The organism is Paraglaciecola sp. (genome assembly GCF_039942875.1).
GTDB lineage: Bacteria > Pseudomonadota > Gammaproteobacteria > Enterobacterales > Alteromonadaceae > Paraglaciecola.
Genome location: NZ_JBDVBQ010000005.1, coordinates 1 through 57,671, shown reverse-complemented (window position 1 = coordinate 57,671; position 57,671 = coordinate 1). Strand labels below are relative to the sequence as shown.

Annotated in this window: 53 protein-coding genes and 4 tRNA genes (1 of these 57 running past the window's edge); 11 read left to right on the top strand and 46 right to left on the bottom strand. The window is 38.6% G+C overall.

Annotated features, from left to right (window positions below):
* Positions 1–1,184, bottom strand: the 5' portion of a protein-coding gene (purL, locus tag ABJE44_RS01430; protein ID WP_348112191.1) for a phosphoribosylformylglycinamidine synthase. 2,707 nt of this gene lie to the left of the window's left edge; only the first 1,184 of its 3,891 coding nucleotides appear in the window; the start codon lies at positions 1,182–1,184; its stop codon lies off the left edge, out of view.
* 239 nt (positions 1,185–1,423) lie between these two features.
* Between purL and mltF the strand changes: the two genes are divergently transcribed.
* Entirely contained in the window at positions 1,424–2,812 is a 1,389-nt protein-coding gene (mltF, locus tag ABJE44_RS01425) for a membrane-bound lytic murein transglycosylase MltF (RefSeq protein WP_348112190.1), read from the top strand.
* Positions 2,813–2,834: 22 nt separating this feature from the next.
* Here mltF and ABJE44_RS01420 read toward each other — a convergent pair whose 3' ends face one another.
* Positions 2,835–4,268: a polysaccharide lyase family 7 protein gene (locus tag ABJE44_RS01420; RefSeq protein ID WP_348112189.1), complete on the bottom strand. Its 1,434-nt coding sequence runs from the start codon at positions 4,266–4,268 to the stop codon at positions 2,835–2,837.
* A gap of 210 nt (positions 4,269–4,478) precedes the next feature.
* On the opposite strand from ABJE44_RS01420, the gene ABJE44_RS01415 reads away from it, so the two are divergent.
* Complete coding sequence (locus tag ABJE44_RS01415; protein ID WP_348112188.1) at positions 4,479–4,631, top strand: hypothetical protein; 153 nt, start codon at positions 4,479–4,481, stop codon at positions 4,629–4,631.
* Here the strand turns inward: ABJE44_RS01415 and tadA are convergent.
* On the bottom strand, positions 4,628–5,131 hold the full coding sequence (gene tadA, locus ABJE44_RS01410; protein ID WP_348112187.1) for a tRNA adenosine(34) deaminase TadA: 504 nt from the start codon (positions 5,129–5,131) through the stop codon (positions 4,628–4,630). The two genes, ABJE44_RS01415 and tadA, sit on opposite strands and share 4 nt — an antisense overlap.
* 200 nt (positions 5,132–5,331) lie before the next feature.
* On the opposite strand from tadA, the gene ABJE44_RS01405 reads away from it, so the two are divergent.
* Positions 5,332–5,574, top strand: a complete 243-nt coding sequence (locus ABJE44_RS01405; RefSeq protein ID WP_348112186.1) for a hypothetical protein — start codon at positions 5,332–5,334, stop codon at positions 5,572–5,574.
* Positions 5,575–5,623: 49 nt separating this feature from the next.
* On the opposite strand, the gene ABJE44_RS01400 is transcribed toward ABJE44_RS01405, so the two are convergent.
* From ABJE44_RS01400 to guaB, 5 genes are all read right to left on the bottom strand, one after another.
* Positions 5,624–6,754, bottom strand: coding sequence for a 1-acyl-sn-glycerol-3-phosphate acyltransferase (locus tag ABJE44_RS01400; RefSeq protein ID WP_348112185.1), 1,131 nt, complete (start codon positions 6,752–6,754; stop codon positions 5,624–5,626).
* A gap of 65 nt (positions 6,755–6,819) precedes the next feature.
* A complete protein-coding gene (locus tag ABJE44_RS01395) occupies positions 6,820–7,377 on the bottom strand; it encodes a YaeQ family protein (RefSeq protein ID WP_348112184.1) in 558 nt (185 codons plus the stop codon).
* Positions 7,378–7,398: 21 nt separating this feature from the next.
* Positions 7,399–7,857 (bottom strand): GNAT family N-acetyltransferase, encoded by a 459-nt coding sequence (locus tag ABJE44_RS01390; protein ID WP_348112183.1) that lies wholly within the window; start codon positions 7,855–7,857, stop codon positions 7,399–7,401.
* Between the two features lie 26 nt (positions 7,858–7,883).
* Positions 7,884–9,461, bottom strand: a complete 1,578-nt coding sequence (gene guaA, locus ABJE44_RS01385; protein ID WP_348112182.1) for a glutamine-hydrolyzing GMP synthase — start codon at positions 9,459–9,461, stop codon at positions 7,884–7,886.
* Between the two features lie 75 nt (positions 9,462–9,536).
* The gene (gene guaB, locus ABJE44_RS01380) at positions 9,537–11,006 is read right to left on the bottom strand and encodes an IMP dehydrogenase (RefSeq protein ID WP_348112181.1); all 1,470 of its coding nucleotides are present in this window, start codon (positions 11,004–11,006) and stop codon (positions 9,537–9,539) included.
* Between the two features lie 196 nt (positions 11,007–11,202).
* On the opposite strand from guaB, the gene xseA reads away from it, so the two are divergent.
* Both xseA and ABJE44_RS01370 read left to right on the top strand, forming a co-directional pair.
* Positions 11,203–12,567, top strand: a complete 1,365-nt coding sequence (gene xseA / locus ABJE44_RS01375; RefSeq protein WP_348112180.1) for an exodeoxyribonuclease VII large subunit — start codon at positions 11,203–11,205, stop codon at positions 12,565–12,567.
* A 365-nt stretch (positions 12,568–12,932) separates the two neighbouring features.
* Complete coding sequence (locus tag ABJE44_RS01370; RefSeq protein ID WP_348112179.1) at positions 12,933–15,551, top strand: hypothetical protein; 2,619 nt, start codon at positions 12,933–12,935, stop codon at positions 15,549–15,551.
* A gap of 104 nt (positions 15,552–15,655) precedes the next feature.
* On the opposite strand, the gene der is transcribed toward ABJE44_RS01370, so the two are convergent.
* From der to ABJE44_RS01265, 21 genes are all read right to left on the bottom strand, one after another.
* The gene (der, locus tag ABJE44_RS01365; protein ID WP_348112178.1) at positions 15,656–17,107 is read right to left on the bottom strand and encodes a ribosome biogenesis GTPase Der; all 1,452 of its coding nucleotides are present in this window, start codon (positions 17,105–17,107) and stop codon (positions 15,656–15,658) included.
* Positions 17,108–17,212: 105 nt separating this feature from the next.
* The gene (gene bamB, locus ABJE44_RS01360) at positions 17,213–18,442 is read right to left on the bottom strand and encodes an outer membrane protein assembly factor BamB (RefSeq protein ID WP_348112177.1); all 1,230 of its coding nucleotides are present in this window, start codon (positions 18,440–18,442) and stop codon (positions 17,213–17,215) included.
* A gap of 10 nt (positions 18,443–18,452) precedes the next feature.
* A complete protein-coding gene (locus ABJE44_RS01355) occupies positions 18,453–19,076 on the bottom strand; it encodes a tetratricopeptide repeat protein (RefSeq protein ID WP_348112176.1) in 624 nt (207 codons plus the stop codon).
* 83 nt (positions 19,077–19,159) lie between these two features.
* Positions 19,160–20,440, bottom strand: a complete 1,281-nt coding sequence (hisS, locus tag ABJE44_RS01350) for a histidine--tRNA ligase (RefSeq protein WP_348112175.1) — start codon at positions 20,438–20,440, stop codon at positions 19,160–19,162.
* Positions 20,441–20,562: 122 nt separating this feature from the next.
* The gene (gene ispG / locus ABJE44_RS01345; protein ID WP_348112174.1) at positions 20,563–21,681 is read right to left on the bottom strand and encodes a flavodoxin-dependent (E)-4-hydroxy-3-methylbut-2-enyl-diphosphate synthase; all 1,119 of its coding nucleotides are present in this window, start codon (positions 21,679–21,681) and stop codon (positions 20,563–20,565) included.
* 18 nt (positions 21,682–21,699) lie between these two features.
* Complete coding sequence (locus ABJE44_RS01340) at positions 21,700–22,629, bottom strand: RodZ domain-containing protein (RefSeq protein WP_348120610.1); 930 nt, start codon at positions 22,627–22,629, stop codon at positions 21,700–21,702.
* Positions 22,622–23,761, bottom strand: coding sequence for a type IV pilus biogenesis/stability protein PilW (gene pilW, locus ABJE44_RS01335; RefSeq protein ID WP_348112172.1), 1,140 nt, complete (start codon positions 23,759–23,761; stop codon positions 22,622–22,624). Before pilW ends, ABJE44_RS01340 begins: the two co-directional genes overlap by 8 nt.
* A gap of 37 nt (positions 23,762–23,798) precedes the next feature.
* Complete coding sequence (locus ABJE44_RS01330) at positions 23,799–24,944, bottom strand: bifunctional tRNA (adenosine(37)-C2)-methyltransferase TrmG/ribosomal RNA large subunit methyltransferase RlmN (RefSeq protein ID WP_348112171.1); 1,146 nt, start codon at positions 24,942–24,944, stop codon at positions 23,799–23,801.
* A 141-nt stretch (positions 24,945–25,085) separates the two neighbouring features.
* Positions 25,086–25,517: a nucleoside-diphosphate kinase gene (gene ndk / locus ABJE44_RS01325; RefSeq protein ID WP_133471005.1), complete on the bottom strand. Its 432-nt coding sequence runs from the start codon at positions 25,515–25,517 to the stop codon at positions 25,086–25,088.
* 451 nt (positions 25,518–25,968) lie between these two features.
* Positions 25,969–27,846: a SurA N-terminal domain-containing protein gene (locus ABJE44_RS01320; RefSeq protein WP_348112170.1), complete on the bottom strand. Its 1,878-nt coding sequence runs from the start codon at positions 27,844–27,846 to the stop codon at positions 25,969–25,971.
* A gap of 230 nt (positions 27,847–28,076) precedes the next feature.
* Positions 28,077–28,349 carry a nucleoid-associated protein HU-beta gene (gene hupB / locus ABJE44_RS01315; protein WP_133471007.1) on the bottom strand — a complete coding sequence of 91 codons (273 nt, stop codon included), beginning with the start codon at positions 28,347–28,349 and terminating at the stop codon, positions 28,077–28,079.
* 237 nt (positions 28,350–28,586) lie between these two features.
* Complete coding sequence (lon, locus tag ABJE44_RS01310) at positions 28,587–30,953, bottom strand: endopeptidase La (RefSeq protein WP_348112169.1); 2,367 nt, start codon at positions 30,951–30,953, stop codon at positions 28,587–28,589.
* 260 nt (positions 30,954–31,213) lie between these two features.
* Entirely contained in the window at positions 31,214–31,456 is a 243-nt protein-coding gene (locus ABJE44_RS01305) for a DUF2798 domain-containing protein (protein WP_348112168.1), read from the bottom strand.
* Positions 31,457–31,501: 45 nt separating this feature from the next.
* On the bottom strand, positions 31,502–32,779 hold the full coding sequence (gene clpX / locus ABJE44_RS01300) for an ATP-dependent protease ATP-binding subunit ClpX (protein WP_133471009.1): 1,278 nt from the start codon (positions 32,777–32,779) through the stop codon (positions 31,502–31,504).
* Positions 32,780–32,874: 95 nt separating this feature from the next.
* Positions 32,875–33,516, bottom strand: a complete 642-nt coding sequence (gene clpP, locus ABJE44_RS01295; RefSeq protein ID WP_348112167.1) for an ATP-dependent Clp endopeptidase proteolytic subunit ClpP — start codon at positions 33,514–33,516, stop codon at positions 32,875–32,877.
* 90 nt (positions 33,517–33,606) lie between these two features.
* Positions 33,607–34,917 carry a trigger factor gene (gene tig, locus ABJE44_RS01290; RefSeq protein WP_348112166.1) on the bottom strand — a complete coding sequence of 437 codons (1,311 nt, stop codon included), beginning with the start codon at positions 34,915–34,917 and terminating at the stop codon, positions 33,607–33,609.
* A gap of 370 nt (positions 34,918–35,287) precedes the next feature.
* Positions 35,288–35,372: transfer RNA gene (locus tag ABJE44_RS01285), tRNA-Leu, on the bottom strand.
* 3 nt (positions 35,373–35,375) lie between these two features.
* A tRNA-His gene (locus ABJE44_RS01280) sits at positions 35,376–35,451 on the bottom strand.
* Positions 35,452–35,513: 62 nt separating this feature from the next.
* Positions 35,514–35,590 (bottom strand) — tRNA-Arg (locus tag ABJE44_RS01275).
* 28 nt (positions 35,591–35,618) lie between these two features.
* A tRNA-Pro gene (locus tag ABJE44_RS01270) sits at positions 35,619–35,695 on the bottom strand.
* Between the two features lie 160 nt (positions 35,696–35,855).
* On the bottom strand, positions 35,856–36,116 hold the full coding sequence (locus ABJE44_RS01265) for a DUF5062 family protein (protein WP_348112165.1): 261 nt from the start codon (positions 36,114–36,116) through the stop codon (positions 35,856–35,858).
* A gap of 163 nt (positions 36,117–36,279) precedes the next feature.
* Between ABJE44_RS01265 and folD the strand changes: the two genes are divergently transcribed.
* Together folD and ABJE44_RS01255 are read left to right on the top strand one after the other, a co-directional pair.
* Positions 36,280–37,134 (top strand): bifunctional methylenetetrahydrofolate dehydrogenase/methenyltetrahydrofolate cyclohydrolase FolD, encoded by an 855-nt coding sequence (folD, locus tag ABJE44_RS01260; RefSeq protein ID WP_348112164.1) that lies wholly within the window; start codon positions 36,280–36,282, stop codon positions 37,132–37,134.
* Positions 37,135–37,141: 7 nt separating this feature from the next.
* The gene (locus ABJE44_RS01255; protein WP_348112163.1) at positions 37,142–37,690 is read left to right on the top strand and encodes a DUF1415 domain-containing protein; all 549 of its coding nucleotides are present in this window, start codon (positions 37,142–37,144) and stop codon (positions 37,688–37,690) included.
* Positions 37,691–37,716: 26 nt separating this feature from the next.
* Here ABJE44_RS01255 and ABJE44_RS01250 read toward each other — a convergent pair whose 3' ends face one another.
* The 4 genes from ABJE44_RS01250 to ABJE44_RS01235 are packed head-to-tail and all read right to left on the bottom strand — an operon-like array spanning position 37,717 to position 42,294.
* Complete coding sequence (locus tag ABJE44_RS01250) at positions 37,717–38,751, bottom strand: DUF4340 domain-containing protein (protein ID WP_348112162.1); 1,035 nt, start codon at positions 38,749–38,751, stop codon at positions 37,717–37,719.
* Entirely contained in the window at positions 38,748–40,634 is a 1,887-nt protein-coding gene (locus ABJE44_RS01245) for a Gldg family protein (protein WP_348112161.1), read from the bottom strand. Before ABJE44_RS01245 ends, ABJE44_RS01250 begins: the two co-directional genes overlap by 4 nt.
* Positions 40,635–40,636: 2 nt before the next feature.
* Positions 40,637–41,371: an ABC transporter permease gene (locus ABJE44_RS01240; RefSeq protein ID WP_348112160.1), complete on the bottom strand. Its 735-nt coding sequence runs from the start codon at positions 41,369–41,371 to the stop codon at positions 40,637–40,639.
* On the bottom strand, positions 41,371–42,294 hold the full coding sequence (locus tag ABJE44_RS01235) for an ABC transporter ATP-binding protein (protein ID WP_348112159.1): 924 nt from the start codon (positions 42,292–42,294) through the stop codon (positions 41,371–41,373). Before ABJE44_RS01235 ends, ABJE44_RS01240 begins: the two co-directional genes overlap by 1 nt.
* Positions 42,295–42,552: 258 nt before the next feature.
* On the opposite strand from ABJE44_RS01235, the gene ABJE44_RS01230 reads away from it, so the two are divergent.
* A complete protein-coding gene (locus ABJE44_RS01230) occupies positions 42,553–43,167 on the top strand; it encodes an AhpA/YtjB family protein (RefSeq protein WP_348112158.1) in 615 nt (204 codons plus the stop codon).
* Positions 43,168–43,193: 26 nt separating this feature from the next.
* Here ABJE44_RS01230 and ABJE44_RS01225 read toward each other — a convergent pair whose 3' ends face one another.
* The 10 genes from ABJE44_RS01225 to rpoE form a co-directional block, all read right to left on the bottom strand.
* Positions 43,194–43,961: a TatD family hydrolase gene (locus ABJE44_RS01225; protein ID WP_348112157.1), complete on the bottom strand. Its 768-nt coding sequence runs from the start codon at positions 43,959–43,961 to the stop codon at positions 43,194–43,196.
* Positions 43,962–43,980: 19 nt separating this feature from the next.
* On the bottom strand, positions 43,981–44,622 hold the full coding sequence (gene pdxH, locus ABJE44_RS01220; RefSeq protein ID WP_348112156.1) for a pyridoxamine 5'-phosphate oxidase: 642 nt from the start codon (positions 44,620–44,622) through the stop codon (positions 43,981–43,983).
* A 12-nt stretch (positions 44,623–44,634) separates the two neighbouring features.
* Complete coding sequence (gene era / locus ABJE44_RS01215) at positions 44,635–45,564, bottom strand: GTPase Era (protein WP_133471022.1); 930 nt, start codon at positions 45,562–45,564, stop codon at positions 44,635–44,637.
* Complete coding sequence (rnc, locus tag ABJE44_RS01210) at positions 45,557–46,240, bottom strand: ribonuclease III (protein ID WP_348112155.1); 684 nt, start codon at positions 46,238–46,240, stop codon at positions 45,557–45,559. Before rnc ends, era begins: the two co-directional genes overlap by 8 nt.
* Positions 46,241–47,125: a signal peptidase I gene (gene lepB, locus ABJE44_RS01205; protein WP_348112154.1), complete on the bottom strand. Its 885-nt coding sequence runs from the start codon at positions 47,123–47,125 to the stop codon at positions 46,241–46,243.
* Positions 47,126–48,922 (bottom strand): translation elongation factor 4, encoded by a 1,797-nt coding sequence (gene lepA, locus ABJE44_RS01200; RefSeq protein WP_348112153.1) that lies wholly within the window; start codon positions 48,920–48,922, stop codon positions 47,126–47,128.
* A 200-nt stretch (positions 48,923–49,122) separates the two neighbouring features.
* Positions 49,123–49,611 (bottom strand): SoxR reducing system RseC family protein, encoded by a 489-nt coding sequence (locus tag ABJE44_RS01195; RefSeq protein ID WP_348112152.1) that lies wholly within the window; start codon positions 49,609–49,611, stop codon positions 49,123–49,125.
* A complete protein-coding gene (locus tag ABJE44_RS01190) occupies positions 49,612–50,637 on the bottom strand; it encodes a MucB/RseB C-terminal domain-containing protein (protein ID WP_348112151.1) in 1,026 nt (341 codons plus the stop codon).
* A complete protein-coding gene (locus tag ABJE44_RS01185; protein WP_348112150.1) occupies positions 50,618–51,244 on the bottom strand; it encodes an RseA family anti-sigma factor in 627 nt (208 codons plus the stop codon). The genes ABJE44_RS01190 and ABJE44_RS01185 overlap by 20 nt, the downstream gene beginning before the upstream one ends.
* Positions 51,245–51,293: 49 nt before the next feature.
* Entirely contained in the window at positions 51,294–51,875 is a 582-nt protein-coding gene (rpoE, locus tag ABJE44_RS01180) for an RNA polymerase sigma factor RpoE (protein WP_133471028.1), read from the bottom strand.
* Between the two features lie 237 nt (positions 51,876–52,112).
* Here rpoE and nadB point away from each other — a divergent pair, with 237 nt between their 5' ends.
* The gene (gene nadB / locus ABJE44_RS01175; RefSeq protein ID WP_348112149.1) at positions 52,113–53,711 is read left to right on the top strand and encodes an L-aspartate oxidase; all 1,599 of its coding nucleotides are present in this window, start codon (positions 52,113–52,115) and stop codon (positions 53,709–53,711) included.
* Positions 53,712–53,739: 28 nt separating this feature from the next.
* Here the strand turns inward: nadB and ABJE44_RS01170 are convergent, their stop codons facing one another.
* The 3 genes from ABJE44_RS01170 to ABJE44_RS01160 all read right to left on the bottom strand — a co-directional run bounded on the left by ABJE44_RS01170 (position 53,740) and on the right by ABJE44_RS01160 (position 55,336).
* Positions 53,740–54,531, bottom strand: coding sequence for a MaoC/PaaZ C-terminal domain-containing protein (locus ABJE44_RS01170; RefSeq protein WP_348112148.1), 792 nt, complete (start codon positions 54,529–54,531; stop codon positions 53,740–53,742).
* A 120-nt stretch (positions 54,532–54,651) separates the two neighbouring features.
* Positions 54,652–55,044, bottom strand: a complete 393-nt coding sequence (locus tag ABJE44_RS01165) for a protein YgfX (protein WP_348112147.1) — start codon at positions 55,042–55,044, stop codon at positions 54,652–54,654.
* Between the two features lie 40 nt (positions 55,045–55,084).
* Positions 55,085–55,336: a succinate dehydrogenase assembly factor 2 gene (locus ABJE44_RS01160; protein ID WP_348112146.1), complete on the bottom strand. Its 252-nt coding sequence runs from the start codon at positions 55,334–55,336 to the stop codon at positions 55,085–55,087.
* A gap of 162 nt (positions 55,337–55,498) precedes the next feature.
* Between ABJE44_RS01160 and ygfZ the strand changes: the two genes are divergently transcribed.
* Together ygfZ and ABJE44_RS01150 are read left to right on the top strand one after the other, a co-directional pair.
* Positions 55,499–56,437, top strand: coding sequence for a tRNA-modifying protein YgfZ (gene ygfZ, locus ABJE44_RS01155; RefSeq protein WP_348112145.1), 939 nt, complete (start codon positions 55,499–55,501; stop codon positions 56,435–56,437).
* Positions 56,438–56,476: 39 nt separating this feature from the next.
* The gene (locus ABJE44_RS01150; protein ID WP_348112144.1) at positions 56,477–56,962 is read left to right on the top strand and encodes a peptidylprolyl isomerase; all 486 of its coding nucleotides are present in this window, start codon (positions 56,477–56,479) and stop codon (positions 56,960–56,962) included.
* Positions 56,963–57,671: the final 709 nt, after the last annotated feature.

Here is a 57,671-nt window from a genome sequence, read left to right as displayed (position 1 = left end):
ACTTTCTGTTCGTAAGTTCGAAAATATCCCAAAATGCTAGGGCGTCCAAACTCATTATTAAATGCGGCACCGCCTAATGGTCCATCCATCATAATGTCGTAGGCGCTTACAATCCGCGAGGGTTTTCCGAAGTTAGTTTCCCAAGGCTGAGAAAAATCAGGAATATTAAGGTTTGATACTGAAAAGCCGACTAAGCCTGCTTTGGGTTTAGAACCTCGACCTGTCGCACCTTCATCACGAATTTCACCACCGGAACCAGTAGCCGCTCCAGAAAATGGCGCAATAGCTGTTGGGTGGTTATGGGTTTCAACCTTCATGAGGATATCAATATCTTCATGATGGTAGGTATACTCATTGGTTTCCGTATCAGGGAAAAAACGACCAGCAAAACTACCTTCCATTACAGCGGCATTATCTTTATAGGCGGAGTGGACATTTTCGCCACTTTTCTCAAAAGTGTTTTTAATCATTTTAAACAATGATTTAGGCTGAACCTCACCATCGACAGTCCAATCTGCGTTGAAAATCTTATGACGACAGTGCTCTGAATTAGCCTGCGCAAACATGTATAATTCTACATCATTAGGATTACGCCCTAATCGAGTAAAGTTTTCATATAAATAATCGACTTCGTCATCAGCTAATGCCAAACCTAGGTCAATATTTGCCTGTTGCAGTTCAGCTTTGCCTTTCTCTAGCACTTTAATAGAAGTTAAAGGAGCATACTCGCTTTCTAGAAACAAAGATTCAGCGGCAGAGAACTCTTCTAAAACAACCTCTGTCATCCGGTCGTGCAATACAGACTTAAGTATGGCTAGCTGCTCGTCATTTAACTCATCAGACTGAACATAATATGCAATACCTCTTTCAAGGCGATTAACTTGGTTTAAACCACAGTTATGAGCTATATCAGTAGATTTTGAAGACCAAGGCGAAATAGTACCAGGTCTTGGCGTAACAAGAAGTAAATGGCCTTCAGGTTTATGCTCTTGAATAGACGGCCCATAAGTTAACAACTTATTTAATACATCTGTATCTTGCTCTGATAATTCACTGTTAACACTTACAAAGTGGGTGAATTCAGCATAAATACTGGTTACAGGAAGTGAGTAATCAGCAAATTGAGCTAAGTATTTCTCAACACGAAAATCGGATAACGCAGGTGTACCGCGAAGCACTAACATAAAGTCATACCTTGTAGCGGAATTTGTCACTTTGACATAGAGACAAATCGATGAAAGACGAATTTTAAGGCGCGAATTATAGGGTAATTTTATCGAATTGATAAGGACAAGATGTTCTATTTTATAAAAAACAAAGCACTGGATGAATACCAAAAATTTGTACACAATAGAGATCCAAAGATTTTGAGGATTATATTATTCGTTTCCTACGTTACATCGCATTAGTATTGATTCTTGCCATGACTAGTTGTAATGACGTTAAGCAGTCATCTAGCTTAACCAATATACTGGATTCAGGCATACTTAAAATTGGAACGACATACGGGCTCACCACTTATTATAACGGCCCTACAGGCCCAGTTGGCTTTGAATATGAATTAGCAGAAGGCTTTGCCGATTATCTTGGCGTTAAATTAGAAGTTTTTCCATATTACAATCTCAACGAACTCTTCCCACAATTAAAAAACTCCCATATTGATCTTATCGCAGCTGGCATAGTTGTTAGTCCAGAGCGCTTTAATAGCTTTCGATTTGGTCCTGGATACCAAAGAGTGACAGAAAAACTAGTTTTTAAACAAGGAGATGTTTGGCCTAGAAAAATTGAAGATATAAATGGAGAGTTAATAGTTGTAGCGGGTAGTAGTCATAATGAATCTCTACGAAAATTACAACAATCACACGCCAACCTAAAATGGCAAGAGACTGACGAAAAAGATATGGAAGAGTTAATGGAAATGGTCTTAGAAGACAAATTAGACTATACCGTTGCAGATTCAAATATATTAGCCTTGATGCGCCGCCGCTTTCCTGAGCTTGCCATTGGTTTTTCAGTGAGTGACGAACACGATATAGCGTGGGCCGTTAACAAGCAGAAAGATGATTCATTATTAGCTGCGATGATTGAGTACTTTGGCATTATCCAAAGCAACGGCACTTTTGCAGCTCTTGAAGACAAGTACTTCGGTCATGTACGCCAATTTAACTATGTAGATACCCGTGAATTTATTAAATCAGCTAAAAGTGTACTCCCAACCTATCAACCTTGGTTTAAGCAGTATTCTAGAGATTTAGACTGGCGTTTATTAGCCGCAATGAGTTATCAAGAAAGTCATTGGCGACCCAAGGCAAAGTCAGTGACTGGGGTGCGTGGCATGATGATGTTAACGTTAGCGACGGCAAAAGAGCTAGGCATAGCATCAAGGCTCGACCCAGAGCAAAGTATTAAAGGGGGATCAGAATATTTAGCAAAAATATTGAAACGTATACCTGACCGAATCACATCACCTGACCGGCTATGGTTCGCTTTAGCTGCATACAATATTGGATTTGGTCACCTAGAAGACGCCAGAGTGCTAACCCAAAGGCAAGGGGCGAGCCCAGACATGTGGGTAGATGTGAAAATACGCCTGTTGCAGCTTAGACAGAAAAAGTATTATAAGACCACAAAATATGGTTACGCGCGAGGTAATGAAGCTGTAGCCTATGTGGATAATATTCGTCGCTACTATGACACCCTAGTTTGGTTAGATGAACAACAACCACACATGTTAGAACAAGCCCCAGACACCTTGACTCCTGTTGAAGCTATCCCCGAAGGCATAGAATCAACAGAGGTAGCTCTAAACTAGAGAGGTGTAAGTAAAGGGGAATCTATTCACTGTCAGCGTAACCAGTATGGCTATTGCGGATTTCGTAAAAGGTAGCTTGGGCATACTCATCTGTATTACTTGAGTTATTTAGATGATATACACCCACTTTAAAATATTGATACTGATCATCTTCATCAAATAAACTATTGCTCATATCAAGGCTTGATACTACGTCTTCTTTCCCCTCGCGGCTAATAGTGACTGTCAACAAGTTAGCAACAACATTGATTTTATAACTAAACAACTCATCTAATGAGATACCATCACTCGGGTTTGAAGCGCTATTACTTCTACTGCCAATCATCTCTACATAAGCTTCATCAGAACCACTAACTCTTGGTTCGTGAGCAAAATAAATGGAGCCTTTATCGTTTCCTGGCAACTTTCTGTAATACAACCTAATCGGCTCATCATCATTAGCATGGATCTGGCCAATGACTAATCTACCAATTTGGTAATCCTCACCAGTTGTAGTGACATTATTAACCGCCAAAGTAACATTAAGCTCACCGTCAACACCACCAGCATCAGCTTGTGCCGAATTAGATACGCTTCCAAACACCCAGTTATTCTTATTCACGCCCTGAGTGCTGATAGAAGTATTGCCTCTTCTTAGCATTTCACGAAGCTCAACCCGAACATAATTAGTATTAGTTGATGTTTTGAAGCCATAGCTAGGTGAACGCATGACTATTCCGCCATCGGCAGAGGCGTAGAAATATTCAGAATTGGTATAACCTGCAGCTAGATCAGTTTCGGATATAGAATCAGAAGTTCCGCTATCATCGTCATCGGTGGGTACACTTAAATACCAATCAATAAGCTCAATGCCTAATTCGTTTGGAAACGCAGCAACAATCTGACCATCTGCCCCTTCACAGCTATGAGCTTCAACTTCTACTATACTGTTCCAGTCATTCTCGGAATTACCTAAACCTATAATTTTTATATAACGAGCTTCACTTTCTGTAAGATTTACCAGCTCAAATCCACTGTGCTTGCCACTTGAGATACCATCATCGAGTACGGGTTCCCAAATAATGTTATCAACTGAGGTTTCAACTTCAAAACTAGCTTGTCGCTCAGCACCGTCATGCCATTTAATTTTTAGTGAACCTACGGTATTTGTGCTTCCCATATCCAATAACAACTCTTTGCCTGTTCCTTCAGAAGACCATCTTGAATCAGGAGTCGTAAGGTTATCAACGGTGTTGTCTGGTAGGTATGAGGGATCGGAGCTTCCATCATCAGTGGCTAGAACAATGTCATAAAGTTGATTAATACATTCACCTGAACTTTCTTCCGGCTCTTCAGGTTCGGGCGTCACCACCACCTCTTCATTATTAACGCCATTAGAACTAGAACCACCGCAAGCAGTCATTCCTAAAACAAGACACAATCCTATAAACTTATAACGTACAAACAATCTAGACATAGCACCACCCAAATAGACAACCGACACTTATTACCCAAACAACTTGAGCAGCTTAGTCTGAAATTATATTACATTGCCTGCAAAATATGTCACATTTTCGTAACATTGTTCCTTTAGGTTATCTATAAGTTAGAAGCTAATGAAGTTGAACTATTCAAATGCATTCGCGACTAAAACAATTGAACATCCATTATTAAATAGAAGAAAATCATGAAAAAACGTAATTCCGTACAAGGTCGGCAAAAGTTAGCAAGCAATAGTAGAAGACGACAGCTATTAAAACGCGTACAACAAAAAGTAACACTTCGCAGACAACACTTTCAAATATTAGAAACCGTTGACGAGTTAACTCAATACTATTAATCGAGATTGGAGAGCTTCTGTTGCTGCTTCAATTTCTTTTTTTCTGCTCTTCGCATTCGAAAAAAATTAGATAACATGGCCCCGCACTCATTCTCTAACACTCCCCGAGTCACATCAATTTGGTGATTCAAACGTTCATCGTTTAGCAAGTTCATTATACTCCCTGCTGAACCCGTTTTAAAATCACTCGCGCCAAAAACGACACGTGTAATTCGACTATGAACCAACATTCCTGCACACATGGAGCAAGGTTCGAGCGTGACGTATAAAGTACTATTAATTAATCTATAATTTTCTAAGGCTTTCCCTGCTTCTCGAATAGCGATCATTTCGGCATGAGCTGAAGGGTCGTGCAAGGTTATGGACTGGTTCCATCCCTCTCCTATCACTCTATTATCTTTTACTAAAACAGCTCCTACTGGAATTTCTCCTTGTGACTGAGCATTGTTAGCAAGTGTTAAAGCATGACGCATCCACTTCGTATCTTCTTCAGTATTCATGGTACATTTAATCTTTTCATTATATTTTAGTAAGTTTCATCATAATTTTAGTTAATTTAGCCAAACACTAGAAATCATAAACATTTAAAATCGCTAACTATTTGATAAATAACAACTTTCAAATCTGGTCAATAATTTGCTATGTTAAGCGTATAAGCATAAACTTTTTAAAAATCGTGACAAGAAAAAGGAAATAGAAAATGAATCTAACCGCAATCATTATTGTAGCTATTGTTTGTTGGGCAATCGTTGAGTTAGTAAACGGGCCTAAAGGCAAAAAGAAAGACAAAAGCAATTCTAAACAAGCTGCAGCAACGGATGAACTTCAACGAGATATTGCAACCATGCGTGAACGCATTGAAACCTTAGAAAAAATTGTCACCGATGAAAAATATGATTTAAACCGTCAGTTTGATGATTTAAAAAAAGACAAGGTAGCATGATAGTTAATTAAGTGAGGACAGCACGGCACTCACTTAATCTTTTAATTCATCACAAATCATGGCTTAACTGTTGTTTATAAGCTGCGGCATACATACTTAAGAGCTTAGATTTTTCAGCATGATTCAGGTTTTCTAGCCTATCTTCTAAGTATTGTTTCGCCACTTGATGATATTTATCTGTTAAATCAATATCCAAATTATCCAGCATGCTGGCAGCAACAGGCCCTGTAGCAAAGGGCTTATAATTTTCTAATATTGTCTTATCTAAAAATGCAGCGACATCTTTTGCATTTTCATACTCGCCACTTATGACTTCAGAAAAATGTAAATTAACTCTACCTTTTCTCCCCGTTATACCAGTCACAATACTGTGCACGTCTTCGTCATCAGGCTTATCGTAAGCCCCTTCTATTTCTAACTGATGTAATTCTTTTGCTTTACTGATATCACAGGGGTCAAATTCATAGGAGATGGACACAGGTACGATCCGTAACTCATTCACATATTCAGAGAAAGTTTTGGTTTTTGGTTTATTAATCGACAACATAGAAATAATAGCAGGATTAGTTAAATCTTTACCGTCCTTAGCCCTCCCCTCTCGCTGAGCAATCCAAACATGTTGCCGCTCAGAATGTAAAGTAAACTCAATATATTCGCTCAATAGTTTTGCAGCTTTTAATTTTTCTCGCCTGTCAGTAGCTTGACGCTTGACAATAAAGCACTTATTTAAACGAATTAAATCTGCGACCCAAGGCTTTTTAAGTAGATTATCTCCCACAGCAATTCTTACTGTATCTTGACCATTAACATGCAAAGCCCAATTTACAAACGCAGGGTCCAACGCAATATCTCTATGATTACTCACAAACAAGCAAGGTTTAGATACATCAAGTTCATCTAAACCAGTAATTGTTACCGACTCGGTGGTTGTGGCTATCATTTTATCCATGTAAGGGCCAATTAAGCTCTGAAACTCGCTTAAAGTCTTAATTTTTTTAGCTTGCTTATTAATGTAGAAACGGGTGCAAACACCTAACAAAGGCCAAGTAAACTTTGGCCAAGTAGCAAATTTGAACGCGACTAAGCTTGCTACAAACTCTCGATTATTGAATAGTTTAGGTAATTCAATTGCTAAGTCTGCATTATCAAATGGACGTATTGAGTCAAATTTTTCTAGCATTGTGAGTATGGGTTCCTACTTAAAAGAAGCGAGCACCTAGTGGCCAATTTAAGTTAAATTCGTTATTAATTGTTTGAGTTATCTTGCAGAACTGCCCACGTTACTTCGTGCTGAGTATCTTGGGTTGCGAAGAATGCTGAGTCATCATTTATTGAAACCGAAAACTCCATTGTTCTTGAAATAGATTTGCTAAGGCTTTGGATAGTATCCCAATTAAAAGAAATTACTGTGACAGGCAAAGCTTGAAACTGTGGTTGAATTTGCTTCCACCAAACTGCCGACTTACTGTTAAAACTATATACGTAACTTTGTTTAGCCAAACGACAGCTTTTTTTAATTCTATCAAAGCTTGGCTCACCCACATCTACCCAAAGTGATATTTGATCATCCAATTCTTTAATCCAAATATCAGGCTCTTCAATCGCACTTAAACCTTTAGTAAACGTCATTAAACTAGCGGAGTCTTTATACAAATTTAAGCAATAGGCTAACACTCTAGCCATCATTCGCTCATGGGTTTCTGAAGGATGTAAGGCAATAGTAAGGTTGACTGCATCATAAAAGTCATGATTAAAGTCAGAAATTGAAATATTAAATTTATATATAGTTGGCTTCAGCGCCATAGAGTATTTACTCGGTGTAGGTTAGGAAAGTTTCATTTCTATTAAAGACGGCTTAAAACCCATTTTTTCGTAGGCGGTTAATGCCGGTGTATTTTTAGCATAGGCTTCTAGATAGAAATCCTCAAAACCTAAGTTTTTACCCCACTGAATAAGTGCTTGCATAATACGTTGATTAACGCCCTGTCCTCGGTGAGACTCAATTACGTACATAAACCCAAAATAAACGTGCTGTTCATGGATTAAATGTGGCTTGGAGTCACGAATGCGCGCATAGCCTGAGCCAACAATTTTTGCTTCATCTTCAGCAACCATTACAATTGAATTATCACTCTCTATAAGTGCACCAATATCATAATAATGAATGCCTTCAGGTTTAAGGCACTCATTAAAAGGTCGTTCAGTTGCAATTATGCCTTGCTCAAACTCTTGTAAAGTAGGTAGTTCAGATATAATGGCTGGTCTTATTTTTATTTCACTCATTAAGTGCTCTGCCCTCTTTTAGCTATTTATTCCCACTCAATAGTTGCGGGTGGTTTCCCAGAGATGTCATATACAACTCTTGAAATTCCATCTATTTCATTAATGATCCTGTTAGACACTTTTCCTAAAAAGTCATAGGGTAAATGAGCCCAATGGGCTGTCATAAAGTCGATAGTTTCTACTGCTCGTAATGATACAACCCAATCATATTTTCGAGCATCACCCATAACACCAACAGATTTTACAGGCAAGAATACTGTAAAGGCTTGGCTAACCTTTTGATATAAATCAGCTTCATGCAGCTCATCAATGAAAATTGCATCAGCTCTGCGTAACAAATCACAATATTCTTTCTTCACTTCGCCTAACACTCGTACACCTAAACCAGGTCCTGGGAATGGATGGCGATAAAGCATGTCATAGGGTAAACCTAGTTCTAAACCGATTTTACGTACTTCATCTTTAAACAATTCACGTAATGGCTCTACTAGCCCCATTTTCATATCATCTGGCAGACCACCTACATTATGATGAGACTTAATGACATGAGCTTTACCCGTTGCAGAAGCCGCAGACTCAATGACATCAGGATAAATAGTGCCTTGAGCTAACCATTTGGCATCAACTAACTTTTTAGACTCTTCATCAAACACTTCAACAAAAACACGGCCGATAATTTTACGTTTTGCTTCTGGTTCAGCTTCACCTGCAAGGGCTTCTAAAAATCTATCTTCAGCTTCAATCTTACGAATATTTAATCCGAAGTGATCGCCAAACATATCCATAACCTGTTGGCCTTCATTTAACCGCAGTAAACCGTTATCAACAAATACACAGGTTAGATTTTTACCAATCGCGCGATGCAGTAACATTGCCACTACAGAAGAGTCCACACCACCGGACAAGCCCAAAATCACTTGGTCTTCACCAACTTGCTTCTTCATTTTGGCCACCGCATCTTCAATAATCGCTGCTGGAGTCCAAAGTTTTTCACAACCGCAAATATCTAGAACAAACTGCGATAACATCCGTTGACCCTGGCGAGTATGGGTAACTTCTGGGTGAAATTGGATACCGTAGAATTTTTTATCTTCATTTGCAAAAGCTGCAAAGGGGCAAGAGTCTGTTTTCGCCGTTGTTTCAAAACCAACTGGAGCTTCGCTTACCTTATCACCATGGCTCATCCACACATCAAGTAAGGAGTTACCGTTCTCAGATAAATGATCTTCGATATCTTTAAATAGCGCCATTTCGCCAACGACTTCAACCTGTGCATAGCCAAATTCTTTTAAATTAGAGCTTTGAACTTTACCGCCTAGTTGTTCAGCCATAGTCTGCATACCATAACAAATACCTAAAACAGGTACCCCAGCATTAAAGACATATTCAGGTGCTCGAGGTGAGTTATCTGCATGAACAGATTCAGGGCCTCCAGATAAGATAATTCCATTAGGGTTAAACTCTTTTATTTGTTCTTCGCTAACGTCCCACGCCCAAAGCTCACAATATACGCCAATTTCTCTTACTCGACGGGCAATCAATTGCGTATATTGAGATCCAAAATCTAAGATCAAAATACGTTGGTCATGGATATCTAAACTCATCTGTTTACTCTTTTATTAAAATGAAATGTGAACGCCCTACATTTTGATAAGGCGCTGATTGGAACAAACTAAAACTTAACCTAAACGGTAATTAGGGGCTTCTTTTGTGATACTTACATCGTGAACATGTGACTCACCCATTCCCGCAGCAGTCACTTTTACAAACTGGGGTTTAGTGCGAAGTTCTTCTATTGTTGCTGAGCCGGTCAATCCCATGGCAGATCGTAAGCCGCCCATCTGTTGATGAATAATGTTTGCAATGGGCCCTTTATAGGCAACACGACCTTCGATACCTTCTGGCACTAACTTTTCTGCACTTTTAGAATCTTGGAAGTAGCGATCTGACGAACCATTATTTTGATCCATAGCACCTAATGAGCCCATGCCACGGTAAGACTTATAATAGCGACCTTGATAAAGCTCGACTTCACCAGGCGCTTCTTCAGTACCCGCCAACATACTCCCCACCATCACACTACTTGCTCCAGCAACTAAAGCTTTTGCAATATCACCAGAGAAACGAATACCACCATCAGCAATAACAGGAACGCCAGTATCTTTCAAAGCTTCGACTGCATCAGAGACAGCTGTAATTTGTGGTACACCACAACCAGTTACAATACGGGTAGTACAAATTGAACCAGGACCAATTCCAACTTTTACACCATCAACTCCTGCATCAGCAAGGGCTTTAGCACCTTCTCCAGTAGCAACATTACCTGCAATCAACTGAACATCTGGATAATCAGTACGTACTTTTTTAACGCGATCAATGACACCTTGAGAGTGACCATGGGAAGTATCAATCAACAACACATCAACGCCTGCTTCAATCAATAATTGAATACGCTCGTCTGTACCAGGGCCGACACTAACAGCAGCGCCAACACGCAAGCGTCCCAATTCATCTTTACAAGCATTGGGTTTACTTTCTGCTTTTTGGAAATCTTTTACGGTAATCATGCCTTTTAATTTAAAGGCATCATCTACGACTAGAATTTTTTCAATCCGCGACTGATGCATTAAATCGAGAACTTGCTCAGAAGGCGCCCCTTCTTTTACTGTTACCAAGTCATCTTTTTTGGTCATAACACTAGAAATAGGTTGTTCTAAATTATTTTCGAAACGTAAATCTCGACCAGTAACAATACCGATTAATTTGTTGTCTTCATCTACTACAGGAAATCCTGAAAAGCCGTGTTGTTTACTCAAGGCATTAATTTCGCCAATCGTCGCCGTAGGCAAAACAGTAACAGGATCCGATACCACGCCGCTTTCGTATTTTTTTACAATACGTACGTGCTCTGCTTGTTGCTCAGGAGCCATATTTTTATGAATAAAACCAATACCGCCTTCTTGCGCCAAAGCAATAGCCAAGCGAGCTTCTGACACAGTGTCCATCGCTGCAGAAATTAGAGGGATATTTAAACTAACACCGCGCGTCAATCTAGTTTTAAGATCTGCGGTATGGGGTAAAACAGTAGAGTGGCCAGGCACCAATAAAACGTCATCAAACGTTAGCGCCTCTTTAGCGATCCGTAACATGCAACATCACCTTTAAATAGGGTTTTAATTGCGGCGCAATTCTAGCGGCTTTGCATGGTTTCGTCTAGAGGATTATCACTGAAAACAATAGTTATTTAACATATTGCAGGGGCAAGCTTGCTAGAATTAACAATATGCCCTCAGAGACAGATCAGGTACACTATCAGCATCTGTTAAGTTGTAAATTTTGTGATCCATGTTTCAGTCTCAGCCCACTTCAAAAACGATACTCACTGTAAGTCATTTAAATCGTTTAGCCCGCACTGTTTTAGAAAACGAAATAGGGCTAGTTTGGTTATCTGCTGAAGTATCCAATTTTGTAGCAGCGAGCTCTGGCCATTGGTATTTCACTTTGAAAGACAGTAGAAGCCAAGTAAAAGCTGCTATGTTTAAAGGAGCAAATAGGCGAGCACAACAAAAACCTAAAGAAGGCGACAAAGTTTTAGTTAAGGCTAACATTGGATTATATGAACCTCGGGGCGATTACCAACTCATTGTGGAACATATCGAGCCTGAAGGAGAAGGCCAATTAAAACAACAGTTTGAACAGCTAAAAAGCAAACTGTCTCAACAAGGCCTATTCGCTCATGAAGCCAAACAAGTAATACCCAAGATAGTTAGAACCGTTGGAGTAGTTACCTCAGCAACTGGTGCGGCCTTGCACGATATACTCACAGTGTTAAAGCGACGAAACCCTTCAATACAAGTCGTCATCTACCCAACCCAAGTGCAAGGTAATGCTGCCGTTACTACTATTTGTGCAGCCATTAAAACTGCCAACCAACGACAAGAAGTAGATGTATTAATTGTAGGCCGAGGTGGAGGCTCTTTAGAAGATTTATGGTGCTTTAACGATGAGCAATTAGCACGAGTTATATATGCTTCAAAGCTACCTATAGTCAGTGCAGTAGGTCATGAAGTAGATGTAAGCATTGCCGACTTTGTCGCAGACGTAAGAGCCGCAACACCTTCAGCAGCGGCAGAATTAGTTAGTGATGATCAATCGGCTCTTTATGAAAAAATAACGTCTTTACATAATCAGCTAATTAAGGGCTATGAAAAGCAACACCAAGTACAAAAGCATCGTCAACAAATAGCCATTAAGGCTTTACTGCAAAATCATCCACAAAAACAACTCGAACAAAAAAGTCAGTTTGTAGACCAGTTGCAAAGCAGATTACAGCAAACTTTTGAGCAACAATTCGCCCAAACTAAACAACGCCAACAACATATCAACGAGCGACTTATGCTGTTATCACCTGCTAAACAAATTCAAAGGCAATTAAGAGATCTTATTGAATTAAGAGTAAGTTTAAATAAGAGCTGTCAGGCCCTTGTAAAAAATAAACGACAATTGCTAGCTAACAATAGTCACCTGTTAGAAACTGTAAGCCCTTTAGCGACCCTATCACGGGGCTATAGTATTAGCTTTAAACAGAGGCAAATAGTAAATAGTGTCGCGGAATTACAATCAGGTGATGAAATTACAAGTCGCTTTGTTGATGGGGAAGTGATGAGTAGAGTTGTAACAGTAAAATCCATGGATGATAAACCCAATTAATATTGCTCACCCACATTTGACGCCCTAGCCCCCCTAACTCATATTTTTTTAGTAATTTCATAAAAGTATGAGAGTCTTTTTAAGTTAAAAACACTTCCTTGTTATGAGTATGTTTAGAAACAAACTCACAAACACCTATTGATAAGTTCTCGAGCATTTAACCCTTGATGCATAAAATATATTTCTATAAGCCAACGCACACTAAAGGGTTAAGACGATATTTAAGATAGGCCAATCATTGGACAGAAAAAGGTACCACCATGGAATACAGCCCCTCGCCAAACACTTGTACAAAAACAAGAGCACTTAAGAACATATTTACACTCCCACAAAAATTCAATTTGATACTTAAACTCAGCTCAGTAATGTTTATATTTACTGGGTGTGGCAATGATTCTGGAGACTCTTCTAAAAGTCCTGTGATTAATAATATAGCTCCCACTATTAGTGTGAGTAATGTTTCTGCAGTTGAAACATCAGAAGTAACGCTATCTTCTACTGCTACTGATACAGATGGCACTATACAAAATTATGAGTGGATTCAAACATCTGGTGACTCAGTAACTTTGAATAACGCCGACACCGCATCTGCTAGTTTTACCGCACCAGAGATAACAAATGACCAAACTCTTGGGTTTCAAATCACAGTAACAGATGATGGCGGTTTAACAGCCTCTGCTGATGTAACCGTAAGCGTCATTGCCTTTGTTGCTCCAACCGTATTTGCTGACAACCAATCTGCAGAAGAAAGCTCCGTTGTAACGCTTTCGGCAACGGCTACCGATACTGACGGCAGTATTCAAACCTATGAATGGACGCAGACATCCGGTGACTCAGTGACATTAAACGACGCTAGTTCGGCCTCTGCATCCTTTACGGCACCTGAGGTAACTGAAGACCAAACACTTGGATTTCAAATAACAGTTACTGACAACGATGGCTTAACAGCATCTACCAATGCAACCGTAGATATTACAGCCAAGATGCTTGATGTCACCATTGCTGGTGTAGTCACTGATGGCCCTATCGCCAATGCAAATGTCTTGCTTGAAGTTGGCGAACAAAGCTTCACTACTCAAGCAGATGAAAACGGTGCTTATTCAATTGATGTAAGTGTCGATGACTCATACATAGATAGCATAGTAAAAGCTACGGCGACTGGTAGTGACGCAAATAGCATCATAAAACTCGTTTCATACTTTGGCATATTATCATCCATTTTAGAGGGAGCAGGAAACGATGCGACCCTAACCAGTGATGAGCTATTCAATACTAACATTACCAATGTCAGTACCGCTGTTGCAGCCTCTTTGGAATTGGCAGTCGACGGTGAAATCTTCACATTAGAAGCACTTGAAGCCGCACAAACTAACTTAGACGGTAACTTAATCTTACCTTTTGCTACTGCGATTAAGTTAGTAATTGATTACGCTTCGGAAAACCCAGACTTAACCTTACCGGATACAGTTACTGACACCTTTGCGTTATTAAAGGATCAAGATACGATTACTCCCTATATAAGTTACATTGAGGAAAGCTACGCAGAAGAATATGCTGCAGCACAAAGCTTAATTTTAGAAGATGATTCACTAATTGACTCCAGTATTAATGAATCCAATGTAGTAGACACCTATTATTTTTTCGTTGTGTCGAGTAGTACTAGTCAGGGTCAGCAACTTGTCCTTAACGATGATCATACTGGCAAAGAAATATTCTACGAGCGGAGGGATACTGGTTCTGGAGAAACTGAGTTAACCTGGGAGTTAACTGAAACTGGCTATACAATTACCTATATTGAGCCCGAAACCTATTCTAGTAGTACCTATATAAATGATGAAATAGGTTACACCGAAGTGTATTCCTCTATTATTTCCAAGAACATAAACATATTAGTAGAATTAACGGATACAGTATTAATTAGTACTAGCTCTACTTGGTTATTTGAATTTCCAGAAGGAGAGTTTGAGTCTTATACAGAAACTGATATACCAATACAAAAGTTAATAATGAAAAGTTCTGCAGTTAAAAGCTCTGTAGGACAACTGGAAATGGGGATCGAATACGCCCTTAGTTTACCCTACTTTCATAATACGATTACTATACCCGAAGGTTTAAGTGAGTTAAGCAATACAGACGCACAATCATCTTATGCTTACGCTGTGTTTTCAGGAGACTCTGATATTGGAGGCAGCGTTACATTAAACTACCCCAACACTGGTTTTGACGGTATGACTACATTCGAAGAAACGCAAGCAACATGGTCTATTGATGATTCAGGTAACCTTTTAATCACGTACTCAGAAGGCTATATCGAAACTAGCTTATTGGATATTTCAAATAACAATACACTTTTAGCGTCAGTATTAGTTAACGAAAAAAACAATGGGTATACAGCCGCCAGTACTGATTACCAATTAAAAAGAACGACTACATGGACCTTAGATAATATACCAGGAATTTATGCTTTAGATTGGGGGGTGTTAGGTGACCCAGATACGCTTTTCTGGTTAGATTTAAATGAAGATGGTACAGGCACCCAAAATAATTCGTACGAAGATAATGAGGGTATCGTATCCATTTCATCTTTATCTATTTTATGGCAGCTTAATGAAAGCGGAATACTTTCTATAAGACGATACTATGGTACAGAAGGGTATTGTGACCCGGAAGAGTTTGACCCTTCTCCACAAGCTGATTGTAATCTTTACAATGACCGAGAACTAGACCTTTTAACAACCACTGAGGTCAATGGTGAACAACGAATACACACATTACATACTCATAAGTTTTATTTTGATCATCGCCTCAAACAAATTGATCCTAATTATACCGAGCATGCTCTTCAATTTATAAGTGCCGGCATTCGATACTGGATTAAACTAGATGATACCCCCGTTTTAGCTGAAGGAACTGGGCAATCAGTTACTCAGCTACCCTTAGAAAAGACGTTGAAAGATTACTCTAGGTTAGACGTTAATGAATAGAAGGCACAATATGAAGGTAGGCATAAACAGATTAAAAGTTTGAGTCTAGAGTAAACTTTAATACTCAAGCTGCAAATAAATCAGCAAAATCCAAGTGGTTAACACTACTTGGATTTTTTATGCATACGCATTAATTGTCTGCGTTTACGTCTTTGAGAGTCATTCAGCTGACTGTGATCAGACTCATAAGGGTTAACTGAATCTCGAAACTCAATTTTTATAGGCGTGCCCATTACTTTTAATGACTTTCTAAAGTAGTTCATCAAGTAACGCTTATATGAATCCGGCAAGTCTTTAAGTTGGTTCCCGTGGATAACCACAATAGGCGGGTTGTAACCACCAGCATGAGCATACTTCAACTTAACACGGCGACCACGTACCATAGGCGGTTGATGATCATCTTGTGCCATATCCATTATTCGTGTCAGCATAGCCGTATTAATACGTTTCGTCGCTGAGGCATAGGCCTCTTGTACCGACTCAAATAAGTGCCCTACTCCGGTCCCATGTAAAGCAGAGATAAAGTGTAAGCGAGCAAAATCAATAAAACCTAAACGTCTATCTAGCTCTCGTTTAATTTCGTCTTTAATATCTTTATCTAAGCCATCCCATTTATTAACAGCAACAACTAAAGACCGCCCAGCATTTAATATAAAGCCTAATAAACTCAAATCTTGATCGGTAATACCTTCTTGAGCATCAACCACAAATAAGACCACGTTGGCTTCTTCGATGGCTTGTAATGTCTTCACAATCGAAAACTTCTCTACAGCTTCAGATATATTGCGCCTTTTTCTTACACCTGCCGTATCGATGAGTATGTACTCGCGCTCATCTCTTTCCATTGGAATAAAAACACTATCTCGGGTAGTACCAGGCTCGTCATAAACAACCACGCGCTCTTCGCCTAAAATCCGATTAGTAAGGGTCGACTTGCCCACATTTGGCTTACCAACGATGGCTAGCTTGATAGGTAATGCTTGCAGCTTTTCTAACTGCATAGCTGCATCTTCTTCAGTTAGCTCTTCTTCAACCTCTTCTGGGATATGCATATCTGGAAAACGATCGGAAATGGGAACGAGTGTATGTTGCAGTAGTTGCGTAACACCACGCCCATGAGCAGCAGCAATTTGATTCACCGAACCTAGACCAAGTGCAAAAAAATCAGCACTTTCACTGTCGCCATCGATACCATCAACTTTGTTAGCTACAACGTAAACTGGTTTATCTTGTTTTCTCAAATGCTCTGCAATGCCTTGATCAGCTCCTGTCATTCCAGTACGAGCATCTACCAAAAACAATACGATATCTGCTTCGACAATGGCCAATAATGATTGCTCTGCCATAGCCATGTCTATGCCCTGTTCATCACCGCTTATTCCGCCAGTGTCTACTACAATAAACTGCAGACCTTCATACTTAACTTGGCCATATTTTCTATCTCTGGTTAGCCCTGGGAAGTCTGCTACCAAAGCATCACGAGTCCGAGTAAGACGGTTAAACAAGGTTGATTTTCCAACATTAGGGCGGCCAACAAGAGCAACAACGGGTAACATAAACTTTTTCCTATAGACAAAAACGGCTTAGAAAACATAAATGTTTCCAAGCCGCATTAAAACTTACTAAGTTTTTAATCGGAGTCACTCCGACAAGGTTAACTTTTAAGGGGTTTGTACTGCCACTAACTTACCATCACGTGTTTGTGTATAAAGTATACCATTAGCTTCAACGGGAGCATGAAAAATACTTTCATCATCATCATCATCACCGACCTCAAGACGCGCAACTAAGCTACCATCTTCTTTACTGAACCAATGTAAATAGCCGTATTCATCCCCCGATACTAAATAGTCCCCGACTGGAGTGGCTCCTGTTAGTATGCGTTTCTTAAGGGCACTTTGGCTCCACATTTCAACGCCATTACGACTATCCAATGCATAAACTGTACTATTGGCGTCCACTAGGTATAGAGTTGAACTATCAATGGTTAAGCGACGATACGAATTATATTCTCGTTTCCAAACTACACGGCCAGTTCGTAATTCAACAGCAGCAAGTGAACCATCATATGAAATAACATATATTATCCCACCTGAAACTAAGGGCTGACTGTCAATATCAACAATACGCTCTAGCTCTGTTACACCAGTTGCGGCAGAGACGACTTGCTCCCAAGCGGTTTGACCTGACTCTAAAATATTAACAACAAGCTTGCCGGTGGCGGTACCTATTATTGCTCCACCATTAACGGCAGCGGGTGAGGATACTCCTCTAAGAGACAATGGGGGCACGTCAGACTCAAAAGCCCAGACTTCTTCACCCGTTCCAGCATCTAATGCAAACACAAAACCTGAGCCGGTATTCACTACCACAACACCACCTTCTACGGCTGGTGAAGCTAAGACTTCTCCTTTTACAACTGATTTCCACTTTTGCTCACCGGTATTAGCATCCAGCGCTATAACTTCGCCATTTTCAGTGCCAAAAAATACAGTTTCATAAGCAACACTCAGTCCACCAGCAATTTTTGCTGGTGTGCCATCATCCCACAAGTTTGTGATGAAGCTGGTCCAGCTATTATCTTCAAAAATAGCAAAATTTGTGGACCAAACCTCTTTTCCGGTATCTTTCTCAAAAGCTGACACTAAACCTTGTCGGTTAGCAGCAAATACCTTTTCATAGGCTACAGCTGGGTGTAATTTTGAATAAAACCCATCAATACCATTACCTAAATCTCTAGACCATACGACTGTTGGAGTAAATTGCTGCTCAATAGGTTTTAAACGTCGTATTTCTAATTCTTCATCATCATAAAACCAATTTGCTATAGTTGTACAACCGCTTAGCAAGACTACATTAGCTAGCAGAATGCTGAGAATAAAATGCTTCACTCGTACCACCTTACCCATTTGCTGCTACGGCTAAATTATCCAGCTTCATTTTTAATACTTGATCTCGCTCACCATTTTCTAATGCTGAGCTATAGGCAGCTCGCGCTTTATCAAATAATTGTTGTGCTAAATATGCGTCACCTTTGATCTCTAAAGATTGACTTTTAAACGCGTCTGCTGTGACTTTGTCTGCACTGCTAATTGCTAAATCAAACTCACCTTGAGCAAGCTGTATCCTCGCCAAACGAAGTCGAGCCACAAATTGAACTGTAGATAACTCTGCATTATTAGCAACAAACTCAAGTTGTTTTGCAGCTTCTGCAAAGTCTTCTCTTTCAGCTGCCTTTTGTGCAACTTCCAAAGCCAATAAAGTTGCATACCCTGTACCTGCATGTTCATCAAGGTAAGCTTTGGCTTCTGTAAATCCTTTCTCATCCTGAGCAAGTTTTACTGTTGCAGTTTCATATGCCGTCGAGGCTTGTTCTTTAGTCGCTATTTGAGAGTCATTGTAATAACGCCAGCCATACAGGCCGCCTAATCCAAGAACAGCACCAATAATTAAGGCACTACCATTTTCTTTCCAAAAGCGTTTAATGGCTTCAACTTGTTGTTCTTCTGTTTCGTATTGTTCCATCACCCATTCCTCTTACAACATGGTCATCTTAAGAAGATAACACTATTATTAAATCGTTAATTTTGTAAAACTAACTTTGACAATTAGTACGTAAAAATCTTTTTCATAAAACCAGCCAACTCATCACTTTTTACTAACTGTTGAGGTTGCTGTTCTCGTAAATATTTAATCGCTACTTGCTGTGTTTCTTTTTCAGTTTCACCAATAACCAATGCCAATGTCGCACCACTGTTATCAGCTCGCTTCATTTGTTTCTTAAAGTTACCACCACCATTGTGGTTCATTACTTTCAGCTGCGGTATGGCATCTCGCAATGCTTCACCTACTCGTCTGGCATATAACTCAACAGACTCATCCATTGCTGTTATATAAACATCAACAGAAGGCGCTATATTTTTATCTAACTCTAATGTTTGCAACATCAAAATCAAACGCTCTAAGCCCATAGCAAATCCGACACCTTGTGTAGATTTACCACCTAACTGTTCAACTAAACCGTCGTAACGGCCACCGGCGCATACAGTACCTTGTGAACCTAAGCTGTCTGTCACCCATTCAAAAACAGTACGGTTGTAGTAGTCTAATCCTCGAACCAGAGCTGGATTAACTCGATATTGGATACCAAAGCTGTCTAATCGTTCACACAAACCTTTAAAATGTTTTTCAGACTCTTCATCAAGGCACTCTATTAATTTAGGTGCATCTTTTACTGCATCCTGTACCTGTGGATTCTTACTATCTAAAACCCTTAATGGATTCGTCTCTAAACGGCGTAAGCTATCTTCATCTAACAACTCTTTTCGCTCGTTCAGGTACGACACAAGCTGCGCTTTATATGCAGCTCTAGCCTCAGTTGACCCTAAAGAATTAATTTCTAAGGTTACATGTTGGCTGATACCAAATTTTTTCCATAATCTAGCACTTAGAAGAATCACTTCTGCGTCAATGTCAGGTCCCGCTAACCCAAAGACTTCAACGCCAAACTGATGAAATTGTCTATAGCGCCCTTTTTGAGGGCGTTCATGACGAAACATTTGACCTAAATACCAAAGACGCTGTTGTTGATTATACAAGAGGCCATGTTCATTACCGGCTCTAACTACGCTAGCAGTTCCTTCAGGACGCAATGTAAGGCTATCAGCATTACGGTCAGAAAAAGTGTACATTTCCTTTTCTACTATATCGGTCACTTCACCAATAGATCGTTTAAACAAATCAGTACTTTCTACAATAGGTGTGCGAATTTCGTTATAGCCATAGCTCGCTACAACCTGGCGGATAGTAGACTCAACAAATTGCCAAAGCCCAGAATCGGTGGGTAAGCAATCGTTCATTCCTCGAATAGCCTGTATTTGTTTTGACACTGAAATGTATTCTCTTAAGCAGTAATTAAAAAAAGCCCCGCATTATAGGGACTTTAATCAGAAACGTAAAATTTTGATGCAGAAAAATAGTCTAAATATAGTGACTTTCACTGAATTAAAAGCTAACTAAGCTGTTTAACCGCTATTTGGCTCTTTTCTTCAATACGGCTAGCTTTAGCACGAATTCGTCTTTCAAGTTGATCGACTAAATCACTATTATTTAAACGTTCTTTTTGACGCTTCCCATCCAAGTAAAAACCGCTCATATTACGAGCACCCGTTAAACCTAAATCAGAAACTTCAGCTTCTCCAGGGCCATTAACAACACAGCCAATTATCGAAACATCCATAGGCGTTAATAAATCTTCAAGGCGCTCTTCAAGAGCGTTCACTGTATCTATTACGTCAAACTCCTGTCTAGAACAACTCGGACAAGCAATAAAATTAATTCCACGAGACCGTATCCTCAAAGACTTTAAAATATCAAAACCCACTTTTATTTCTTCTACTGGATCTGCCGCCAAAGAAATACGAATGGTGTCCCCTATCCCTTCAGCTAACAACATTCCCAAGCCAACAGAGCTTTTTACCGCTCCAGCTCTAATACCGCCAGCCTCGGTTATCCCTAAGTGTAAAGGTTGCTCTATTTGCTTAGCCAACTCACGATATGCGCCCACCGCTAAAAATACATCTGATGCCTTAACACTCACTTTAAATTGATCAAAATTTAATTTATCTAGTATATCTACATGGCGCATTGCTGATTCAACTAATGCAGCAGGTGTTGGCTCACCATATTTTTCTTGAAGGTCTTTTTCTAACGACCCTCCATTCACACCAATACGAATAGGAATATTTTTATCTTTTGCACAATCAACCACAGATCTAACTCGGTCCATACTGCCGATATTTCCGGGGTTGATTCTAAGGCAATCAACTCCGTACTCTGCAACCTTTAACGCAATACGATAATCAAAGTGTATATCGGCAATTAGTGGCACTGAAACTTGTTGTTTAATTAGCTTAAACGCTTCGGCTGCATCCATTGTGGGTACAGAAACACGCACGATCTCACCGCCAACAGCTTGGATTCTATTGATTTGAGCAACTGTCTTTTCAACATCCGTGGTTAAAGTGTTTGTCATAGACTGCACAGCTATAGGTGCACCATCACCGATAGGAACCTTGCCTACGTTGATACGTTTTGATTTACGACGTTTTATAGGAGATTCTGCAAACATAATAGTAACTAAGCTCGGTTATTCTGAAAGGGGTAAATTAAACTTGGCAATGTTTCCGGGAGGCAAGAAAGACAAATCAACGGCCTCTCCAGCATAACTAATTTTTACAGCCTCTGAGGCCCCCAAGGTAACGGTGAAAGGTGGAATACCAGAAACAGGCATCACTCGCCCTTTAACTTTGACACCATAAGCAATATTTTCACCCGTTGCGTCAGAAAGGTTCATCCAACAATCTCCAGAAAACTCAAATATCAATTCAACCGGTGCCACTGCTTCACTTTTAGAAATATCTATATTTTCAGTAGAGCTTTCTAACTCCTCGATGACAGTTTCAGGCGTTTCTTCTATAACTTCTTGAGGGACAGTTAACTGGCTATCGTTTAAAACAGAGTCAGAAAAGTTTTCTAGGTTTGAGTCTAATTCGTTTTCAACGCTTAGGTTTCTTTCAGTTTTGAGAGCATCTAGGTCTTGTTGCTCAGCTTGACTGATTGAAGGTTGTATAGGTAATGTCAAAGGCTCAGACGTGTCTTTATCTTGCTGAAACCACCATATAACCACTAACGCAATCACTACCAATATGACTAAATATGTAAGTAACATTAACTTGTCATCATTTGCTTGATTTGCAACTCGCCTTGAAAAGCTCTTTACCTTAGCAGGCTCTTTATTCTGGGTGTTTAAATTATCAAACGCTGCTAAAACCTCAACTTCTGAAACTTGAACTTGCTTGGCGTAGAGTTTGATATACCCCCGTAAAAAGGTAAGCGAAATATCTAGCTCATAATTATCGTCTTCAATATCCTCTATCAGGCTTTTTTTCAAGCGGACTTTATCTGCAATATCCTGTATGGATAAGTTTGCTCGTTCACGGGCTTCTTTTAATAATTGACCAGGGCCTTTAACTACCTGCTCTTCTTGTTCTTCACTCATATTTATATTTTTACTCAACGGTGGCCGGCTTAACTAAAGAGAGTCGCATACCATTATAAATTTCAGATTCATCGGCTAAATTGTTCCATTCTACCAGCGTTTGCATTTTGATGTTGTATTGCAGAGATATCCTGTAGAGATTTTCACCGCGACTGACTACGTGGTATGTAAGCTTAGTAGCCTCTTTAACATCACTTTCAACCTTAGCGGGAATAACTGTACTTGAAGCTTTCGGTAAGGTGTCTTGAGGCTCATTTGTTACTTTATTAGGCAATTCATTGTTTTGCTGGTCATTTGAAGCATAAGAAGTAATGGTTTGCTTTACAGGGACAACTTTATTTTTATTGGGAAGATCCATATCTGATGAATGTATGTTTCTTTCAACCGCATCTCTTTTACTTTTTAGAAACTCTAATGTTAATGGGTTACTAGGATACAATTGAATTAGCATGTCTGAATAGCCTTTCGCGACACTATAATTACCTAAGCCATTTTCGATCGACACAGCCATAATTAGGCTTTGAGGGGTGACACGAGACACCTTCTCATAACGCTTGAAAACATCTTGAGCCTCAGCCCATTGATGCGTATCAATAAGTGCCTGAGTAAGTAGGTACAGGCTATGAGAACGGGAAGGCTGATGATTAACTGCGCTTCTAAAGTATTGGACCGCTTCTTCAGGGCGGCCCTGGCTTTGACTACACAAAGCTAAATTTTCGTAAGTCTGAGCACTTAGGATATAACTACTGGTGTTCACTGCCTTTAAAAAATACTCTTTCGCTTTTTCATATTTACCATTTTGGCATAAAAAAGCACCATATGTATTAGCAATGTCAGCATTATTTGGTTCCAGATCCATAGCATATTGATAGGCCTCTTCGGCTTGCTCTAACTCACCTACACTTTGATAATAATAAGCCATCGCATAATTTGCATCTGCTGATCTCGGTGAAAACTCTAATGCTTTATCTAAATTAAATTTAGCACTGCTGAAGTTTCCATTTTTAAGATAAGTTAACCCTAAAGAAACACGATTTTCAGCCGCCTTGTCACGATCAAAACCTTTTTGAACAGTACCAGGACCTGTCTGGGTGACGCACCCACTAAGTAAAATTAGTATTGTAAAACTAACGCTAATTACTTTAATCATATTTTTATTAGAGCCTATTATTTATAACTAATGAATATTATTGTGCCATTTTGACTGCAATATTCTCGCCCTTTAATTGTTTTTTCAACATTCTCTTGGTGCGATCAACAACATCCCCAACAAGCTGTCCGCACGCGGCATCGATATCGTCCCCCCTTGTTCTTCGAACGACTACAACTATGCCATATTCCATTAAAACTTTAGCAAACCTATCAATACGAGAGTTACTTGAACAGGTATAGGGTGAGCCTGGATATGGATTAAAAGGTATCAAGTTAATCTTACATGGAGTGTCAGCTAATACTTTAGCTAAATCATGTGCTTGGTCTGTACTATCATTGATACCATTAAGCATCACATATTCTACGGTAACCTTACCTTGATTCGCATTAGACTTCGCCAAATATCTCCTAACACTCGCTAAAAATACATCTATAGGGTATTTTTTGTTAATTGGTACAATTTCGTCCCTTAAAGTATTGTCCGGAGCATGAAGAGATATGGCCAGTGCTACATCAATCTGTCCAGCCAACTTATCTAATGCAGGAACAACACCGGAAGTACTCAAAGTGACACGGCGTTTAGATAAACCAAACGCTAGGTCATCCATCATTAATTCCATAGCAGGAACAACATGTTTCACGTTTAGAAGAGGCTCACCCATTCCCATCATAACAACATTAGTTATGGGGCGCTTAGCGGTATCATTATTTAATCCAATGGTAACGGCAACTCGCCAAACTTGACCAATTATTTCAGATACTTTTAAATTTCGATTAAAGCCTTGCTGTGCTGTTGAGCAAAAAGTACATTCTAGGGCACAACCTACTTGAGAAGAGACACAAAGGGTGGCTCTGTCCCCATCAGGTATCCACACTGTTTCTACTTCTTGTCCACCTTCCAGCTTCAATGCAAACTTAATCGTCCCATCTGTCGCATTTTGTTGATAGGCGATTTCCGGCGCTTTAACTTCACACTTAGTTTTTAACTTTTCGCGCAGTACTTTATTGAGGTTAGTCATTTCATCAAAGTCAGACACACCTTGCTGGTAAATCCATTTCATAACCTGCTCTGCTCTAAATGGTTTTTCTCCCATTTCTGCAAAAAATGTGCGTAAACCTGCTCGATTAAAATCAAGTAGATTTATTTTATTTGGTTGGCCAGATGCCTGTTCGGTGCTCAAAGTAAACCTCAGTGCGTTACATGCTCGATGCCATATTAACTGATCTGTCAGTTTTTTGCAGAGCAATAAATACCATTAAATTATCTAAAGGGACATAAAACAAAAAGGGAGCCTAGGCTCCCTTTTATCGAACCAACTAGCTTAGCGAGTTCTAGGGCAGATCTCTTCATCACTAAAGAAATATGCGATTTCTCGAGCGGCTGACTCTGGAGCATCTGACCCGTGACAAGCGTTTTCATCAATAGACGCAGCGTAATCTGCACGTAAAGTACCAGCTAAAGCTTCCGCTGGGTTAGTGGCGCCCATTATTTCACGATTCTTTACAACTGCATTTTCACCTTCTAAAACTTGAACCATAACGGGTCCTGAAGTCATGAATGAAACCAAGCCTCCGAAGAATGGGCGCTCGCTATGCTCTGCATAGAAACCTTCAGCTTGTTCTTTACTAAGGTGAATCATTTTAGAAGCAACAAGCCTTAAGCCAGCAGACTCGAAACGATTGTAAATTGCACCAATAACATTTTTAGCAACGGCATCAGGTTTTATAATAGAAAAAGTACGCTCTAAGGCCATCTTCTTAAACTCCAATTAAAAAATAAGGTTCAACTGTATAAAACAGTACATTAAAAATTCGCGCGGATTATATGCAAATTGAAACTAAATAACTAGAGGTTGGCTAGAGTAAATAGCAGTTTGATGGGGAGTAAATTATGTAATGTAGCTTGAGTTGGCTATTATTCCCCCCTAGAATCTATTAAGAACTAAATATTTGGAACATACCCACTTGATTATACGATTTCTTTTTTTACTCCCCATCATTCTTTGTTTGTTTTGGTTTCTCTACTTAAAATCCAAAGGTTATACAGTAAAACAAGGTAAACAAGGCTTCATTTGTATTTTAATTCTGTCTTCAGTTGTCGCTATTTTTTATACAAGCTTATTATGGTTAACTCACTAAGGCAGACAATAAAAAAGAGCGTTTCCGCTCTTTTTAAGGTGTTAATGTTAATAACGCGATATATATCTATAGGTAAATTTCAATATCAGCATCTGCTTTAAGCGATTCAATAACAGCACTAAACAATAATTGTGCTTTAGTTGAAGCTAAGCGATTTATTAATGTAGCAAGTTGAGTGTCATCAGCTGCTGGGGCATCATTCACTTTAGTTACTTGGACTAAACTGATATCCCCATTAATTAAATCAACGACTGTGGTTTGATTCTCAGCTACAGCAAATAGCGCTTGAACAATGCTTTGTGATAAAGACGTATCACTTCTTGCCACACCTTCCTGAGACTCCCAAGTTAATTGTAATTCAGACAATTTCGAATCAACATTTTCGTTATTAGCAAGTAAGCCTTTAACTTCAACTGCCCAGTCTTTTGCAGCTTGCTGTGCGGCTTGGTCAGATAAGGTCTGCTGAATCTGTTCAGTTACTTCTTCAATGGCTTGAGTTCTTTCTGGCTCATAATCAGCTACCCTAAGTATAACTATATGATTTTTTGCCACTTCTATCACTTCACTATTCACGGCATCTTCGATTAATTCAACACTAAAAGCGCTATTCAATATACTTGGGTTTGACAGGCTTTGTGGAGCCTCATTACGAGTAAACAGCTCACTTGTAACTATAGGTTTACCTGCCAGCTCTGCAACCTCATCAAGATTATCTGGTACTTCAAAAGCCACTTCAGCTAAACGTTGTTGAACTTCGTAAAACTGATCTTCTGCTTTTGTAGTCTTTACTTCAGCAATAATGTCTTCTTTAACTTCATCAAAGCCGGTGACTTGCTCGGGCTTTACATCCGTTAATTTTATTATGTGATACCCGAACGCACTTTTAATTACTGCACTTACATCGTTTATACTTTCTAGCGAATAAGCAGCTTCTTCAAAGGCAGGATCCATTATACCTTTTCCAAACCATCCTAAATCACCACCATTCTCGGCGCTAAACGTATCACTAGAATACTCTTTGGCAAGCTCTGCAAAATCGGCACCTGTATTAATTTTTTCTAATAATTCATCAGCTTGAGCGGCAACCACATCGTCTGCTTCTGCACTTTCTAACAATATATGGGAAACTTGACGTTCTTCTTCTGTGCGATAAGTACTTATATTCTGTTGATAAAACTCGTTTAACTCATCATCAGTTACTTGAATGTCAGCCATTAAATCATCTAATTTAAGCTCAACATATGCCACACTCACTTTTTGCTCTGTATCAAACTGGTCAATATTACTCTGGTAATAAGTCTCAATCTGTTCAGGCGTAATCTCTACTTGTTCTTGAAAACTTGCTTTAGGTACAGTTACAAATTTAATGTCGCGGGTTTGTTGTTGAATCGCGTAAGCGTTACTAGCTTCTTGTTTTAACGCAAACTCTGAGCCCATTAAAGAACTCGATAGTTGGCGACGTATCATATCAACACGCATGTAGTCTCGGAAATTATTTGGCTGAAAACCAGCTTGACGTAAAATTATTAGATACCTGTCATTATCAAATTTCCCATCAACTTGAAACTCTTGCATACCAACAATAGCTTCTTTTATTTGAGCGTCGCTCACCCTAAGACCTAGGTCAATAGCGGCTTGGTCTAATAATTTCTCACTAATTAAACGATCTAATATTCCCTTTTTAAAATTTTGCAAATACGTTGTATCACTTGCTAAAGTGGCAAATGCATCGCCAAACTGAGACTCCATTCGAGCACGCTCGTTTTCATAAGCCTGTTCCAATTCAGTGCTACTAATTTCTTCTCCATTAACAGAAGCAGCAGCAACTGAAGATGAAGAGTTTATATAACTACCTACCCCAGCAAAAATAAAACTTAAAATCACTAACGCTAAAATCCCAATGGCCCACGGGCCTTGTGATCCTTCTCTAATTCTTTCCAACATACTAAAGTCCAAACTCCAAATGAGCTATTATTGATAAGCTTTGAGACTCCTAACTTTTAGGTTAGCCTCAATCGCAAGCGAGCGGAATTATATACCAAACATTTACAATTATTAAGATTGTTATCATTGAAAAGGACAATATCTGGAAAAGTAAGGTGGGATAAAATAAAACAGCACATAAACAAAAGGCGATGATAAATCATCGCCTTTGTAAAATAACAAACTCTTGATTAGTTACAAGCGTCTTTCAATGCTTTACCAGCTTTAAATGAAGGCACTTTAGCTGCAGAAATTTGAATAGTTTCACCAGTCTGAGGATTACGACCACTGCGAGCTGCACGTTCACGTACAGAGAAAGTACCGAAACCAACTAAAGCAACTTGGTCACCTTCTTTAAGAGCTGATGTAACAGCCCCAGTTAATGCATCTAGCGCTCGGCCAGCTGCTGCTTTAGAAATGTCTGCACTTGCAGCGATGTTATCAATAAGATCTGACTTATTCACAATATGAACCCCTTCAATTGTTATTATACTTATGGCTTGCCCTATGCAATGCCGAAATGTTATATCAAGCTTGAATATTAACTTCAAGCATATTTTTACAAGTTATTAACTTTTGTTGAATCACTTCAATCCCTTTTGTGACAAGGCCTTAAGCGAAACTGCGGTAAAGGCTACCACAACTTATTACATAGTGAAGCCCTTAAACTTAAAAATAATTAAAAAAAATGACCTTTATGCTCACTTTTTAACCTTTTCGGTTTTAATAGCGACAAACCGCTCTGGCTCTTCGGCTAAAGCCAAGCTCAAAACTTCATCAATCCATTGCACAGCATGAATACTTAAATCTTGTTTTACATTCTGTGGAATGTCTTCTAAGTCTCTTTCATTATCTTTTGGAATGATAACAGTCTTAATTCCACCACGATGCGCCGCCAATAATTTTTCTTTTAAGCCACCTATAGGTAAGACTTCACCTCTTAGGGTGATTTCACCTGTCATGGCAACTTCACATTTAACTGGATTTCCTGTCAAAGTAGAAATTAACGCCGTACACATAGCAATACCGGCGCTTGGGCCATCTTTAGGAGTCGCACCTTCAGGAACATGTACATGAATATCACGTTTTTCATGAAAATCTTCATTAATACGCAACTTTTCTGCTCGACTACGCACAACAGTTAATGCAGTTTGAATAGACTCTTGCATCACGTCACCTAGAGAGCCCGTAAAAGTAGTTTTACCTTTACCTACAACAGATGTGGTCTCAATGGTTAACAAATCGCCCCCCACTTGGGTCCAAGCTAATCCAGTCACTTGGCCTATTTGGTTTGACTTGTCAGCTTTTCCATAATCAAAACGTTGTACACCCAAAAACTCTTTTAAATTAGTTTGATTTACAACAACTTGAGAAATCGATTTATCTAAGAGTATATTTTTCACTGCCTTACGGCATATTTTTGAAATTTCTCGCTCGAGGCTTCTTACTCCTGCTTCTCTTGTGTAGTAGCGAATAATTCCAACAATAGCACTTTCTTCAATAACTAACTCACCCTTTTTAAGGCCATTACGGGAAATTTGCTTATCGATTAAATGCTGCGTAGAAATATTTAACTTCTCATCTTCCGTATAACCAGATAAACGAATCACTTCCATTCGATCTAACAAAGGACCAGGAATATCCATGCTATTGGATGTAGCCACGAACATTACATCAGAGAGATCATAGTCAACCTCTAAATAATGATCACTGAAGCTTGAGTTTTGTTCTGGGTCTAATACCTCTAATAAAGCAGAGGATGGGTCACCGCGCATATCCGAAGACATTTTATCGATTTCATCCAACAAGAACAGTGGGTTTTTCACACCTACCTTTGCCATTTTCTGAATCATTTTTCCTGGCATTGAACCAATATAGGTTCTGCGATGACCGCGGATTTCAGCTTCGTCTCGCACACCACCTAGTGCCATACGAACATACTTTCTCCCAGTTGCTTTAGCTATAGATTGGCCTAATGAAGTCTTACCTACACCGGGAGGCCCCACAAGGCATAATATAGGACCTTTTAATTTTTTAACCCTCTGCTGAACCGCTAAATATTCAATAATACGTTCTTTTACTTTATCTAAACCATAATGGTCTGCATTGAGAACCTCGTCAGCAAGACTTAGATTTTTCTTTACAGCACTTCGTTTTACCCAAGGAACATTAGTAAGCCAGTCAATATAACTTCTGACAACCGACGCTTCAGCAGACATAGGTGACATCATTTTTAATTTGCTTAACTCAGCGGTCGCTTTTTTCTTTGCCTCTTCAGGCATTTTTGCATCATCAATTTTTTTACTTAGGGCTTCAAACTCGTCTGGTGCATCATCTAATTCACCTAACTCCTTTTGAATAGCTTTCATTTGCTCATTCAAATAATACTCGCGCTGACTCTTCTCCATTTGCTTCTTAACACGAGTTCGAATTTTTCGTTCAACTTGTAATAAATCAATTTCACTTTCCATAAGTGCCATTAAATACTCTAAACGCTCAGTAACGCTTAGCATTTCTAGCACTTTCTGCTTTTCAGCTAACTTAAGAGGCATATGAGCAGCCATGGTGTCAGCCAAACGCGCTGCATCTTCAATACCACTTAAAGAGGTTAAGACCTCAGGCGGTATTTTTTTGTTTAATTTAACGTAACCTTCAAATTGAGAGATTGCAGAGCGGATTAGAACCTCTTGCTCCGACTCATTTATTTCTTCGTCTATCGAACTTGAAATATCTGCTACAAAAAAATCATCAGAACTCACAAAGGCATCTATTGTTCCCCTTTGGTTACCTTCAACTAAGACTTTGACTGTTCCATCGGGTAATTTTAGTAATTGCAAGATAGTGGCTATGGTGCCCACTGTAAAAATATCATCTTGCCCTGGCTCATCTACGCCAGCATCTTTTTGAGCGACTAAAAATATTTGCTTGTCTTTATCCATTGCGGCTTCTAAACAACGAATTGATTTTTCTCTACCTACAAACAGAGGTATCACCATATGTGGATAAACTACTACATCTCGCAACGCCAACACTGGCATTTCGATGTTATTTTCACGCTCTTTTGTCATACTGAGTCTCTAAATCAATGAATAAATGGGAGGTATATCCCAGTGCTATCGAATATATATGGGGCTAGGAGATGAAAGTTCAAATAAAAAATCGAACAAATAGTGCTAATTTACTCTCTAGGTATCTTCAACCCTTTACGAACAAGGTATAGAGAGTATAAGAGTTATGAATGAAAGCGAAAACAAAAAAATGACCAAGACTTTGGCATACTATTAAACAGCTTAAAAACCACAACTAAATAACTATTACTAAATGTACTTTATTGAGTGTGACTATGCTCATCATGCAATACAAAATCAACAAGCCTACGAACTAATGGAGAAACTGCTACTATGGTTGGGAAAGCAACTATAAAAGCAAAAGCCCAAGCCTTTACCCATATAGTAATGATATTCGTAACCAAACCTACATTAAAAACACTGATAACAAATGACATGATGCAAGACATTGTAAATGCCATAAAAAACGCAAAAACTATTTTATGATGCTTTCGTGAAATCATTATAGATACCTAGAAAGGAAAAAGGCTCTTTCGAGCCTAAAAAAACTATTCCGAAGCCGCTTTTTTATCTACGCTACTGTCATATATCAATATGGGTTTAGTTTCTCCTCTAATAACAGTTTCGTCAATGACCACCTTACTAACATCGTTCATAGAAGGAAGGTCATACATAGTATCTAACAGCACTGCCTCAACAATAGAGCGTAACCCCCTTGCCCCAGTTTTACGTTGCATGGCCTTCTTAGCAATAGCTTGAAGCGCATCATCTCTGAATTCTAACTCTGTATCTTCCATACCGAACAACGCAGAGTATTGTTTAGTAATGGCATTTTTAGGTTCTTTCAGAATTTGAATTAATGCGTCTTCACTCAACTCTTCTAAGCTAGTCAGTACAGGTAAACGACCAATAAATTCAGGAATTAAACCGTATTTAACTAAATCTTCTGGCTCTACCTTTTTGAACAATTCGCCTTCACTTGACTTGTTACTGGTATCTTTTATATCAGAACCAAAACCTATACCAGTCCCAGTATGCGCCCTTTGTTCAATAACTTTATCAAGACCAGCAAAGGCACCACCACATATAAACAATATTTTAGAAGTGTCGACTTGTAAAAACTCTTGTTGCGGATGCTTTCTGCCACCTTGAGGAGGTACAGAAGCAACTGTGCCTTCAATCAACTTCAACAAGGCTTGTTGAACACCTTCACCAGAGACATCACGAGTAATAGACGGGTTGTCTGACTTGCGAGAAATTTTGTCAATCTCGTCTATGTAAACAATTCCGCGCTGCGCCTTTTCAACATCGTAATCACACTTTTGTAATAACTTTTGGATAATGTTTTCTACATCTTCACCTACATAACCAGCTTCAGTCAAAGTAGTGGCATCAGCCATAGTAAAAGGTACATCAAGAAGTCTTGCTAAGGTCTCAGCTAACAAAGTTTTACCACTTCCTGTAGGCCCGATAAGCAAAATATTACTTTTACCTAACTCGACACCTTCATGTACATCACCATTTCTAAGGCGTTTATAGTGATTATAAACTGCAACAGCTAAAACTTTTTTGGCGTGTTCTTGGCCTATTACATAATCATCTAGGTGATGATGTATTTCCTTAGGCGTTGGCAACTCATCTTGTTTTTTCTTAGGTGAAATTTCTTTAATTTCTTCTCTAATTATGTCGTTACACAAATCAACACATTCGTCACAAATAAACACAGACGGTCCAGCAATTAATTTGCGAACTTCATGTTGGCTTTTGCCACAAAACGAACAATATAAAAGTTTATTGTCGCCATCGTTGTTTTTGCTATCACTCATTTACAATCTTTTCCTATATCAAACGACTCATCAAACTGAAGCCATATACCTATAGATATAGTGGCTAGTATCTGATTTTTCAAAGAGTCACTTTATTAAACATCACTTTTAGTTTCAGTTTGAGCATCAGGGCGACTAGCCAATACTTGGTCAATCAATCCATACTCCATAGCTTCATCTGCACTTAAAAAGTTGTCTCGATCAGTATCTCTAGCCACAGATTCATAATCTTTACCTGTATGCTTAGCCATTAGGCGATTCATTTTTTCTTTAATAGAAAGTATTTCTTTGGCATGAATTTCAAAATCAGAAGCCTGACCTTGGAAGCCTCCTAAAGGTTGATGAATCATCACTCGTGAATTTGGTAAACAATAACGCTTACCTTTTTCACCAGCTGATAACAAAAATGCTCCCATACTTGCCGCCTGACCAATACAAACAGTACTGACATTGGGTTTAATAAAGTTCATAGTATCGTAGATAGCCATACCAGCAGTAACAGAGCCACCTGGCGAGTTAATATATAGAAAGATGTCTTTCTCTGGATTTTCAGCTTCTAAAAATAACATTTGAGCAACGATTAAATTAGCCATGTGATCTTCTACTTGGCCAACTAAAAAGATTACATTCTCTTTTAATAAACGAGAATAAATGTCATAAGAGCGCTCGCCTTTGGCAGTTTGCTCTACCACCATAGGAACGAGTGCGTTTGTTGGATCAAAAGGTGTATTCATCATAAATTAGTATTCTTCACAAATAAAAATGCTCGGTAGTTACCGAGCATTTAAGCAGTTGCAGACTAGTTAAGTCAATTAGCAAAAGGCAAATTACGCCTGTTTGTTCATGATATCGTCAAAAGATTTCTTAACTTCTTTTACTTTAGCTTGTTCAAGCAGCAATTCAACAGCTTGCTCTTCCATTGCAACATTGTTCATTTGTTGCATTAGCTCATCATTAGTTTTGTAATACTCGATCACTTCTTGAGGATCTTCGTATGCAGATGCGGCTGTTTCTATTAAAGCGTCAACCTTTGCAGAATCAACTTTAATGCTGTTAGTTTTAATTACTTCACCTAGTAATAGACCAACACTTACGCGTTTACGAGCATTCTCTTCAAACAAGTCAGCTGGTAACTCAGGCATGTTATCAACCTTGCCACCTTGTTGTTGGCTAAAACGTTGCTTGGCTTGCTCACGCAAAGCATCAACCTCTTGGTCAACTAAGGCTTTCGGTAAATCAATTTGATTCTTTTCTAATAGACCAGCGATAACTTGGTCTTTAACAGATGCTTTTAAAGTTTGATCTAATTCACGTTGCATATTCTTACGAACTTCGTCATTCAAAGCGTCAATATTGCCGTCTTCAATGCCAAACAATTTAGCAAACTCTTCATCAACCTTGGGTAAATTCAAAGCTTCAACTTTTTTAATATTTACAGTGAATTGAGCATCTTTACCTTTAAGCTTTTCCGCATGATAATCTTCAGGGAAAGTCACATCAACAATAACCTCCTCGCCTGTTTTATGACCTACAATAGGTTTTTCAAAACCAGGTATCATGCGGTCTTTACCCATTTCTAGAGAGAAATCTTCAGCTTTTCCGCCTTCAAACTCTTCACCATCGATTGTACCAACAAAATCAAGAGTCACTTTATCGTCTTTCTTAATCTTGCGTTTAACTTCTTTATAATTCGCATGTTGCTTACGTAACGTATCCATCATGTTACTTAAGTCTTTTTCACTAATTTCAACAGCTGGTTTTTCAACTTCGATTTTTTCAATGTCTTTTACTTCTACTTCTGGGTAAACTTCAAAAGCAGCTACATATTCTAAGTCTTTACCATCTTCGTCAGTTTTCATTTCAAAGGTAGGCATACCAGCAGGGGTAATCTTTTCTTTAGTAATAGCTTCGTAGAAATTACGCTGCATTACTTCACCGGCGATTTCTTGACGTACAGCCTGTCCGTAACGCTTTTTGATAACAGTAACGGGAACTTTACCAGGACGGAAACCATTGATTCTCTGAGTTTTAGCTAATTGCTGTAAACGAGACTTAACAGCAGAGTCAATTGAATCTGCAGGAACGGTAATAGTAAGACGGCGTTCTAAACCTTGAGTCGTCTCAACGGAAACTTGCATTCTGATACCTCAATTAGGCGCATTTAATTTGCGCTCACAAAAAATTATTAATGGGATTTTATCGGCACAACCAATTAAATAGTTGCGAGTGCGATCATCACGCCCGAATGACCCAAATTAGTAAAGTTTAATCCAACTAATAAACGGACACCCGATAAAAAGACGCAGTAGTATAGCGATAGGCTGAACTCAAGTCGAGCCTAAAAGAACTAAAATAGAAAATTGCCTATTTTGAGTAGTAATGAATAGCCAGCCAACCACAGTATTTAATAATAAATATGCGATTTAGGGAAATAAAGTAAGAAATTATGAAGCGAAAAATGTATCTACAAATAAGAAATTTTATCAGACTTGAATAATAAAACTTAAATGGTGCGGAAGGAGAGACTCGAACTCTCACGCCGTGAAGCACTGGAACCTAAATCCAGCGTGTCTACCAATTCCACCACTCCCGCGAGTGGGGTGAACGATGGGGCTCGAACCCACGACAACCGGAATCACAATCCGGGGCTCTACCAACTGAGCTACGCTCACCACAGAAAACACTGCAGCTAACATTAAATCGTCTAACCATTCTCACCCTATTCGGAGTCGCATGGCGCGCCCGACAGGATTCGAACCTGTGACCCACGGCTTAGAAGGCCGTTGCTCTATCCAGCTGAGCTACGGGCGCTCGACGAATCAAACTAACTTTAGAGAAATGGTCGGTGAGACAGGATTCGAACCTGCGACCCCTTGGACCCAAACCAAGTGCGCTACCAAGCTGCGCTACTCACCGACTAAACCCGAAACGTTTTCTCTATCTCGTTTCGAGGAGGCGCATATTACAGCTGCCCCCCCACCTCGTCAAACTTTTTTTTACTCTTTATTTTTAAGTGCTCACTTTTAGGACAATATGATTATTTTTTGAAATATTCGCGCTTTAAATCAACGATTATCTATTTAAGTAATGAGTGATCTTTAGGGAGTTTATTTCGAAGCCATATGGCTAATTTATGTTTCATGCTTAATAAATCTTCACCATCAGCAGGTAAAGGAGTGATTAATTTGTCATTTACCAACAACCTATAGATACATTCTACTTTCTGTTTAGATGAGTCCGTGGCAGAAAACGTTTTAAATCCTCTATTTTTTGCATATGCCTCCCCTACTACTAATGCTTTTTTTAGTAACTGAGATTCGTTGGGTATTTTTTTCATTATTTAACCTAATCAAAAAGACTGTATTTCACGTTATAACATTAAGTTAATAGATTGGCTTAAGAATTATTGTGATCACAGGTATTTTTATAGCATCACAATTGCGGCCATCACTCTCAATATGTGACAATAGAAATACTTAATATCTTTGGTTTACTGACTTATGCCCGCACAAAAAATAGATGGAAACTTAATCGCTAAACGTATTAGACAAGATGTAGCTGTACAGGTGGAGGCAATCACTTCCGCAGGTAAACGGGCTCCGGGTCTAGCAGTAGTCTTAGTAGGTAGCGATGCCGCCTCTCACGTTTATGTAAACAACAAACGGAGAGCCTGTGATGAAGTAGGTTTTGTCTCTAAATCATATGATTTGCCCGCAAATACTACACAACAAAAGTTATTAGAAATCATAGATGAATTAAATATCGATGAAGAAATAGACGGTATTTTAGTTCAACTTCCATTACCTGCAGGCTTAGATAAAGAAGCGATATTAGAACGTATCAACCCAAACAAAGATGTTGATGGATTCCACCCCTATAATATTGGTCGGTTAGCACAAAGAATTCCTGCATTACGCCCGTGTACTCCAAAAGGTATTATGAGTTTGATAGAGTCGACTAAGAGACCTATCAAGGGACTAGACGCTGTTATTGTTGGGGCTTCTAATATTGTTGGCCGGCCAATGTTTATGGAGCTACTACTCGCGGGCTGCACAGTTACCAGCTGTCATAAATTTACTCAAGATTTAAAAGCACATGTTGAAAGAGCCGATTTATTAGTAGTTGCAGTAGGTAAAGCAGCCTTTATTCCAGGGGACTGGATTAAATCTGGAGCTATAGTGATTGATGTGGGCATTAACCGTAACAGTGACGGTAGTTTAGGTGGAGACGTAGATCACGCAACGGCAATAGACCGAGCGGGCTGGCTTACACCAGTACCAGGTGGCGTTGGCCCCATGACTGTAGCCAGCTTAATTGAGAACACGTTAGAGTCATATGTAAAGTATCACTCTTAGTATTACGATGACGATTAACACACAGCAAACACAAATAATCACATCTGTTAAAAAGTGGATAAATGATGTGATTATTGGCCTTAACTTTTGTCCATTTGCTAAGAAAGAAGTTGTTCGAGACACCATTCGTTATTGTGTATCAGATGCTGTTTATGAAAATAAAGCACTAGATACTGTCATAAACGAATTGTCTACTCTAGATAATCTAAGCGAGATTCAAACTACTCTCATTATTTTTTCATGTGGTTTTTCTGACTTTGATAAATACCTAGATTTAGTAGATGGAGCTAATGAGTTTATTGAGCGGGGCGGATATCGAGGTTTATACCAAATTGCCACTTTTCACCCAGATTACTGCTTTGATGATGAAAAGAGTAACGATGCAGCGAATTACACTAATAGATCGCCATACCCCATTTTACACTTATTAAGAGAAGCCAGCTTAGAGCAGGTTTTAAAGAATTACCCCAACCCAGAAAATATACCAGATAATAATATTACTAAAGCGAGAGAATTAGGAGTTAACTATTTTAAAAAGCAGCTTCAAATAAATTAACTTACATGCCCTATGCTGAATTTTATTTAATCAGGAGACTCTCCCTCATCAATTGAATATTGTGTAATATCAGACTTACTTTCAGTTTGTGAACTTGAATTATCTTTTAAAAAATCCTTCATAGATTTAACTAACTGTTGTGCTGAAAAGTTAGAAATTTGATAAACCCAACGACTCCAATATGGTTCACCATCATAGGTAGAAAAATAAACAAAATTCTGTTCATCTTTTTTTCCTAGAGTTAATTTTAAAGAAACGCTATCTAAAGTCTGTACTTCTAGCTCGATTAATACCTCAAGGCTTCTAATTAACTCGTTTTCTTTATCTAATAAACTTTCAAACCTAAGGTCCACTAAGCCCTTGAATATAGAATTCAAGACTGCTTCATATTTCAACTCAGAACTTTGAGGCATGTTACTAAGCTTTAAACCAGCATTTTGTGTATCTCTAGTAATATTCCAAGACTCATGGTCAACTCTGCGAATAGAAACAATATCCTCCTCTTTATAAGGCAAGATAGGTTGCTGTAACCATGCAAACTTATCTACTGGCATTTCAATATATTTATCTGCTAGCCAAGTTTGAGTTTCAGATGGTTTACGAACGAAACTGCCGTGACCAGATGTGGCCATTTTACCCACCATTAAACTTTTTGAGCTCTTACCTGCATTTAAAGTAATAAGTGATGCAATGCTATCCTCAGCATATAGTGCTTGTAACCCTAGCTGTGAGAAGTTTTCAGTTTTACCCGTTTTAGCTTCAAGTAATTTAACTTGACTTAGGGTTCGTAGTAGCTTCGCCAAATGTTGTTTTGATACTGGATATTTTGGCAAGCCAAGCTTTACCGAGGCCCCCCAGACTCCATCTTGAAGCTCTGCGTCTAAAAGCACACCTTGAGCATTTGTGATGGTAATGCTTTGTAATTCATCAACTGTTTTTCTAAAGTCTTTAAATACCAGATCTGATCTTTTATTTACTGTAACAGGCTCTTGAAGTAACCAAGCCCCTCCGCCTAAAGCCATTACAACAAAGAAGACTAAAATTAAAAATGACTTATTCATAGTAATGCAGCTTCCTTACTTTGATGAACCTTTGTTCGTGATTTTGTCTTAAACAAAACACGAAGCACTGTCAGTAAAAATATAAGTACTATTGGCGCTAGAACAATATTAATGAGTTTAAGCCAGTTACCTAAGTTTTCGATATCACTGTCTAATTGATGTCTTACATTTCGTAACGATTTACGAATAGTTATTTTCTTCTCCATAAATTCATCAATAGCTAATTGTTGCTCAGGAGTGATGACTAAATTACCAAGATCGCTTTGCTGGCTCTGCAGTTGCATTAATTGCTGCTCAGTTTCAGCTAACTGAGCTTCTAATAATTTCTCTTGTTCTCTAAACTTTTGTTCAGCAATAACGGTAAGCTCATCCACTTTATTAAATGGACGAGCGAACGTACCTCTACTACGCACACTAATTAGAGCATCACTGCCACCTAAGTTCTCGACAGCGTTAATTATAAAATCACCATTATTAGCAAAAGGTGTAAAGATTGCTTGCCCAAAAAAATTAGACTGTTGTACCCAGAAGCGATCACTCAACAAATCGGAATCACCAACCAGAATTAGGTTTAAATTATTTGTTGAGGTAACTATTTCACTTTCAGTGATGTCTAGATTAATTGCTGAGGGTAATGTATCAAACAGACTAGTAGCCTTGCCTGAAATCCTTGCAGCTAAAACAAAATTTTGATTTTGACTTTGATAAACTTTAGACAAATCATCAGGGTTCTGAGTACTTGCATATTCTTCAACAGGCATTAGGTCAGCGTTTTCACTAGATTGAATTAACGGCAATAAATTCAACTGGCTGTTATCAGCTAAACTAATAACACCAAAAGATGCACCGTTAAGAACATCGAGATTTGAAGTGACTACATCTCCGTTTTCTATCTGTTCATTTGATAAACCAATAAAACCAAAGTGCCTCGCGACCTCACCATCAGGTGTTCTAATATCTAATCCAGCCATAGCGTCTAACAAAACATTTTGACTATCAAACTTAACCCCCCAAGCTGTTAGCAGTGCAGTTAAATTCGAACTATTTTTAGTAGAACTAGAACCTGCCATAATAGTGAGTTGATCTGATTCATTATGAGGGTCAACAAACGCCAGTATTTTTCCCCCTTGCATCGCAAATTGGTCAATGGAAAATAACAAACTTTCACTGTATTTCTGGGGGTGTAGCAACATTAAAACATCTGTATTTTTAGGTATACTAGCTGATGAACTGTCTAGTACTTTCACTGTGAATAGCTGTTGTAATTGAGTATAAAAAGTCCAAGCTGGGTCAAACTGCCCTGTCATAGGATTTTGTCCACCAGCAATAGGCAAATCAGTGACCAAAGTCACATTAACCGGTTCAGGGTCAGTTAACTGATAGATTAATTTACTAATTTCATACTCTAAAAAACTTTCTTTTTGTGGGTCAAAAAAAGCAATGACTTGTTGATCGTCTATGGAATTAGTTGCTGCAAGTCCCATGTATATTGATTCACCAGCGGCTCCAATTGTGGCCGCAGTTAACCCAAATTGGTCGGCCTTATCTTCTTGTTCAGAAAATGCCTCTGGGTCTAAAACCTGTAACTTCAATTTCCCTTCAGCTAGAGTTTCGTATTCAGTGAGTAAACTCTCAACACGATTTGCATAGTTGCGCAGACTAATCATATTTTTTGAAGCTTTATCAGAAAAGAAAAAATACAGATTAATAGGTTCGTCTATTTCTCTAATGACTTTTTTACTTCCTTCTGATAATGAATAAACTTGGTTTTCAGTGAGGTCTAACCGATAAGGTGAAAGTAGCTTGTTATTAATAAAAACTAGAGCAAAAAATAAAATAACAAGTAGAAGTTGGCTTACGTAAAACGTCAATTTATTTTGCATGATTAATCAGCCTTCTTTTGTTCAATTAGTAGCATTCCTGCGTATAACCAAATTAATGTTACCAATAGAAAATAGACAATGTCAGCAAGTGCGATCACACCTTTTGCCATAGTTTCAAAATGTGATAGAAAGCTGAAAGAAGCGATGACATCAATGACCGTTGCGGGAGCCCAGGATTTAAATGCATCTAAAACTATATTGGTTCCACTTACGACAAAAACAAAGCACACTACCACAGCTAAAATAAAGGCAATCACTTGGTTTTTAGTTAACGCAGACATACATAAACCTATGGCTAAAAAGCCTCCAGCCATAAACCAACTGCCAATGTATGCCGCCAATATAATGCCATTATCGGGATCACCAAGATAATTTACAGTTAACCACAATGGAAAGGTTAACAATAAAGACAATCCCAATACCGCCCATGCAGCTAAATATTTTGCAATCATAGCTTGGGAGATACTGATGGGTAATGTCATTAACAATTCTATAGTGCCTGTTTTACGCTCTTCGGACCAACTTCGCATCGCTATGGCTGGAACTAAGAACAAATACAGCCAAGGATGAAAATTAAAAAAAGGCAATAGGTCAGCCTGCCCTCTTTCATAAAAACCGCCAACAAAAAATGTAAAAACAGCAGAAAGGACAAGAAATATACCAATAAAAACATAAGCCACTGGAGAGGCAAAGAAGCTTGAGAATTCTCGCTTAAACAAAATACCTACATTGCTCATCAAACGTTTACCTCTTGTGTTATATCTCGGAAAACTTGGTCAAGGCGCCCTTGCTCTACAAACAAGCTATCTACTGGTAGCCTGCAATGTTGGGCATGAGTCGTGACTGAATGTAAAATTTGTGCACCAGGGAGAGGAAAAACCGTAACACGTCTATTTTCTAGATCTTCTTCCATTGATGCCACGCCTTCCAATTCAGCTAGCTCAGAAGCATCCGCTGGATAACTAAACTGTAAGGTCACTGCTCCGTAATACTTTGACCTTCGGTTTAATGCTTCAGGAGTATCATCAAACAGTAACTTACCTTTTGAAATGATCATGACTCTATTACAGACTGCTGAAACTTCTTCGAGGATATGAGTAGAAATAATTACAATCTTATCTTTCGAAAGATTTTTAATAAGTTGACGAACTTGATGCTTTTGGTTTGGATCTAATCCATCAGTTGGTTCATCTAAAATTAATATCTGAGGATCATGAATAATCGCTTGCGCCAACCCCACTCTACGCTTGAAGCCTTTGGAGAGATTATCAATTGGTTTATTCAAAACCTCATGTAACTCTACTTGATCAATAACCTCTTTTACTCTTTGGGCTTTTTCTAAACCTTTAAGGCCTCTGACTTTAGCTATAAAAAGTAGAAATTGATAAGGTGTCATTTCACCGTAAGCAGGTGCGCCCTCTGGTAAGTAGCCGATCTTTTGTTTTATTTTTAAAGAACAATGGTTAATTGATAAGTTATCTATAGTTATTTCACCATTGCTAGGAGCTAAAAATCCAGTTAGCATTTTCATGGTTGTTGATTTGCCAGCACCATTAGGCCCTAAAAAACCAACCACCTCACCAGGCCTAATATCAAAAGACACATCACTTACTGCCTGATGAGCGCCAAATGACTTAAACAAATTTTTTACAGAAATCATAACCGTCCTAACATGACTAAAGATTATTGCCTTGGATATATGGAGCTCTAAAGAGTGTTTTCAATACACATTACGACTATTTTACATTGAATAGGGAGACTCCCAATGCCGACGAGTCTTTTTAAAGCCCCTCCATTTAAGTAAAAACAGTTAATTTAACTTTCTTAATACTTAATTTTATTGTCTATATGAGACTTATCCGAGTACATTGAGCTAATTTACTTGGCTTGACACAAGTTTTATCATATTGTTTTAATTATGGAAAATTCAAGTACTGCATTTGCAGTCGCACCTCAGCAAAAACCTAGTCCCTATTCAATTTTTAAACGAATAGCGAACTTAATGTTAGTGATAATTGGTGTACTGACATCTATCAATTTATGGTTGATAAACTCTGAGCAAGCCGCAAATTGGCACTACAAACAAGCAAACCAACTCGGAAATAGCTTGGTAATATTATCTGGCAATATGTTGACTACCGCTATGCTAGAGCAAGACTCAGCGACTATAGTAAAACAACTCGCCTATATTACAGATGACCCTCATGTCTTAGGAGCAACACTTTACGATAAAAAAGGGCGTTTATTAGCAGACAACAAAAGTGCTTCCTCATTAGTAGCTGCTCATAAAGTTGGAGAACAACCGCCTTTAGTATTTGTTAGAAATATTACCTATGAAAACCAACTAATTGGCTACGTTACTTTATTGCTAAAAAAGAAAGAAGTGATGCGCTTTCATAGTGAGTACCAGAGACAATTAGACCAGCAATTACAAATGTTAATGTTATTGGCAGCAGTTGGTGGAATTTTAATCGCCAGAGCGTTCTACAAAATTCGGATTAAAAGAATCAATAGACTAAAAGAGCAAGTTTAAGTTTACCTCAAAATTAACATCACTTGTTATACATGGATAAGATGGTTTTCTACGTTTTTAAAACACGCTTTTTGTAATTGTTGTGTAGGCTCATTCCTTAAAGTTGAAAGCGCTTCAAAAATTACAGGAATATTAATTGGCGAATTCCTTACTCCTTGATTACCTCTAAGTGGCATATCTGGTGCGTCTGTTTCGAGTACTATACTTGATAATGGCAAAGACTTAATTGCCTCTCTGGTTTTATTCGCTCTAGGGTAGGTAATTGTGCCACCAATCCCTATTGCAAACCCTAAATCTATATATGCATTTGCTACCTGTAAACTACCAGAAAATCCATGCACAATCCCCCCGTAATTAAACTTACATTGCTTTAGTATCTGCAAAATTTCGTTATGGGACTTTCTATGGTGCAAAATAATTGGCAACTTAAAATTCTTCGCCATTTCAACCTGTGCTTGAAAAGCTTTAAGCTGCATTTTCCAATCAATTGAGATTACTTTATCTAAACCTATTTCCCCTAATGCCACTACTGAACCTATTTTATCTTCTAATAAAAACGCTAATTTATTAAGGTGTGTATCATCATAGGTGCCTAAGAAGTATGGATGGATGCCAAATGCATTTCTTAGCTCAGGGAAGGTTTTAGCCAAATGAATTTGTTGTTCAAAAAACTCTAAGTGAGTCCCAGGTACAATTATTTTATGTATACCAAGCTGTGAGCACTGCTCTAGTACAGCTCCTCTATCTCCATCAAACTGACTAAAATTTATATGGCAATGACTGTCTATAAACATATATTTTATGTGGTAACTATTACGGCATTAAACGTTTAGTTTCCCATATACCTTGTTGATTTTTAGTGTACAAAAATCGGTCATGCAACCTATGTTCACCACCTTGCCAAAATTCAATCTCATGGGGTACTACACGATAGCCCCCCCAAAATGAAGGTAGTGGCACGTCACCATTTGCAAATTTAGCCTTAGCCTCATTAAACTTAGCTAATAATACTTGCTTACTACTAATTGGACGACTTTGTGAAGAAGCATAAGCTGCAATTTGACTAGGTTTAGGTCTAGTCAAAAAATACTTAGCCACTTCTGTTTTAGTTAATGGTTGCACTGAGCCACATACTTTGACTTGGCGCTCTAATAAATGCCATGGAAAATGTAAGGAGATTTTGGGGTTGTCAGCTAAGTCTTGTGCCTTTCTGCTGCCGGTGTTGGTATAGAATACAAACCCCTTTTCAGAAAAATCTTTCAACAACACAATACGCTGAGATGGTTGTCCTGACTTATCTACGGTAGCGACTGTCATTGCTGTTGGATCTTTTAGATCAGCATCAATCACATTTTGTAGCCAACGCTCAAAAAGCGCAAAAGGTTCAAGAGTTAAGTCTTTAGTATCCAAACCCGCTTGGGTGTAATCCCTTCGAATATTACTAATTGAACGCATATTGTTTCCTTATTAGGTATCCATTCCATAACCTAAGCTACGTAAAGCTCGTTCATCGTCAGCCCAACCTGACTTAACCTTAACCCATAATTCGAGATAAACCTTTGTATCAAAAAGAGCTTCCATATCTTTTCGGGCTTCAGCTCCAATGGTTTTTAAACGCTGCCCACCTTTACCAATGACCATGCTTTTTTGAGTATCTCTTTCGACCAATATCAAGCCATTTATGCGATAAATACCATTATCTGCCAACATAAACTGCTCTATTTCAACGGTAATAGAATAAGGTAATTCATCCCCTGTAAATCTCATTAACTTTTCACGAACGATTTCAGCGGCCATAAAACGACTAGATCGATCAGTGATATAGTCTTCAGGGTAATAAAACTCGCTTTTAGGTAGGGTATCTAAAACTAAATCCCGTAACTCATTGACATTTTTTCCGGTTTTGGCTGATATCGGCATAATATGTTTAAAATCATGTTGCTCCCCCAACCACTTCAAATGGGGCATCATCAAACCTTTATCTTTAACGTTGTCTGATTTATTTACGATTAACCAACAGGGAACATTAGCCTGCTGAACTTTGGTTAACACCATTTGGTCGTCATCAGTCCACTTAGTGCCTTCAACTAAAAATAGCACTAAGCCCACATCAGCAATGGAACTAGAGGCAGCTCTATTCATAAAACGGTTGATGGCACGTTTTTCTTCTATGTGTAGACCAGGAGTATCTACATATATTGCTTGCCTGTTCTCTTCAGTATCAATCCCCATAATCCTGTGCCGTGTAGTCTGGGGCTTTCTTGATGTAATACTGACTTTTTGGCCTAGTAACTTATTTAATAAAGTCGACTTCCCAACATTAGGCCGACCAACAATAGCTATCATGCCGCAATGGGTGTCTGATACGTGATTTATATCGTTCAACTCTTCAACCATGTGTAAGTTTCTCTAATACTTTTTTAGCGGCTTGCTGTTCTGCTCGCCTGCGGCTATTACCTCTTCCTAAAACCGTTTGTGTTAGGCCTTCTACTGAACATTCTACATAAAATGTCTGATCGTGAGATTTACCTTTAACATCAGTCACTTCATAAAGAGGTAGTGGTAATTTTTTACCTTGTAGATATTCTTGCAATCTGGTTTTATCGTCTTTAGATACTGCATCCGGGTCAAGAGCGTTGATACGAGGGGCAAACCATTCAAGTACCAGAGCTTCGCATTGCGCCATCCCCGCTTCTAAATAGATAGCGCCAATAATAGCTTCAACGGCATCTGCTAAAATGGAGTCTCGGCGAAATCCACCACTTTTTAATTCACCTGGTCCAAGTAACAATAAATCACCTAACTCGAACTCTCTAGCGACTTCCGCTAAAGTATCTCCCTTAACCAAGCTAGAGCGCATACGAGTTAACTTACCTTCAGGTTGTTTGGGAAAGCGTAAATACAGTGCTTTACCTATTACCATTCCTAGAATAGCATCACCTAAAAATTCTAATCGCTCGTTATGTACTTTATCTGCACTTCTGTGAGTCAACGCCAATGTTAAATTAGCGGGCTCTGCAAAAGTATAATTTAAACGTCTGTATAAAGGTAAATAGGGATCAACTTTAGACATTTAATTAATACTACCTACTCGTTCAAATCTAACCCCCGTTGGGATCCAGTTGGGAACCCAACTACTAGGCACTCTATCAAACTCAAAACTAATCCAAATAGCAACGGCTTTTCCGACTAGATTTTCATCAGGAACAAACCCCCAAAAGCGGCCATCTTCACTATTGTCACGGTTATCACCCATTACAAAATACTGACCTTCAGGGACGATCCACTCATCAATCTGCGTACCAGGCTGCTGAAAATAACGACTAGTATAATTTGAACGACCAGTTTTACGATAAATTTGATGACTAACATCGCCTAACTGTTCTGTATACTTTTCTAGAGGAGAAAATTGTTGATACGCATCTCCCCTGCTTTCAAAGTTCAAAGCTATTGTTTCCATAGGCGCACAATTTTCAGGCATATCGCAGGCAGGTTTAATCTGTAACTGTTTATTCCTATAAATCACAGTATCACCCGGCAAACCAACAACCCGTTTTATGTAATCTAAACTAGGGTTAGGTGGGAATTTAAAAACCACAACATCGCCTCGCTCTGGGGAGCCAAGGTCAACAAACTTTTTACGAGCAACAGGATCTTTTAATCCATAAGAAAACTTTTCAACCAATATAAAATCACCTACTAACAGAGTAGGCATCATTGAACCTGAAGGGATTTGAAAAGGTTCATATAAAAATGAACGTAAGACCATTACAAAGGCAATAACTGGAAATATTTGTTGGGCAGTATCCACCAACCATGGTAATTGCACGTCTTGTTCTTTAGATGAAATACCTGAGCGCTCACGTCTTTTAGATGCAAACATTAAACTGTCAATTAACCAAATCAACCCAGAAACTACGGTCAAAACCACCAAAAAAATTGAAAAATAGTTAGCCATTTATTTACCTACCTTTAATAGAGCTAAAAACGCCTCTTGAGGTAGCTCTACATTACCCACTGATTTCATACGCTTTTTACCTTCTTTCTGTTTCTGTAGCAGTTTTTTCTTCCGACTAATATCACCGCCGTAACATTTAGCCGTAACATTTTTACGTAATTGCTTAATTGTGCTTCTCGCGACAATTTGATTACCGATAGCAGCCTGAATAGCAATATCAAACATTTGCCTAGGTATTAACTCTTTGAGCTTCTCTACTAACTCTCTACCTCTGGTAACAGCATTATCTTTATGAGTAATCATAGCTAATGCATCCACGCGCTCAGCATTAATCAATATATCTAAGCGAGACATTTCTGCTGGTTGGAAACGTTTGAAATTATAATCTAAAGATGCAAAGCCACGACTGGTAGATTTGAGCCTATCAAAAAAGTCCATTACCACTTCAGCCATAGGGAGGTCATAGGTAACAGCCACTTGTTTACCGTGATAGGTCATATTAGTTTGCATGCCTCGTTTTTCAACACACAAGGTAATCACATTACCTAAAAACTCTTGTGGCACTAAAATATGAGCTTCAACTATGGGCTCTCGAATTTCTTGAACATCATTAACTGGTGGTAGCTTGGATGGGTTATCTACATAGACAATTTCATCACTAGTGGTAACAACTTCATAAACCACTGTAGGCGCAGTTGTAATCAAATCTAAGTCATATTCACGTTCAAGACGTTCTTGAATGATTTCCATATGCAACATGCCTAAGAAACCTATTCTAAAACCAAACCCTAAGGCGGATGAACTTTCAGGCTCAAAAAATAAGGAAGCATCATTCAAACTTAACTTAGCGAGTGCATCTCGGAAGTCTTCGTAATCATCAGAACTAATAGGAAATAAACCAGCGTAAACTTGAGGTTTTACTTTTTTAAAGCCAGGCAATGCCTCTGAAGCAGGCTCGCGAGATAAGGTAATAGTATCCCCTACTGGTGCACCATGAATTTCTTTTATACCAGCCACTATAAACCCTACTTCACCAGCTTTTAATACACCTGTATCAGTGGCCTTTGGGGTAAAAATACCGACTTTATCAGCTTGATGTACACCTCCAGTAGACATAATTTTAATTTTATCATTTTTACGCAATTCACCTTGCATAATACGTACTAAAGAAACTACACCTTGATAGTTATCAAACCAAGAATCTACAATCAGTGCTTTGAGTGGCGCATCGATTTCTCCTTCAGGTGGCGGAACTTGTCGCACAATAACCTCAAGTACATCTTCAATTCCAATACCTGTTTTAGCTGAGCAACGTACAGCATCAATTGCATCAATACCGACTATATCTTCGATTTCTTCTGCTACTCGATCAGGCTCTGCTTGGGGTAAGTCAATCTTATTAAGGATAGGAACAACTTCCATATCAAGATCTATTGCCGTGTAACAGTTAGCCAAGGTTTGCGCTTCGACACCTTGCCCAGCGTCTACCACTAATAACGCCCCTTCACATGCTGCCAAAGAACGGGATACTTCATAGGTGAAATCGACATGACCCGGCGTATCAATAAAGTTAAGTTGGTAGGTTTCGCCATTTTTTGCTGTGTAGTTCAAAGTTACACTTTGCGCTTTAATGGTAATACCGCGCTCTCTTTCGATATCCATCGAGTCAAGAACTTGAGCTGCCATTTCTCTCTCTGTAAGCCCCCCACAGTGCTGAATTAAGCGATCTGATAGGGTGGATTTACCATGGTCAATATGGGCGATAATAGAAAAGTTACGTATGTGCTTGTGCTGCATAAAGTTTTAGAAATTACCATGTCTCTGAGCTTTCCTAACAATCAACTAAGGTTTACAAAAAGTCTGATAGGAGCAAATGATTAAATAGAGGGCGATTTTACAGTTTTATGCCTCACTTTGCGACATAACAACACCATTGTTTATAGCTTTTATGTCAGAAAATGAAATGAAAGAACCTAAAGGTAGGAAATAACGCTTAATTATACTTGTTTTACGTCTACTCTTTCTTGCTCTAAAGGTATTACAGAAATAATATGGGGGTAAAACTCGTCACTGTCATTATTTTTAAGATGCATTTTTACGGCAATAAAACTCAAGAAAGCACATAGGAATGAAAAAAGAATGGTCCATGCCTCACCCATCAAACCGAGCACTGGCAACAAAACTTGTAACAAAACAGCCGCGAATAGCAACACCCCTACCGGGATGAGATACACAAGAAATGATGCTTTAAGAATACTCTCCTCTGGAATACCAATTTTAACTTTTTGCCCAAGCTTTACTTTCTCTTTTACCATAAAGCGTAACAATTCTTTCTTTCTAACGAGCGCTTTAGCAATACTTCCAGTGCCACAGTTAGACTGAGCACTGCAACTACTGCAGGTCGACTTGACTTGAGTCTCAACCCAAATAATTTGGTTGTTATTTTGTTGCTTAATATCACTAACGATACCAATTTCTTCAATCATCTAATGTACACTTTGTATTGAAGTAGCGATTCTGTTTGCAGTTTCAGCAGGAATTTTTCCAATGACAGTTACATTTAAAGTGCCCTGTTGGATTGTTAATAGTGTATCTGACTCCACTTTACCCACTAAATTTTGTATCGGTTCATCTCCCTTAAAATCTTGAAGATAAACAGATACGTCAACTAAACCATCACTCAACATAATATACTCGACAGTTTTTCCAGTACCAGACAAACGATGCAAATCTCGTTTTACTATTTTCATCCCTAGCGGTAGATATGTAATTTCCCAATCTGAGTTGCTTAAACTCTTAGGCTGATAGCTAATGACTTCGGGTAACATACTGTTTTCGATCTTAGAGAAAAAACCATCAGGCTTATCTGTAACATTTAATCCAGTCACTTGAATTTGCTTAATTAATTCGGATTCTAAACTAAACATATTCAATTTAAGCAATAAACCTGTCTCTTGATCTAACCAAAGATTTAAGCCATAACGACTTTTATCTTTACTCAAGACTCTTATTTGTTGCGCTGCACGTCCTGAAATTCTACTACGGCCGATCATAAAAAAATCATACCCGTCTTTTAACTTTTCTGGATATCGAAAAAAGTCACTGGGTAAAGGGCTATTAATAATTGATGATTCTAAACTGTAAGGAGGCACATTAGGTTCAAAATAACTCACTTTATTTCCTATACGGACAACTTCACGTCCAGGACCATTTAATAGGTTAAGTTGTTCTAGCTCTACACCTTCGTCATTAACACCATGAAGCCAAAGGTATGGCTGAGCATCGTTTCCTGGAGTTAACAAGACAAGAGACACACTGTAATTCAGTGCCCTCATAGCATGTGACATTTTTGCCAGCCAATTTTCTGCAGTGACTTCTGGAGAGGTTACAGTACTGGTAGGTGCATCTTTTAAATCACTGACATCCTCTTGCGCTAAAGCATTACAGGTTGCCGATAACACAAGCAGAGCAACTAAAGCTCCGCTGACAAATTTATTCTGGAATATTTTCAACAGTATTAACCTGTTCCTCGATAATCATATCCTGCACAGAAGGTTCTGTACTATTAGAGACCTGCTCCGTCGATTTAAAACGCATTTGCTGATTGTGATCTACTATATATGCGTTAACTCTGCGCCTTTGCTCAGTTTCGTTTGTTTGAGGTAAAGCACGAGTTTGGTCATAGCTAACAGGAGACAAACCACCTTGCACACCTAAAATAGGAGGCGCAGCATTATAGGGTACATCTGTATCAGCTTGATTAAGTTGCTGAACACCAAGGATCATTGCAACTGCAACTGATGCAGCAACCGCCATTTGACCACCTTGCTTAGCAAAAGGTACCACTTGACCAACGATTGGAATATTTCTCCACGTTTTTTTGGTAGCTATCATTGCAGGCTCTGACTCTATAGCCTTAGCAACCTTATCAGCGATATCAAAATCAAGTTGAACGGGTAGCTCTTGACGTAAACCGTCACGGATTAGATGGTAACTTTTCCATTTTTGCATTAAATCTGCGTCATTTTTGACATCGTCAATCAAATGATTATCTGATGAAGAAGATGATAATTCTTCTCCATCAACTAGTACTGACAATTTTTCAAACTTTTGCGACATACAATACAATTCCTGCTAAATTTCTTAAAAATAATTTATCTAAATTGATTCAATCATTCATCAACAATGGCTGAATTACTTTATCTAATGCTTCTCTAGCTCTAAAAATTCTAGACCTAACGGTTCCTACAGGACAATCCATTACGTTAGCTATATCTTCGTAACTTAGTCCCTCTAATTCACGTAGACTAATAGCCATACGTAAATCTTCAGGAAGCTTGTCCATCGCTTCAAATAATAATTTGGACATTTGATCTGACATCAAATTCTTTTCAGGAGAATTATTCTCCTTTAATGCGTCACTCCCATCATAAAAATCAGCTTCTTCTGCATCAACATCATTTGCAGGAGGCTTTCTTCCTTGTGACACCAAATAGTTTTTAGCACTATTAACCGCTATTCGGTATAACCATGTATAAAATGCGCTGTCGCCCCTAAAATTTGGCAAAGCTCTGTAAGCCTTAATAAAAGCCTCTTGAGCAACATCAGCTACATCACCAGAATTTTTTACGTATCGAGAAACTAAATATGCAACCTTATGTTGATATTTATTTACCAACAAACCAAATGCATTTTTGTCGCCTCTCTGTACTCTTTCAACAATTTGTTGATCTGTTATTTGCTCGCTCATTCGAGCCCTTACTCCTAACGAAAATATACCACGGCTCATGCAAGCACTAATATTGACTCTAGATAATTTAAAAAGTTCTCAATGCACTAACTTTTTTCTAAAATAAATAAAATATATCAAACAATTATCTAACTAACATATCTATGATAACTAACATGAATACGAAAAACGTTGTAATTTACAGCCTGTAAATTAGTATTGCCACCCTTATATACGATTTACTCTTTAGTGTACCTTATGCATTCTACCATTGAACACCAATGTGACGTACTTATTATAGGCAGCGGCGCTGCTGGTTTAAGCCATGCTTTAAAACTAGCAGACACTTGCCAAGTAATTGTGTTGAGTAAAAGCGATATTGCGGAAGGCTCCACTAAATATGCTCAAGGTGGAATAGCTGCGGTTTTCGATAAAAACGACTCAGTAGAATCCCATGTGGAAGACACGCTATTAGCGGGAGCTGGGTTATGTGATAAAGCTGCGGTTCAATTTACCGCCTCTCAAGCTAAGTTATGTATGGAATGGCTGATTAAGTTTGGTATGCCCTTTGACCAAGAAAAAAGCACTAATGGTGAAACTCGCTTTCATTTAACTAGAGAAGGTGGCCACAGTCATAGGCGTATATTACACGCAGCTGATGCAACGGGCGAAGCCGTCCAAACAACATTAATCGAAGCAGTTAAACAACATCCAAACATTCATTTATTTCAACGTTATAACGCAATTGACTTAATCAAGAGTAAACATACTGAGAAGCACTTATTGGGTGCTTATGTGTGGAATAGAAAAAATGAAGTCGTTGAGGTAATCCGTAGTAAATTTATAACCTTGGCTACTGGTGGAGCTAGCAAAGTATATCAATACACTTCAAACCCAGATGTAGCCAGTGGAGACGGAATTGCAATGGCTTGGCGCGCCGGATGTCGGGTTGCAAATATGGAGTTTAATCAATTCCACCCTACTTGCTTGTATCATCCAGAAGCGAGAAATTTTTTAATAACAGAGGCACTGAGAGGCGAAGGAGCTAAACTCTGCCACCCTAACGGCGAACCTTTCATGCATAAGTTTGATGAGCGTGGTGATTTAGCCCCAAGGGATATAGTCGCTAGAGCAATAGATTTTGAAATGAAACGCTTAGGTGCTGATTGTATGTACCTAGATATTAGCCATAAACCAAGTGATTTTATCGTGAAACATTTTCCGAATATTTATAGAAAGTGTCGTTCACTGGGTATAGATATTACTAGAGATCCTATACCTGTAGTTCCCGCTGCACATTACAGTTGCGGTGGAGTAGTAACTGATGAACATGCAAAAACGGATATAGATAATTTATTTGCCATTGGCGAAGTGGCCTATACTGGGTTACATGGGGCTAATCGCATGGCAAGTAACTCATTACTAGAGTGTATTGTTTACGCTCACTCATCTGCTGAATTAATTAGCGCTAGACTAGATAATGAAACCTCAAAAGAAAAGATTAGCCCTTGGGATGAAAGCCAAGTTAGTAACTCAGACGAAGAAGTTATTATTCAACACAACTGGCATGAGTTACGTCTATTTATGTGGGACTACGTTGGTATTGTACGAACAACAAAAAGGCTGGAGCGTGCCAAACACCGCATCAAATTGTTAAAACAAGAAGTTAATGAGTATTACTCTAACTTCAAAGTAAGTAATAATTTACTAGAACTTAGAAACTTACTGACAGTTGCTGAACTCATTGTAAAATGTGCGCAACAAAGAAAAGAAAGTAGAGGGCTGCATTATAATTTGGATTTTCCGGATCAACTTAAAAATCCAGAACCTACCATCCTAAAAAATAAACGTTTATAGCTAACTTCAAAGTAAATTTAACTTTGGCTTAGAGTACTTTTAATACACCAAGTAAGTGACGATTAGAATTTTGACTTTCAATAAAAAATTGCAGTTGACTATCCAATTGAGCGTCAGTTTTTTCAACAAATAGGTTAATATTATTTGGTAGGTAAAGAGGCCTTTTGAAACTTACCTCAACAGAAAACGACTTTTCAAATACACTTGAATGCCTCAATTGTAGACTAGATATGCACCAAGACTTGCTCCACATACCATGAGCAATCTGTACTTTGAAACCAAATAATTTTGCTAACCATTTATTTAGATGTATTGGGTTATAATCTCCTGAGCATCGAGCAAATTGTCTCCCAATATTTGACTCGAGTTGGATACCTCCGTAGTTAGATCTATCTAAGCTACTTGGCGTGTAATTCTTATTATTATTTGGAGTGTCTATAGCTTTTTTATTGGTATACAAATTTGTACTGAGGCTCTCCCATACTAACTCATTACTACTATAAACCCTTACTTCAATTGAGAACTCCCAACCTTTAGGGTGAGGCTTTAAGCCTGCAAAATTACACCTGAAGTGTAAACTCTCATTTATTGCAATGGGTCTGTATTGAGTGATTTTATTTCCAATATGTATCAATCCAAATAAGGGAAATGGAAAGTCAGGCAATAACAGTAAAGTGAGATGTAATGGAAAAGCAATGGTGTGTATAAAGCACGGATGTATGAATGCGGTTTTAGATTGCCACCTAGTTACCCGATGAAAAGCATAGCATTTATCAGTGTTGACTTTTATTCCATCAATTACATATTCTAACTTAGGCAAAGAATTAGTTATCTCAGCCTTATTACCCTTTTTGAAAAAACTAAAAGGAAGCCTTACTAACAAGGACTTTAAACTGGGCAAACTAGATAATTGTACAGTTGACTGAATTCGAAGCATATTTTAGATAACCCGAGTCGCATTTTGTTGTTGAAAAATGATAACTCGGCAAAGTCTTCTAAAATATTGCTCGTTTACTTGGTCTTTATATATAAGACGCCATTGTGACTTCTGGGGAGTTAATGGGGATACTATATTAATAAATAAAACCAACCTAGTCGCTCTAGAGTGCGGGCTCACCTGCCAACTAACTTGCTCACCGCTAACTGTTTCTAACCATTTCCCATCTTGTGAGAAAATAATTACAGATTGAGGAATTTTGCCTTGTTTAATTATTGATTTATAGCCATATATAAGAACCACAAATAAGAACAAAACTTGTACTAATAGCTGATAATTAAAAATATTTGATTGCCATGTAGAAATAGAAGCAATGATGACTAAGTAGGTCACCATTGATACAACTATTTTATACTTGGAAGGTTTTAAATCAATCCTATACTTTAACACGACTCAAAATATGCTCAATCATGCTATTAATGTCTTTATCATTGCAAGGCTGATGACCCATAAACCAAGCATATAAGTCGGGATCATCAAAAGTTAATAACCGTTCAAATAACTCTTGCTTTTCCTCTGACAACTCTAGAAATCCAGATTCAGAAAAAGGCATGAAAAGAACATCTAACTCTAACATTCCTCTTCGACAGGCCCACTTAAGTCGACCATAACGCTGCTTATCAAACATCTACATCCTCACACCAAACGGTTAATAAATTGGGTCATTATAAATGACTTTAAGTATTACCTAATAATAGCAGTAAACTAACTTTCTTTTCAGATCTTTCCTTGGGAAATCAAACACCCCCCCCATATTACTTTATATTGTGATCCTTAAAGAGAGTTACCTATGTCAGTTACTGATTCTGAGCAAAAAAATACAAGTTACATTTGTGAGTTAAATAACAAAGGAATCATTCAGCTACAAGGAGAAGAACGGGTTAAATATCTGCAAGGTCAAGTTACGGCTGATATTGAATCCCTCACTAAGACTCATTCTTTATTAAGCTGCCATTGTGACTTTAAAGGTAAGGTCTGGAGCGTTTCTTATGTTCTATCATGGGAAGACTCGATTCTCCTAGTAACCCATAAAACTGCGTTAACTAATTCTCTAGCTGAATTAAAAAAGTATGGAGTATTTGCTAAGGTTGACATTAATGATGATACGGATAACTGGCAGGTGCTCGGTGGAAAAGGTATTAAATTTGAAGAATATATTATTGAGCAGTTTGGTAGCTTGCCCAAAGGACACCAATCCACAGTATCTAACGAATGTGGTGTAGTTATATCAATTGAAACTCCTTCACCACGCTATTTAGTGGTTCAACAAAAAGCAACGTTACCAAATATCACTTTCCAATCTGAAGATTATAATTGGGAATTGGACGATATAAACTCGGGGCTTGCTGAAATAAGAGAAGAAACGAGTAACGAGTATGTGCCACAAATGCTTAATCTACAGGCGTTAGATGCTATTAACTTCGAAAAGGGCTGCTATATGGGGCAAGAGGTCGTTGCTCGCACAAAATACCTTGGACGTAATAAACGAGCCAGTTTCATACTTTCAGCACGTTTAACCACCGAAGATCTCACAGGTCATTCCTTAGAATACCAAGTTGGGGAAAATTGGCGCCCTGGAGGTAAAATATTGCGAAGTGTATCTAATAATAATCACACTACTATATTAGCCGTGCTCCCTATAGACACTGATATTTCTTCTGCGTTTAGGTTAAAATCGAATCCTGATGCTATATTTATCACTAAAACATTACCTTATACTATCCAATAAATAATACTAACTGCCAACGCTTACACATACAGGAAAAATATGCTCATAAGTAATAATACAGTCGTCACTATGAATTTTGTTGTTTCTTCAGCAGACGGAACCCAAATAGATTCATCTAAAGAAAGTGAGCCTATGATTTTTCTTCAAGGAAGTCACTTCCTGATTCAAGGATTAGAAGATGAACTGGAAGGTAAAACAGTAGGCGACAAATTTATTATTGATATCGAGCCTAGTCTAGCTTATGGCGAACGCCATGATGAGCTAATCCAAGCAGTGCCCAAATCAATGTTTGAAGATATGGATGTTGAACCAGGTATGACTTTTAGAGCGACTTCTGACGATGGTGAACAATCAGTCATGATAATAGATATAACTGATGACGAGGTAATAGTAGATGGTAACCATCCTTTATCAGGGCTAACGTTAACTTTTGATGTTGAAGTATTAGCAGTTAGAGAAGCAACTGAAGAAGAAATAGCTCACGGCCACCCTCATACAGAAGAAGGTTGCGGTCACACCCACTAAAATTTTTTGAACCAATCAAAGAAGGCGCTAATTACAGCGCCTTTTTGTTTCTCTTTCGACCATAAACCTAAATTGATAGAACTGGTATGTAGCAATTTCTTTAAATAGAGGGCTGGCCTTCCAGCAGTGTGCGGGGCACCCCGTGCGACCTACACAGATGTAGGAAGTGCAGGTTTTGCAGGAGCAAAAACCTGCCTACTCTCCCATGGGGGTTAAACCGAGGCTTTCTGGAGCACTGCTCCTGCGGTTTAACCGCTTGGCAAGCGACCACCAAGGATGGTGGAAATTAGAGTAATGCAGGAGTAATTTGCCGAGATGCCAAGATTGGGTGCATATCATCATGGATGTGTATTTGACTACTTTACGTGAGACTCAGGCTGAAACGGTACGAGCTCAGTGAGTGCCCGGACAATCCACTTCGTGCAGGGCTAACCTTCCAGAGGATGACCGCGGGATAGCATGCCGCACTTATTCAGATGAAGGGCCACCTTCTCCCAATCTAATTGAGATTTTACTGTCACTGATTTTCACGCAAAAAAAAGGCCACCTATTAAGGTGGCCTTTCTTCTAAATAGGAGTCTGCGGGGCTGGCCTTCCAGCAGTGTGCTACTCTCGCATGGGGGTGAAGGTGGTTTGCTTTTAGCTGCAAAGCAGCGTAACCGCCTGAACGAAGGGAGCCCTGCGAGCTTCCGGACAATCCACTTCGTGA

Excerpts from the sequence above, each read along its gene's own strand:
- mltF (WP_348112190.1), top strand. The coding sequence starts at position 1,424 with ATGACTAGTTGTAATGACGTTAAGCAGTCATCTAGCTTAACCAATATA.
- ABJE44_RS01420 (WP_348112189.1), bottom strand. The coding sequence starts at position 4,268 with ATGTCTAGATTGTTTGTACGTTATAAGTTTATAGGATTGTGTCTTGTT.
- ABJE44_RS01415 (WP_348112188.1), top strand. The coding sequence starts at position 4,479 with ATGAAAAAACGTAATTCCGTACAAGGTCGGCAAAAGTTAGCAAGCAAT.
- tadA (WP_348112187.1), bottom strand. The coding sequence starts at position 5,131 with ATGAATACTGAAGAAGATACGAAGTGGATGCGTCATGCTTTAACACTT.
- ABJE44_RS01405 (WP_348112186.1), top strand. The coding sequence starts at position 5,332 with ATGAATCTAACCGCAATCATTATTGTAGCTATTGTTTGTTGGGCAATC.
- ABJE44_RS01400 (WP_348112185.1), bottom strand. The coding sequence starts at position 6,754 with ATGCTAGAAAAATTTGACTCAATACGTCCATTTGATAATGCAGACTTA.
- ABJE44_RS01395 (WP_348112184.1), bottom strand. The coding sequence starts at position 7,377 with ATGGCGCTGAAGCCAACTATATATAAATTTAATATTTCAATTTCTGAC.
- ABJE44_RS01390 (WP_348112183.1), bottom strand. The coding sequence starts at position 7,857 with ATGAGTGAAATAAAAATAAGACCAGCCATTATATCTGAACTACCTACT.
- guaA (WP_348112182.1), bottom strand. The coding sequence starts at position 9,461 with ATGAGTTTAGATATCCATGACCAACGTATTTTGATCTTAGATTTTGGA.
- guaB (WP_348112181.1), bottom strand. The coding sequence starts at position 11,006 with ATGTTACGGATCGCTAAAGAGGCGCTAACGTTTGATGACGTTTTATTG.
- xseA (WP_348112180.1), top strand. The coding sequence starts at position 11,203 with ATGTTTCAGTCTCAGCCCACTTCAAAAACGATACTCACTGTAAGTCAT.
- ABJE44_RS01370 (WP_348112179.1), top strand. The coding sequence starts at position 12,933 with ATGTTTATATTTACTGGGTGTGGCAATGATTCTGGAGACTCTTCTAAA.
- der (WP_348112178.1), bottom strand. The coding sequence starts at position 17,107 with ATGTTACCCGTTGTTGCTCTTGTTGGCCGCCCTAATGTTGGAAAATCA.
- ABJE44_RS01355 (WP_348112176.1), bottom strand. The coding sequence starts at position 19,076 with ATGGAACAATACGAAACAGAAGAACAACAAGTTGAAGCCATTAAACGC.
- ispG (WP_348112174.1), bottom strand. The coding sequence starts at position 21,681 with ATGTTTGCAGAATCTCCTATAAAACGTCGTAAATCAAAACGTATCAAC.
- pilW (WP_348112172.1), bottom strand. The coding sequence starts at position 23,761 with ATGATTAAAGTAATTAGCGTTAGTTTTACAATACTAATTTTACTTAGT.
- ndk (WP_133471005.1), bottom strand. The coding sequence starts at position 25,517 with ATGGCCTTAGAGCGTACTTTTTCTATTATAAAACCTGATGCCGTTGCT.
- ABJE44_RS01320 (WP_348112170.1), bottom strand. The coding sequence starts at position 27,846 with ATGTTGGAAAGAATTAGAGAAGGATCACAAGGCCCGTGGGCCATTGGG.
- lon (WP_348112169.1), bottom strand. The coding sequence starts at position 30,953 with ATGACAAAAGAGCGTGAAAATAACATCGAAATGCCAGTGTTGGCGTTG.
- ABJE44_RS01305 (WP_348112168.1), bottom strand. The coding sequence starts at position 31,456 with ATGATTTCACGAAAGCATCATAAAATAGTTTTTGCGTTTTTTATGGCA.
- clpX (WP_133471009.1), bottom strand. The coding sequence starts at position 32,779 with ATGAGTGATAGCAAAAACAACGATGGCGACAATAAACTTTTATATTGT.
- clpP (WP_348112167.1), bottom strand. The coding sequence starts at position 33,516 with ATGATGAATACACCTTTTGATCCAACAAACGCACTCGTTCCTATGGTG.
- tig (WP_348112166.1), bottom strand. The coding sequence starts at position 34,917 with ATGCAAGTTTCCGTTGAGACGACTCAAGGTTTAGAACGCCGTCTTACT.
- ABJE44_RS01265 (WP_348112165.1), bottom strand. The coding sequence starts at position 36,116 with ATGAAAAAAATACCCAACGAATCTCAGTTACTAAAAAAAGCATTAGTA.
- folD (WP_348112164.1), top strand. The coding sequence starts at position 36,280 with ATGCCCGCACAAAAAATAGATGGAAACTTAATCGCTAAACGTATTAGA.
- ABJE44_RS01255 (WP_348112163.1), top strand. The coding sequence starts at position 37,142 with ATGACGATTAACACACAGCAAACACAAATAATCACATCTGTTAAAAAG.
- ABJE44_RS01250 (WP_348112162.1), bottom strand. The coding sequence starts at position 38,751 with ATGAATAAGTCATTTTTAATTTTAGTCTTCTTTGTTGTAATGGCTTTA.
- ABJE44_RS01245 (WP_348112161.1), bottom strand. The coding sequence starts at position 40,634 with ATGCAAAATAAATTGACGTTTTACGTAAGCCAACTTCTACTTGTTATT.
- ABJE44_RS01240 (WP_348112160.1), bottom strand. The coding sequence starts at position 41,371 with ATGAGCAATGTAGGTATTTTGTTTAAGCGAGAATTCTCAAGCTTCTTT.
- ABJE44_RS01235 (WP_348112159.1), bottom strand. The coding sequence starts at position 42,294 with ATGATTTCTGTAAAAAATTTGTTTAAGTCATTTGGCGCTCATCAGGCA.
- ABJE44_RS01230 (WP_348112158.1), top strand. The coding sequence starts at position 42,553 with ATGGAAAATTCAAGTACTGCATTTGCAGTCGCACCTCAGCAAAAACCT.
- ABJE44_RS01225 (WP_348112157.1), bottom strand. The coding sequence starts at position 43,961 with ATGTTTATAGACAGTCATTGCCATATAAATTTTAGTCAGTTTGATGGA.
- pdxH (WP_348112156.1), bottom strand. The coding sequence starts at position 44,622 with ATGCGTTCAATTAGTAATATTCGAAGGGATTACACCCAAGCGGGTTTG.
- era (WP_133471022.1), bottom strand. The coding sequence starts at position 45,564 with ATGGTTGAAGAGTTGAACGATATAAATCACGTATCAGACACCCATTGC.
- rnc (WP_348112155.1), bottom strand. The coding sequence starts at position 46,240 with ATGTCTAAAGTTGATCCCTATTTACCTTTATACAGACGTTTAAATTAT.
- lepB (WP_348112154.1), bottom strand. The coding sequence starts at position 47,125 with ATGGCTAACTATTTTTCAATTTTTTTGGTGGTTTTGACCGTAGTTTCT.
- lepA (WP_348112153.1), bottom strand. The coding sequence starts at position 48,922 with ATGCAGCACAAGCACATACGTAACTTTTCTATTATCGCCCATATTGAC.
- ABJE44_RS01195 (WP_348112152.1), bottom strand. The coding sequence starts at position 49,611 with ATGATTGAAGAAATTGGTATCGTTAGTGATATTAAGCAACAAAATAAC.
- ABJE44_RS01185 (WP_348112150.1), bottom strand. The coding sequence starts at position 51,244 with ATGTCGCAAAAGTTTGAAAAATTGTCAGTACTAGTTGATGGAGAAGAA.
- rpoE (WP_133471028.1), bottom strand. The coding sequence starts at position 51,875 with ATGAGCGAGCAAATAACAGATCAACAAATTGTTGAAAGAGTACAGAGA.
- nadB (WP_348112149.1), top strand. The coding sequence starts at position 52,113 with ATGCATTCTACCATTGAACACCAATGTGACGTACTTATTATAGGCAGC.
- ABJE44_RS01165 (WP_348112147.1), bottom strand. The coding sequence starts at position 55,044 with ATGGTGACCTACTTAGTCATCATTGCTTCTATTTCTACATGGCAATCA.
- ABJE44_RS01160 (WP_348112146.1), bottom strand. The coding sequence starts at position 55,336 with ATGTTTGATAAGCAGCGTTATGGTCGACTTAAGTGGGCCTGTCGAAGA.
- ygfZ (WP_348112145.1), top strand. The coding sequence starts at position 55,499 with ATGTCAGTTACTGATTCTGAGCAAAAAAATACAAGTTACATTTGTGAG.
- ABJE44_RS01150 (WP_348112144.1), top strand. The coding sequence starts at position 56,477 with ATGCTCATAAGTAATAATACAGTCGTCACTATGAATTTTGTTGTTTCT.